Annotated in this window: 59 protein-coding genes and 1 pseudogene (2 of these 60 running past the window's edge); 34 read left to right on the top strand and 26 right to left on the bottom strand. The window is 67.1% G+C overall.

The window, feature by feature from the left end; genetic code table 11:
* On the bottom strand, positions 1-1236 hold the 5' portion of the coding sequence (locus tag GT355_RS04540) for a phytoene desaturase family protein (RefSeq protein ID WP_160133523.1). 237 nt of this gene lie to the left of the window's left edge; 1236 of the gene's 1473 nt are visible here — the first part of the coding sequence; it begins with the start codon at positions 1234-1236; the stop codon falls past the left edge of the window.
* Positions 1237-1370: 134 nt separating this feature from the next.
* Between GT355_RS04540 and GT355_RS04545 the strand changes: the two genes are divergently transcribed.
* On the top strand, positions 1371-1814 hold the full coding sequence (locus GT355_RS04545) for a pyridoxamine 5'-phosphate oxidase family protein (RefSeq protein WP_160133524.1): 444 nt from the start codon (positions 1371-1373) through the stop codon (positions 1812-1814).
* 36 nt (positions 1815-1850) lie between these two features.
* Here GT355_RS04545 and GT355_RS04550 read toward each other — a convergent pair whose 3' ends face one another.
* On the bottom strand, positions 1851-2420 hold the full coding sequence (locus tag GT355_RS04550; RefSeq protein ID WP_160133525.1) for a diadenylate cyclase: 570 nt from the start codon (positions 2418-2420) through the stop codon (positions 1851-1853).
* 122 nt (positions 2421-2542) lie between these two features.
* On the opposite strand from GT355_RS04550, the gene GT355_RS04555 reads away from it, so the two are divergent.
* On the top strand, positions 2543-2938 hold the full coding sequence (locus tag GT355_RS04555; protein WP_120070542.1) for a universal stress protein: 396 nt from the start codon (positions 2543-2545) through the stop codon (positions 2936-2938).
* 54 nt (positions 2939-2992) lie between these two features.
* On the opposite strand, the gene GT355_RS04560 is transcribed toward GT355_RS04555, so the two are convergent.
* The 5 genes from GT355_RS04560 to GT355_RS17955 all read right to left on the bottom strand — a co-directional run bounded on the left by GT355_RS04560 (position 2993) and on the right by GT355_RS17955 (position 5471).
* Positions 2993-3439 carry a pyridoxamine 5'-phosphate oxidase family protein gene (locus GT355_RS04560; RefSeq protein WP_192927957.1) on the bottom strand — a complete coding sequence of 149 codons (447 nt, stop codon included), beginning with the start codon at positions 3437-3439 and terminating at the stop codon, positions 2993-2995.
* A gap of 42 nt (positions 3440-3481) precedes the next feature.
* The gene (locus GT355_RS04565; protein ID WP_160133526.1) at positions 3482-3901 is read right to left on the bottom strand and encodes a helix-turn-helix domain-containing protein; all 420 of its coding nucleotides are present in this window, start codon (positions 3899-3901) and stop codon (positions 3482-3484) included.
* Between the two features lie 86 nt (positions 3902-3987).
* Positions 3988-4623 (bottom strand): helix-turn-helix domain-containing protein, encoded by a 636-nt coding sequence (locus tag GT355_RS04570; RefSeq protein ID WP_160133527.1) that lies wholly within the window; start codon positions 4621-4623, stop codon positions 3988-3990.
* Between the two features lie 63 nt (positions 4624-4686).
* Entirely contained in the window at positions 4687-5148 is a 462-nt protein-coding gene (locus tag GT355_RS04575; RefSeq protein ID WP_160133528.1) for a pyridoxamine 5'-phosphate oxidase family protein, read from the bottom strand.
* A 152-nt stretch (positions 5149-5300) separates the two neighbouring features.
* On the bottom strand, positions 5301-5471 hold the full coding sequence (locus GT355_RS17955) for a DUF7560 family zinc ribbon protein (RefSeq protein WP_192927958.1): 171 nt from the start codon (positions 5469-5471) through the stop codon (positions 5301-5303).
* Positions 5472-5688: 217 nt separating this feature from the next.
* Here GT355_RS17955 and GT355_RS04580 point away from each other — a divergent pair, with 217 nt between their 5' ends.
* The 3 genes from GT355_RS04580 to cydB all read left to right on the top strand — a co-directional run bounded on the left by GT355_RS04580 (position 5689) and on the right by cydB (position 8682).
* A complete protein-coding gene (locus tag GT355_RS04580; RefSeq protein ID WP_160133529.1) occupies positions 5689-6144 on the top strand; it encodes a universal stress protein in 456 nt (151 codons plus the stop codon).
* 143 nt (positions 6145-6287) lie between these two features.
* Entirely contained in the window at positions 6288-7685 is a 1398-nt protein-coding gene (locus tag GT355_RS04585) for a cytochrome ubiquinol oxidase subunit I (protein WP_160133530.1), read from the top strand.
* Positions 7678-8682: a cytochrome d ubiquinol oxidase subunit II gene (cydB, locus tag GT355_RS04590; protein ID WP_160133531.1), complete on the top strand. Its 1005-nt coding sequence runs from the start codon at positions 7678-7680 to the stop codon at positions 8680-8682. The genes GT355_RS04585 and cydB overlap by 8 nt, the downstream gene beginning before the upstream one ends.
* Before the next feature lie 100 nt (positions 8683-8782).
* Here the strand turns inward: cydB and GT355_RS04595 are convergent, their stop codons facing one another.
* The 4 genes from GT355_RS04595 to GT355_RS04610 form a co-directional block, all read right to left on the bottom strand.
* Positions 8783-9115, bottom strand: a complete 333-nt coding sequence (locus tag GT355_RS04595) for an SMR family transporter (protein ID WP_160133532.1) — start codon at positions 9113-9115, stop codon at positions 8783-8785.
* Between the two features lie 76 nt (positions 9116-9191).
* A complete protein-coding gene (locus tag GT355_RS04600) occupies positions 9192-11807 on the bottom strand; it encodes a heavy metal translocating P-type ATPase (RefSeq protein ID WP_160133533.1) in 2616 nt (871 codons plus the stop codon).
* Between the two features lie 160 nt (positions 11808-11967).
* Positions 11968-12567, bottom strand: a complete 600-nt coding sequence (locus GT355_RS04605) for an AsnC family transcriptional regulator (protein ID WP_160133534.1) — start codon at positions 12565-12567, stop codon at positions 11968-11970.
* Positions 12568-12723: 156 nt separating this feature from the next.
* Positions 12724-14001, bottom strand: coding sequence for a DUF7405 family protein (locus GT355_RS04610; RefSeq protein WP_160133535.1), 1278 nt, complete (start codon positions 13999-14001; stop codon positions 12724-12726).
* Positions 14002-14180: 179 nt separating this feature from the next.
* On the opposite strand from GT355_RS04610, the gene GT355_RS04615 reads away from it, so the two are divergent.
* On the top strand, positions 14181-15401 hold the full coding sequence (locus GT355_RS04615) for a DUF7350 domain-containing protein (RefSeq protein WP_160133536.1): 1221 nt from the start codon (positions 14181-14183) through the stop codon (positions 15399-15401).
* Positions 15402-15495: 94 nt separating this feature from the next.
* Here GT355_RS04615 and GT355_RS04620 read toward each other — a convergent pair whose 3' ends face one another.
* From GT355_RS04620 to GT355_RS04630, 3 genes are all read right to left on the bottom strand, one after another.
* Complete coding sequence (locus GT355_RS04620) at positions 15496-16557, bottom strand: ferritin-like domain-containing protein (RefSeq protein ID WP_192927959.1); 1062 nt, start codon at positions 16555-16557, stop codon at positions 15496-15498.
* Positions 16558-16756: 199 nt separating this feature from the next.
* On the bottom strand, positions 16757-17533 hold the full coding sequence (locus tag GT355_RS04625; protein WP_160133537.1) for a hypothetical protein: 777 nt from the start codon (positions 17531-17533) through the stop codon (positions 16757-16759).
* A 12-nt stretch (positions 17534-17545) separates the two neighbouring features.
* The gene (locus GT355_RS04630; RefSeq protein ID WP_240145713.1) at positions 17546-18850 is read right to left on the bottom strand and encodes a hypothetical protein; all 1305 of its coding nucleotides are present in this window, start codon (positions 18848-18850) and stop codon (positions 17546-17548) included.
* 426 nt (positions 18851-19276) lie between these two features.
* On the opposite strand from GT355_RS04630, the gene GT355_RS04635 reads away from it, so the two are divergent.
* From GT355_RS04635 to GT355_RS04700, 14 genes and pseudogenes are all read left to right on the top strand, one after another.
* Positions 19277-20152, top strand: coding sequence for a DUF3267 domain-containing protein (locus GT355_RS04635; protein ID WP_160133538.1), 876 nt, complete (start codon positions 19277-19279; stop codon positions 20150-20152).
* 238 nt (positions 20153-20390) lie between these two features.
* Positions 20391-21662: an RNA-guided endonuclease InsQ/TnpB family protein gene (locus GT355_RS04640; protein ID WP_160133539.1), complete on the top strand. Its 1272-nt coding sequence runs from the start codon at positions 20391-20393 to the stop codon at positions 21660-21662.
* Positions 21663-21738: 76 nt separating this feature from the next.
* Entirely contained in the window at positions 21739-22173 is a 435-nt protein-coding gene (locus tag GT355_RS04645; RefSeq protein ID WP_160133540.1) for a DUF7994 family protein, read from the top strand.
* Positions 22174-22204: 31 nt separating this feature from the next.
* On the top strand, positions 22205-22426 hold the full coding sequence (locus GT355_RS04650; protein WP_160133541.1) for a hypothetical protein: 222 nt from the start codon (positions 22205-22207) through the stop codon (positions 22424-22426).
* A gap of 83 nt (positions 22427-22509) precedes the next feature.
* Positions 22510-23241, top strand: a pseudogene (locus GT355_RS18530) (pirin family protein); the annotation flags it as partial.
* A 145-nt stretch (positions 23242-23386) separates the two neighbouring features.
* Positions 23387-24046 carry a TetR/AcrR family transcriptional regulator gene (locus GT355_RS04660; RefSeq protein WP_394337574.1) on the top strand — a complete coding sequence of 220 codons (660 nt, stop codon included), beginning with the start codon at positions 23387-23389 and terminating at the stop codon, positions 24044-24046.
* Between the two features lie 259 nt (positions 24047-24305).
* A complete protein-coding gene (locus tag GT355_RS04665) occupies positions 24306-25190 on the top strand; it encodes a fumarylacetoacetate hydrolase family protein (RefSeq protein ID WP_160133542.1) in 885 nt (294 codons plus the stop codon).
* Positions 25191-25284: 94 nt separating this feature from the next.
* Positions 25285-26232 (top strand): VOC family protein, encoded by a 948-nt coding sequence (locus GT355_RS04670; protein ID WP_160133543.1) that lies wholly within the window; start codon positions 25285-25287, stop codon positions 26230-26232.
* A 91-nt stretch (positions 26233-26323) separates the two neighbouring features.
* Positions 26324-27325 (top strand): TatD family hydrolase, encoded by a 1002-nt coding sequence (locus GT355_RS04675; RefSeq protein WP_160133544.1) that lies wholly within the window; start codon positions 26324-26326, stop codon positions 27323-27325.
* 133 nt (positions 27326-27458) lie between these two features.
* The gene (locus GT355_RS04680) at positions 27459-28043 is read left to right on the top strand and encodes an NAD(P)/FAD-dependent oxidoreductase (RefSeq protein ID WP_120070595.1); all 585 of its coding nucleotides are present in this window, start codon (positions 27459-27461) and stop codon (positions 28041-28043) included.
* Positions 28044-28289: 246 nt separating this feature from the next.
* Positions 28290-29051, top strand: a complete 762-nt coding sequence (locus GT355_RS04685; RefSeq protein WP_160133545.1) for an ABC transporter ATP-binding protein — start codon at positions 28290-28292, stop codon at positions 29049-29051.
* Positions 29044-30807 carry a hypothetical protein gene (locus tag GT355_RS04690; RefSeq protein ID WP_160133546.1) on the top strand — a complete coding sequence of 588 codons (1764 nt, stop codon included), beginning with the start codon at positions 29044-29046 and terminating at the stop codon, positions 30805-30807. Before GT355_RS04685 ends, GT355_RS04690 begins: the two co-directional genes overlap by 8 nt.
* A gap of 234 nt (positions 30808-31041) precedes the next feature.
* Positions 31042-32271, top strand: coding sequence for a putative manganese transporter (locus tag GT355_RS04695; protein WP_160133547.1), 1230 nt, complete (start codon positions 31042-31044; stop codon positions 32269-32271).
* A 55-nt stretch (positions 32272-32326) separates the two neighbouring features.
* Positions 32327-32785 (top strand): universal stress protein, encoded by a 459-nt coding sequence (locus tag GT355_RS04700; RefSeq protein WP_160133548.1) that lies wholly within the window; start codon positions 32327-32329, stop codon positions 32783-32785.
* A gap of 117 nt (positions 32786-32902) precedes the next feature.
* On the opposite strand, the gene GT355_RS04705 is transcribed toward GT355_RS04700, so the two are convergent.
* The 6 genes from GT355_RS04705 to GT355_RS04730 all read right to left on the bottom strand — a co-directional run bounded on the left by GT355_RS04705 (position 32903) and on the right by GT355_RS04730 (position 36836).
* Positions 32903-33391: a DUF6653 family protein gene (locus tag GT355_RS04705; protein ID WP_160133549.1), complete on the bottom strand. Its 489-nt coding sequence runs from the start codon at positions 33389-33391 to the stop codon at positions 32903-32905.
* 69 nt (positions 33392-33460) lie between these two features.
* Complete coding sequence (locus GT355_RS04710) at positions 33461-34099, bottom strand: NAD(P)-dependent oxidoreductase (RefSeq protein WP_160133997.1); 639 nt, start codon at positions 34097-34099, stop codon at positions 33461-33463.
* Between the two features lie 94 nt (positions 34100-34193).
* Positions 34194-35345: an MBL fold metallo-hydrolase gene (locus GT355_RS04715; protein WP_160133550.1), complete on the bottom strand. Its 1152-nt coding sequence runs from the start codon at positions 35343-35345 to the stop codon at positions 34194-34196.
* A 139-nt stretch (positions 35346-35484) separates the two neighbouring features.
* Positions 35485-35922, bottom strand: coding sequence for a DUF302 domain-containing protein (locus tag GT355_RS04720; protein WP_160133551.1), 438 nt, complete (start codon positions 35920-35922; stop codon positions 35485-35487).
* 82 nt (positions 35923-36004) lie between these two features.
* Positions 36005-36571, bottom strand: coding sequence for a DsrE/DsrF/DrsH-like family protein (locus GT355_RS04725; protein ID WP_160133552.1), 567 nt, complete (start codon positions 36569-36571; stop codon positions 36005-36007).
* A 19-nt stretch (positions 36572-36590) separates the two neighbouring features.
* A complete protein-coding gene (locus GT355_RS04730; protein ID WP_160133553.1) occupies positions 36591-36836 on the bottom strand; it encodes a sulfurtransferase TusA family protein in 246 nt (81 codons plus the stop codon).
* Between the two features lie 204 nt (positions 36837-37040).
* Here GT355_RS04730 and GT355_RS04735 point away from each other — a divergent pair, with 204 nt between their 5' ends.
* The 7 genes from GT355_RS04735 to GT355_RS04765 all read left to right on the top strand — a co-directional run bounded on the left by GT355_RS04735 (position 37041) and on the right by GT355_RS04765 (position 42232).
* Entirely contained in the window at positions 37041-38228 is a 1188-nt protein-coding gene (locus GT355_RS04735; RefSeq protein ID WP_160133554.1) for an MBL fold metallo-hydrolase, read from the top strand.
* Positions 38229-38231: 3 nt separating this feature from the next.
* Positions 38232-38738 (top strand): YeeE/YedE family protein, encoded by a 507-nt coding sequence (locus GT355_RS04740; RefSeq protein WP_160133555.1) that lies wholly within the window; start codon positions 38232-38234, stop codon positions 38736-38738.
* Positions 38735-39202, top strand: coding sequence for a DUF6691 family protein (locus GT355_RS04745; RefSeq protein WP_160133556.1), 468 nt, complete (start codon positions 38735-38737; stop codon positions 39200-39202). The genes GT355_RS04740 and GT355_RS04745 overlap by 4 nt, the downstream gene beginning before the upstream one ends.
* Before the next feature lie 86 nt (positions 39203-39288).
* Positions 39289-39996 carry a DUF2270 domain-containing protein gene (locus tag GT355_RS04750; protein ID WP_160133557.1) on the top strand — a complete coding sequence of 236 codons (708 nt, stop codon included), beginning with the start codon at positions 39289-39291 and terminating at the stop codon, positions 39994-39996.
* 99 nt (positions 39997-40095) lie between these two features.
* A complete protein-coding gene (locus GT355_RS04755; protein WP_120074717.1) occupies positions 40096-40500 on the top strand; it encodes a helix-turn-helix domain-containing protein in 405 nt (134 codons plus the stop codon).
* Between the two features lie 57 nt (positions 40501-40557).
* Positions 40558-41082, top strand: coding sequence for a DUF8215 family protein (locus GT355_RS04760; protein ID WP_160133558.1), 525 nt, complete (start codon positions 40558-40560; stop codon positions 41080-41082).
* Positions 41083-41260: 178 nt separating this feature from the next.
* Positions 41261-42232, top strand: coding sequence for an NAD(P)-dependent oxidoreductase (locus GT355_RS04765; RefSeq protein ID WP_160133559.1), 972 nt, complete (start codon positions 41261-41263; stop codon positions 42230-42232).
* 55 nt (positions 42233-42287) lie between these two features.
* On the opposite strand, the gene hutH is transcribed toward GT355_RS04765, so the two are convergent.
* From hutH to hutU, 4 genes are read right to left on the bottom strand one after another with little or no spacing between them, the layout of a single operon-like run.
* Positions 42288-43868, bottom strand: coding sequence for a histidine ammonia-lyase (gene hutH, locus GT355_RS04770; RefSeq protein WP_160133560.1), 1581 nt, complete (start codon positions 43866-43868; stop codon positions 42288-42290).
* A complete protein-coding gene (gene hutI, locus GT355_RS04775) occupies positions 43865-45097 on the bottom strand; it encodes an imidazolonepropionase (RefSeq protein WP_160133561.1) in 1233 nt (410 codons plus the stop codon). Before hutI ends, hutH begins: the two co-directional genes overlap by 4 nt.
* Positions 45094-46014, bottom strand: a complete 921-nt coding sequence (hutG, locus tag GT355_RS04780) for a formimidoylglutamase (protein ID WP_160133562.1) — start codon at positions 46012-46014, stop codon at positions 45094-45096. Before hutG ends, hutI begins: the two co-directional genes overlap by 4 nt.
* On the bottom strand, positions 46011-47747 hold the full coding sequence (gene hutU, locus GT355_RS04785; protein WP_160133563.1) for a urocanate hydratase: 1737 nt from the start codon (positions 47745-47747) through the stop codon (positions 46011-46013). The genes hutG and hutU overlap by 4 nt, the downstream gene beginning before the upstream one ends.
* Before the next feature lie 111 nt (positions 47748-47858).
* Here hutU and GT355_RS04790 point away from each other — a divergent pair, with 111 nt between their 5' ends.
* Positions 47859-48512, top strand: a complete 654-nt coding sequence (locus GT355_RS04790; protein WP_160133564.1) for a helix-turn-helix domain-containing protein — start codon at positions 47859-47861, stop codon at positions 48510-48512.
* On the opposite strand, the gene GT355_RS04795 is transcribed toward GT355_RS04790, so the two are convergent.
* Positions 48509-49939 carry a YjiH family protein gene (locus tag GT355_RS04795; protein WP_160133565.1) on the bottom strand — a complete coding sequence of 477 codons (1431 nt, stop codon included), beginning with the start codon at positions 49937-49939 and terminating at the stop codon, positions 48509-48511. The genes GT355_RS04790 and GT355_RS04795 overlap by 4 nt on opposite strands.
* Before the next feature lie 481 nt (positions 49940-50420).
* Here GT355_RS04795 and GT355_RS04805 point away from each other — a divergent pair, with 481 nt between their 5' ends.
* From GT355_RS04805 to GT355_RS04820, 4 genes are all read left to right on the top strand, one after another.
* A complete protein-coding gene (locus GT355_RS04805) occupies positions 50421-51794 on the top strand; it encodes a bifunctional metallophosphatase/5'-nucleotidase (RefSeq protein WP_160133566.1) in 1374 nt (457 codons plus the stop codon).
* A gap of 129 nt (positions 51795-51923) precedes the next feature.
* Positions 51924-53219, top strand: a complete 1296-nt coding sequence (locus GT355_RS04810; RefSeq protein WP_160133567.1) for an O-acetylhomoserine aminocarboxypropyltransferase/cysteine synthase family protein — start codon at positions 51924-51926, stop codon at positions 53217-53219.
* A 274-nt stretch (positions 53220-53493) separates the two neighbouring features.
* Positions 53494-53664, top strand: a complete 171-nt coding sequence (locus tag GT355_RS04815; protein ID WP_158589414.1) for a hypothetical protein — start codon at positions 53494-53496, stop codon at positions 53662-53664.
* A 193-nt stretch (positions 53665-53857) separates the two neighbouring features.
* Positions 53858-54733 carry a universal stress protein gene (locus GT355_RS04820; RefSeq protein WP_160133568.1) on the top strand — a complete coding sequence of 292 codons (876 nt, stop codon included), beginning with the start codon at positions 53858-53860 and terminating at the stop codon, positions 54731-54733.
* A 131-nt stretch (positions 54734-54864) separates the two neighbouring features.
* On the opposite strand, the gene GT355_RS04825 is transcribed toward GT355_RS04820, so the two are convergent.
* Positions 54865-55191 (bottom strand): hypothetical protein, encoded by a 327-nt coding sequence (locus GT355_RS04825; protein WP_160133569.1) that lies wholly within the window; start codon positions 55189-55191, stop codon positions 54865-54867.
* A gap of 87 nt (positions 55192-55278) precedes the next feature.
* Between GT355_RS04825 and GT355_RS04830 the strand changes: the two genes are divergently transcribed.
* Both GT355_RS04830 and GT355_RS04835 read left to right on the top strand, forming a co-directional pair.
* Positions 55279-55854, top strand: coding sequence for a metal-dependent hydrolase (locus tag GT355_RS04830; RefSeq protein ID WP_160133570.1), 576 nt, complete (start codon positions 55279-55281; stop codon positions 55852-55854).
* Between the two features lie 54 nt (positions 55855-55908).
* A protein-coding gene (locus GT355_RS04835) for an FtsX-like permease family protein (RefSeq protein WP_160133571.1) crosses the window boundary here: on the top strand, positions 55909-56160 show its start. It continues 2802 nt past the right edge of the window; only the first 252 of its 3054 coding nucleotides appear in the window; the start codon lies at positions 55909-55911; its stop codon lies beyond the right edge, outside the window.

Genomic DNA, 56160 nt, shown 5'->3' on the forward strand with positions numbered 1-56160 from the left:
GATATCGTCCCTGAGGTCGACACCGGCCGTGTCGACGAGGTCTTCCAGAAGACGGTCTCGATACCGTTCCCGCAACGCTGGGTCGTCCTCTCCGCCGGCAGGGACGGCCATCGAGAGCATCACCGCAGCCCCACCCCTTGGTGCGACCGTCGGGTCGGTCGCCGAGGCGTTACAGACGTAGTAGACGGGGTCGTTCGGCCACTGCTGGCGCTCGTAGATATCGGTGAAGTGGTCGGTCCAGTCGATGGGCATCACGACGGTGTGGTGCGGGAGGTCCTCGACGGTTCGGTTGAGTCCCAGCAGCAGAACCAGCGCCGACGGTCCGTAGGCTCGTTTCGTCCAGTACGAGCGGTCGTACTGCCGCTCGTGCTTCGGGAGGAGGTTGAGTTCCGTGTGGGCGTAGTCCACATCGCTCACGACGACGTCCGGTCGCCAAACCCGGTTCTCGGCGATGACGAAGAACTCGTCACGGCCACGGGTGATCTCTGTCACCTCGACGCCGGTCCGGATCGTCACTCCGAGCTCCCGAGCGAGGGCTGCGAGGCCCGCGACGACACCCTCCATCCCGCCTTCGGGGTAGTACACCCCCTGCGTGATGTCGATGTGACTCATCATGTGATAGAGCCGCGGTGTCGAGGACGGTGCCCCGCCGAGGAAGACGGCGGCGTACTGAACGAGCTGACGGAGCTTCTCGTCGTCGAAGAACGACGCCACGTAGCGGTCGAGGCTACCCAAGAGCTCCAACCCGACCGTCCCCGTCTCCAACACGTCGCGCCCGACCCAGTCCCGGAGTCGCGGGCGGTCGGTGTAGACGAACCGTTCCATCGAAATATCGTACGTTCGCCTGGCGGTAGCGAGGTACGCCGCGAGTGCCTCGCCGGCACCCTCCTCGCGCTCCTCGAAGCGGGCTCGCATCGCTGTCAGGTCGGTCGTCACGTCGATGTGGTCGCCATCCTTGTAGCAGACGCGATAGCTGGGATCGAGCCGCTCCAAGGAGTAGTAGTCGGCCGGCGAGCGCTCGAAGTGTCTGAAAAATCGCCCGAAAACCTCGGGCATCATGTACCACGTCGGTCCCGTATCGAAACGAAAGCCGTCCACCGTGAGCGAGCTCGCCAGCCCACCGACCTGGTCGTTCTTTTCGAGGAGTGTGACGTCGGCACCGCCGTCCACGAGGTAACACGCGGCCGAGAGCCCACCGACGCCCCCGCCGACGACCACGACCGACGTATCGTTCATCCCGTCGCTCTTGGGCCGGCTTCTGCTTAGCTGTGTCCGTACCTACGTCGTGACAGGGCACCAATCATAGTGTCCGGTCGGAGTGGTCGTCGACACCCCGCGGTTTTAATAGTTACAGACCCGTTCTGGCCCCCATGAGCGGACTCCGCTGGTTGCAGCTGTCGGAGGAAGAACTAGGCGAGTTCCTCGGGGACGGCGGCACCGGCGTCCTCTCGTTTTCGGCCGGACGCGACGAACCGCCGTTCTCGCTGCCGGTCTCGTACGGCTACCTCGGGGACACCGGCCACTTCCACTACCGGCTCGCGGTCCCGGAGGACAGCTCGAAGGAACGGTACCTCGACCGACCCGTCTCGTTCGTCGTCCACGACCACACGGACGACGGGTGGCGCAGCGTCGTCGCGACCGGCGAACTCGACGACCTCACGGAGCTCCCCTACGAGGCCGACGCCCTCCAGGAGCGCTGGGGCGTCGACATCCCGTTGATCGACATCTTCGAGGAGCCCCCGGACGACGTGACGTTCCGGGCGTTCCGTCTCGACGCCGAGCGCGTGACCGGTCGGAAGGAAGTCCGGTCGTAACCGAGCCGCTCCCCCTCGCCGGTCGGTTCGGACCGGTCAGCCGCGCCACTCCGACGCCAGCTCGTCGCGCGTTCGCGCGTCGAACGTGCCGTCCCGGAAGACGGTCACACGCCCGTCCTCGGCGCTCAGGGTGACGGTCGCGACCACCTCGTCCCGAGCCGAGGTTTCGAGCGCGCTCATGTGGCGCGACCCCATCCACTCCGCGTACTCGACCCCGGTCCGTTCGTCGGGCCCGGCGGCATCGGCCCCCGACGGATCCCTGAACCGAACCATCTGGCGCTGGATGACGTTGTCGACGCCGACGACGACCGCCCCGTCGCGCGACCGCGAGACGTCCCGCACCGTCTCGTAGAAACTCGGATCCGCCCCGTGGACGCGCCAGCACTCCTCGGTCGGCCAGACGTTCTCGCCCATCGCGTCGGCATAGTCGCGAAGCGAGCGGCCCGAGACGACCGCGAAATACGCGCCCGGTCCGTGAGCGGCGGGTTCGTCCCAGCGGTCGAACCCGAGACTTAGGTCCTCCAGACAGTAGCGCACGACGTCGAGGAGCTCCCGGACCGGCGGATGGTGTCCGTAGTCGATGGCGAGCGGGTGGGGGTCGGTCATCCACCGACCTTCGCTCGGGACGGACAAATACGTTCTCGGGGCGGCAGCCGCGTCGACGGATGGGGTCTACGGCGACGAGAACCGGACTAGTCGTTTATAGGACGGCGCGCCGTCGCTCGACCATGAAGATACTCGCCCCGGTCGATAGCTCCGAGCGGAGCCGCGAAGCCCTCCGGTTCGCCGCGGGGATGGTGCGTGCGTTCGGCGGCGAGCTCCACGCCGTTCACATCACCGACGTGCGTGGGAGCCACACCGAGGAGCTCCTCGACAAGGCGCGGGCGGTGCTGGACGAGGAGGGGATCGAGGAGGACCCAGAAGTGGTCATGAACTTGACCCTGCACCGACCGAGGGCGTCCGACCGGATCGGTCGGGACATCCTCCGGATCGCCGCCGAGGAGGAGTGCGACCACATCGTGATGGGTCACTACGGGGAGGGTCGGATCGGGCGGGCTATCCTCGGGAGCGCGGCCGAGACGGTCGTCCGTGCGGCCGAGATCCCCGTGACGATAATTCCGTAGTTCGTCACTCGTTTCGGGATGACCGGTCGAACCCGGACGTCGACCGATACGACCTCAAACCTCGGTTCTGCCTTCCGTGCGGGTCGTGAGATCCGTCGGGACGAGCCGATAGAAGCCGAACGAGACCTCCTTCGGGGGTGTGCCGAAGATGTCGACGAGCGGGATGTGGGTTCGTTCGAGCCCCTGAAGCGTCTCGATGGCGATCGATTCCTCGGTGGTCTCCTCTAACGGTCCCGTCGCGATGGCGCTGCACCAACCCGCGTCGGTGTGGTCGTACGTGACGAACGAGACGGTGCGACCGGCGAGGTCGGATCGCTCGCGGTCCGAGCCGAGCGCCAATCGGAAGTAGAAGACCCCGTCGGTCGCGTCGTAGCCGTACGAGACCGGTCTCGAGTACGGTGCCGGCTCGTCCGTCGAGACCGACAGCACGCCGGTCCCGCCGGTCCCGAGGAACGCCGCCCGTTCGTCCGCGTCCATCCGCTGAGTGTTGGTATTTGCCATATCTCTCCCTTCCTCTCTACGACGGTGTCCGGTGAAACTCCATCACCGGGACGGTCCGGTTTCGGTGGCGATCGACGACCGACGTTCGGGACGTCGGTGTCGGACGGTCAGCTCGATCGCACCGTCGCGCGCGATCGAGACGACGAGGTCCCCGCCGACCCGAACGTACTCGCTGGTGTGGTGGCCGGAGGACCGAACCCGGGTCCGTTCCTCAAGCAGCCCCGTCTCGGTGAGGAGCCCGAGCTTCCGGTAGACGCTCGACGGCGGGAGGTCACATCGCTCGGCGATCTCGCTCGCGGACAGGGCGTCGTCGTCCGTCGCCGCGAGGATCGCCCGACAGTCGGGGGTGTGAACCGCGTTGAGCAGGCTCTGGATGGTGTCCTCGGTGCTGACGACGGTCGTCGCGTCGGTCGACGGGTCGGCTCGGTCGACGAACGCAGCCGCCGTCCCTGACTGGCTCATAGCTACACCGACGCTACCGACGGGGAATAGCGTAGGACCCCAATACTCGGGGACGTTTATATGCGGTGGCGCGACTCGACGACGGCTCAGAGGACGTCCTCGAGGATCTTGGTCTCGGCCGCCGCCAGGTGCTCGCCGAAGGTCGACGGGTTGATGTCGAGCGCCGCGGCGACCTCCGTCGCGTTCGCGCGTCGCGGCCGTTCGAAGTAGCCCATCTCGTAGGCGGTCTCGAGGACTTCGAGCTGCCGAGGGGTGAGCTTGCCTCGTTCGACGAAGACCCCGTCCTGGGGATGCTCGCCGGCCGGCGACCGGATCAACCGCTCGATGTCCATCTCCGGGAAGCGCTCGCGGAGCGCTCCGACGACGTTCCGGAGCTGGTCGTAGTCGGCGGCGTAGAAGGCGATCGTTACTGTTCCGTCCCGGGCGACGTATCGGTCGACCGGGCAGCCGAACCGGCCGAGACACTCACACGGACAGCTCGTCCCGCCGCCGTGGGTGAACCGGTATCGGTGCGTGGAGCCGTGCGAGAAGATCCGTGAGATGTCGGTTTCGGGTTCACACGCCGTGTCCATCGAGAACTCGGTGACACAGGCCTCACAGTCGGCGGGACAGACGCTCACCCTGACCGAGTCGATCGTGGCCTCCTCGCTCGCCGAGAGGTCGGCGAGCGGGCAGCCCCCCGGTCTCGCGAACTCGATCGTGGCTCGGATCCCCTCCGACATGGCTACGAGCGGCGTTCGGTCGGATTCGACCGAGCGCACGGCGCGACCCTCGTCTCGTCGTCGTTAGGACGGCTCATGCTCCCGGTCGACCTCGATCACGCGGCCGCTCACCGAGTCCGGGGTGAGTCGATACAGTCCGATGTCGAGGTCGGGTTTCGCGTCGCCCCAGATCTCGAACAGCGGCCGTTTCGCCTCGCCGTACTGCTCGATGTGTTCGACGGTGAGCTCGTCCTTCGGGACCGTCTGGAGGGTCCCGACCGCGACGACGCTGCGATACACGTCGGCGTCCTCCTCGTAGACGACGATCCGCGCCCGAGGGGCCGACGCCAGGAACCGCCGCTTTTCGCTCTCGGGCGTCGAGACCAGTCGGAGGTAGAAACGGCGCTGGTCCGCGTCGTAGCCGTAGGAGATCGGGATGGCGTAGGGCTCGTCCTCGCGGGCGAGCGACAACACGCCGGTCTCGTGGCGGCCGAGAATCGTGTCCGTCTTCGCGTCCGACAACGCGGTCTGTTGATCCAGGGCCATCCTCTCGTCGAGCCGTTGTCGGAGATCCGCATTAAGCGTTGCTCATATCCCGACCGACGAGTCCCGTCCTCCGAAACCGGACAGTGACACACCGAAACGCCGCTCCACGGTACCTCGACGACGAAACGGAGAAAGACGAACCCGACGACCGGTTACGGGCGGTCGGTTGCCGACAGTTCCGTGAACGCGGCGGCGGTCACGGACGCCCCACAGACGACACAGCCCTGCTCGACGAGCGCCCGTTTCATCGAGTCGTTCACCTCCAGGGACTCACCACACGCTGGACAGGCGAAGCGATAACCGTCCGCGACGACGTCACTCATCGTGGTGCCGGCTGCGACAGCTGTTCGTCATCGTCTTCGGTATCGTTTGTCCACATAATAAGTGCTGGTCCTCGCTTCGAACGGATGAGAACGGATCCACGACGTGTGCGGGCGGAATCGGTGGAGGGATCGGCCCACTGGACGTCACGGAACGACGGATCCCAGACGGTGGTAATCGACGCGGGTCTCTTGGTCGGTGGGCGGGAACCGCGGGTGAATGTACGACCGGATCTTACTGGCGACCGACGGAACGACCGCGTCCGAGAACGCCGAAGCCCACGCCATCGACCTCGCGGCGACCCACGACGCGGACCTCCACGCGCTCTACGTCGTCGACGAGAGCGTCTACACGGCCTACAGCGGCGACGAGTACGTCGACGAGGCGGAGGGACCGGAGCACGGGCTCGCCGAACACGGGGAGGAGACGCTCGACGGGATCCACGCCACCGCGACCGACCGCGGCGTCGACGTCGTCGAGGTGCTCAGGTACGGCGACCCGGTCGAGACGATCCTCGACTACGGCGACGAACAGGACGTGGATCTGATGATCCTCGGCACGAAACGCCGCTCGGCCGAGTACCGGGCGCTCCTCGGTAGCGTCACCGACCGGGTGCTCAGGTTGACGGCACGACCGGCGCTCGTGATGAAAACCGAGACCGGAAGCGAGCGCTGAGGCGCGAGGCCGTCTTTCAGAGGCCAAAGCGGCACGCGAAGGGTCCGTCGTCGGCCCGAACACGGCCGTTCGCCGGCACACGGATAAAGGACCCCCGATGCTGGGGTTCGAAACTCAATCCCGTCCCGATCGGACGAGAGCGTATGGTTGATCCCGTCGTCCTGAGTCGGGCCCAGTTCGCGCTGACGATCATCGTCCACATCGTGTTTCCCGTGCTGAGCATGGGACTCGCGCCGTTTCTGGTCTACTTCACGTGGAAGGAGATACGGACCCACGAGCCGGTCTACGAACAGCTTCGTCGGTTCTGGGCCCGGATATTCGCGATCAGTTTCGTGACCGGGACCGTGACCGGGATCGTCCTCGAGTTCGAGTTCGGCACCAACTGGTCGGAATTCTCGCGGGCCGCCGGGGCCGTCATCGCGGGCCCGCTCGCCACCGAGGGGATGATGGCGTTCTTTCTCGAAGCCGTCTTCCTCGGGGTGTTCCTGTTCGGCCGCGACCGGGTCTCCGACCGCACCTACTTCGCGTCGGCCTTCCTGACTGGGCTCGGGTCGTGGCTCTCGGCGACGTGGATCCTCATCGTCAACTCCTGGATGCAGCACCCACGGGGGTACCAGCTGGTCACGCGAAACGGCGAGACGGTCATCACGCTCACCGACCCGATCGCCGCGTACGCGAACCCCCGGTTCTTCTGGGAGTTCGTCCACATGCAGAACTCGGCGGTGCTCTCGGTGGCGCTGTTGATCGCGGGGATATCGGCGTACTACGTCTGGTCGGGTCGGGCGACGGCGTTCTGGGAGCGCTCGTTGAAGTCCGCGCTCGCGGTGATGGTGGTCTCGGCCCCCTTCCAAGTCATCCACGGCGACGCCTACGCGCGCCACATCGCGAACACCCAGCCCGAGAAGTTCGCCGCGATGGAGGCGGTCTGGGAGACCGCCCGCTACGTCCCGGAGTACATCATCGCGTTCCCGACCACGCTCAGCCAGATCTTCGACCCGCGGGCCAAGGAACTCGTGGGGATCGGGATCCCCGGCATGGCGAGCTGGCTGGCGAGCGGCGGGAACCCGAACGCCCCGATCACCGGGCTCAGCGAGTTCGCGAACGTCGGTACGCCGCCGATCGCGGTCGTCTTCTGGTCGTTCCGGATCATGGTCGCGCTCGGTTTCTGGTTCATCGTGCTCGCGTTCTGGGGTGGCTACCGCTGGCGGACCGGCGAGCTCTTCGAGGACCGGCTGCTCCACAAGGCGCTGATGGCCTCCTCGGTGCTCGGGTTCATCGCGGTGGAGTTCGGCTGGATGGTGGCCGAGATCGGTCGCCAACCGTGGATCATCCAGGGCGTGATGCGGACCTCCGAGGCGGTCTCGCCAGGTCTCTCGGGTTCCGACGCCCTCCTCACCTTCGCGGGGTTCGTCGTCGGCTACTTCGGCCTGCTCGTCCTCGTCGTCTACGTTCTCGTCCGACTCGTTCGCCGTGGCCCACCGGCGATCCAGGACGGTCCCGACCGGCATCCGGGCGACCAGGGGGTGTCGACGGATGATTGAGTCGGTGCTCTCGCTCGATTCGGCCCCGCTGTTCGGCCTCCCGCTCGAAGCGGTCTGGTTCGTCGTCCTCTTCTTCTTCCTCGCGATGTTCCTGTTCCTCGACGGGTTCGATTTCGGTATCGGCGCGCTGTTCGCCACCCGGAACGACGAGGAGGACCGCCACCAGTTGCTCGCCGCGGTCGGCCCGTTCTGGGACGGCAACGAGGTCTGGCTGGTGGTGTTCGGCGGGGCGATGTTCGCGGCGTTCCCGGCGGTCTACGCCAACCTGTTCAGCCGCAACTACCTCCTGCTGTTCGCGCTGCTGTTCGCGCTGGGGCTTCGTGGGTTGGCCCCCGAGTTCTACGAGCAGCGCGAGGACCGCGAGTGGCGACGGGCGTGGGGCTGGGCGTTCGTCGTCGGTAGCGTCGCCGCGCCGTTCACGCTCGGGATGTTCGCCGCGAACTGGCTCCTCGGCTCGACACGGTTGGTGACGATCCCCGGCATCGTGGTCGGGCTCGCCGTCGTCGCCCTCACCATCGTCGAGGGCAGCGGTTTCCTCGTGCTCAAAACCCGCGGGGCGCTCCCGACGGAGATGCGCCGGTACGGAACGCGCGCCGCCGTCGCGTATCTGGTGTTGGTCGTGGTCACGCTGGGCTGGCTCCTCGTGATGACGCCGCGCCTCCGCGATGCCCTGCTCGCCCCGCTCCCGCTCGCACTCGTGGTGCTCACGGTCCTCCTCGTCGCGGGCGTGGTCGTCGCCCATCGACGGGAGGCCGACCTGGCGGCGTTCTGTGCGTCGGGCGGGCTGGCGTTCGGTCTGGTCGCGCTCGTCGCGACCCTCCTCTATCCGACGATCGACCCCGCGGCCGACCTGACCGTCGGGGCGGCGGTCGTCCCGCTCCTCTCGCTCAACCTGATGACGATCATGGCGGGTGTCCTGCTCCCCATCATCCTCGCCTACTTCGCGGTGCTGTACTCGGTCTTCAGCGGCCCGATAGAGCCCGAGGAGACCTACTGACCGACGAGGGACGGTTCACCGGCCGAACGAAAACGGGGCCGACGACGGCTCCTTTTGCTTTCTTTTCTACGGGTCCTCGACGGGACCCGGCGGCACGGCGCTAGTGAACGGAGACGTCGGAGACCACGTTGAGCAGGTAGACGCCCGCGACGATGAGGCCGATACCGACGACGCCGGCGGGGTCGATCCGCTGTCCGAGGAACACGGTGCCGATGGCCGCGATGAGCACGATCGCGCCCGCCGACCACGTCGCGTAGACGAGCCCGATCGGGAGCTGGCTCAGGATCAGACTCAGGAGGTAGAACGACGCGAGATAGCCAACGACGACGACCGTGGTCGGAACCGGGTTCGTGAACCCCGCCGAATACTGGAGCGCCGTCGTCGCGACGACCTCGATGACGATCGCTAGCCCGAGGAGGGGATAGGGGTTCATCGTCGGATCTGCCCAGACCGATCGTATAGTTCGTTCGATACGTTCGGGCTGCCGGGGTCGCACACGACGCTGCCCGTTACCGGAGGAACCCGAGAAGCTCGTAGTCGTGGTCGGGGGTGTACCGGCGGAACAGTAGGCTGTTCGAGAGCACCGAGACCGACGAGAACGCCATCGCGGCCGCGGCCAGTGCGGGCTGGAGGAGGCCCAGCGAGGCCAGCGGGATCATCGCGGTGTTGTAGCCGAGCGCCCAGAAGAGGTTCTGTTCGATCTTCCGGAGCGTGCCGTCGCTGATGCGGATCGCCTTCACCACGTCGAGCGGGTCGTCGCGCAGCAGGGTGACGTCGGCGGCCTCGATGGCGACGTCGGTCCCGGAGCCGATCGCGGTCCCGACGGCGGCGGTCGCGAGCGCCGGCGCGTCGTTGACCCCGTCACCGACCATCATCGCCGTCCGACCGTCCCGCTGGATGTCGTCGATGGCAGCCGACTTGTCCTCGGGGAGAACCCCCGCCCGGACGTTCGCGGGGTCGATGCCGACCGCCTCGGCGACCGCTTCGGCCGTCCGCTCGTTGTCGCCGGTGATCATGTGGACCGAGACACCGCGCTCGTGGAGCGCCGTGACGGCCTCCTCGGCGCTCCCCTTGACCGTGTCGGCGGTGGCGACGAGCCCGAGCAACGTCTCCCCCCGCACGACCAGCAACGCGGTCTTGCCCTCGCCTTCGAGCCGGTCGAGCGCTTCGGCGGCGGCCGAGGGGTCGACACCGTTCTCGCGGACGAACGGGCGGTTGCCGACGAGTACCGCCTCCCCGCCGACCGTCGCCCGGATCCCCTGCCCCGGTACGTTCTCGAAGTCCTCGGGGTCGGTACGTTCGATGTCTCGCTCCTCGGTTCCGTCGACGATGGCCCGCGCGAGCGGGTGTTCGCTCCCGGACTCGGCGCTCGCGGCGGCGTGGAGCACCGTCGCCTCGTCGGTCCGGTTCGTCGTGGCCTCCGCGCCGCCGACCGCCCGCGTACCGCCGTCGGTCGCCGTCTCGGAGCTGTCCGGTGCGGAAGCGGCATCGAGGGGAACGACGTCGGTCAGTTCCATCTTGCCCTCGGTGAGCGTCCCGGTCTTGTCGAACACGACCGTGTCGACGTCCTTGGCGCGTTCGAGGACGTCACCACCTTTGAACAGGATGCCGTTCTTCGCGCCGATCGAGGTCCCGACCATCGTCGCCGCCGGGGTCGCGAGCCCGAGCGCGCAGGGACAGGCGATCAGGACGGCCGAGGCGAACACCACGACCGCGAACTCGAAGACCGAGACCGCCCCGCCGGCGGCCGCCGGCCCGCCCGCGACGAGGCCCCACACCGGCAGCCAGCCGACGAACCCCGCGAGCGCCTCGGGGAAGAGATACCAGACGACGCCCCAGAGCACCGCGTTCGCGATCACGATGGGGACGAAGTACGCCGAGATACGGTCGGCGAGGTTCTGGATGTCCGGCTGGCGCGACTGCGCCTCCTTGACGGTTTGGACGATCTGCTGGAGCGCCGTCTCCGAACCGACCTTGGTCGCCTCGACCGTGAGGACGCCGTTCTCGTTGATGGTCGACCCGACCACCTCGTCGCCCTCGCTCTTCTCGACGGGCACCGACTCGCCGGTGACCATCGACTCGTCGACCGCCGACCGCCCGTCGACGACGACGCCGTCGGTCGGGACCCGTTCGCCCGGCCGGACCTTCATCCGGTCGCCGACGGCGACCTCGTCGAGCGGGACCTCCGTTTCGTTGCCGTCCCCGTCGACGACGATCGCGGTGTCGGCCTCCAGTTCGAGGAGCTGCTGGAGCGCCGCGCCGGCTCGACCCTTCGAACGGGCTTCGAGGTAGTTACCGAGCGTGATGAACACGAGGATCAGCGCGGCCGTATCGAAGTACATGCTCCCCGCGAGCACGCCCAGCAGGACGACCACCGAGTAGAGGTAGGCCGTCGAGGAACCGAGGGCGATCAGCACGTCCATGTTGGCGCGGTGGTTCTTCACGAGCGCCTTGTAGGCGTTGGCGTAGAACGGCCGCCCGAGCACGAGCTGGACCGGCGTCGCGAGCAGGAACTCCACCCAACCGAGCTCCAGCCCGAAGACCGTCTCGGGGAGCGCACCGCCACCCAGTAATAGTTTCTCGACCATGAACGCGATCAGCGGCAGGGACAGTGCCGCGCCGAACAGCGTGAGCCGCCGCTGACGGCGGATCTCGTTCTCGTGCGCGGTATCGCGCTGCTCCGATTCGGAGCCGTCGCCCCCGTCGTCGCGCACCGGGGAGTAGCCGGCGTCCTCGATCGCCCCGTAGAGCCGTTCACGGTCGGCCTCGGCGGGGTCGTACTCGACGGTCGCCTCATCGGTCGCGTAGTTGACCGTCGCCGAGATCACGCCCGGCACGCCTTCGAGCGCCTCCTCGTTCGTCTCGGCGCAGTTCGCACACGTCATGTCCGTGATGGCGATGGTGACCGAGGTGCTCACCGCCTCGTAGCCGGCGTCGTCGACCGCCGCATAGATGGCCGCCAGCGACGTTTCCTCGGGGTCGTACTCGACGGTCGCTTCGTCGGTCGCGTAGTTGACCGTCGCCTCGTTCACCCCCGCGAGGCCGTCCAGCGACTCCGTTATCGACTCGGCGCACGTCGCACAGCTCATGCCCCGAATGTCGAGTCGCACGTTTCGCTCACTCATCGATAGTACATACGGGCTCCTCGTTCAATGCCTCTTTTCTTCAGATACGTAGGCATCGAACGACCTCGACCTACGATCCGAAGGCGATCGATGGCTCCGGACCGCGGGTTTCTACCCCATCCCGCTCGGGACGATACAGCAGCACCGTCGTTCGTCCCGATCAGGCACCGGCACTGAACTGTTCGTACCGGGCCTCGAACTGCTCCAGACACGACGGACAACAGAGGTAGTAGAGGTCGCCGTCGACACGGAGGGTCTCGCCCTCCTCGCCGACCTCGTTGCCGCACTCGGCACAGGTTATTGCGAGGTCGGTCCCGCCGACCTGCGGCGTCCAGTCGGCGTCCGTGAGGACGACGACCTCGTAGTCGGTTATCGCATCCAATCCGTCTTCGTCGAACGTATCCGAGAGGAACGCACGAACGTTCGCGTCCTGGAGGCGGGACTGGAAGAAGACCCGTGGGTCGGCGGCCGTGAACACGTGTTCGACCCCGTCGGCACGCGTGAGCGTCTCACGGACCGCCTCGACCGCCTCCGGTCGCACCGAGAGCTCGACCAGAACGGGTGTGCCGCCACGGAGCTTCGAGCGGTCGAGGTCGAGCGTGAACCGACGGATGATCCCGAGCTCCCCGAGTCGGCTCACGCGGTCGGAGACCGACGGGGAACTGAGACCGACGGCGTCGGCGATCTCACGGTACGGACGGCGGGCGTCCTCGGTCAGCAGTCGGAGGATCTCGGCGTCGGTCTCGTCGATGGTTCGCATATTCGAAGTAGGATCCGGAACCCGAAACCGATTTCGCCTTGTTTTCTAAGGCGTTCTCCAGATCGGCCTTCGTCCGATAGCCGATGTACGAATAGCGCTGCCCGATCCAAACCACTCTCCGTGATTCGTCTTCGCGATGGGAACGAGGAGCGAGCGCTACGTCGGCTGTGGCACCGGAAGCGCCCGGTGTGCGCGTGGCGGCACGAGGTAGTTCCCGCGGTTGGTGACGCTCATGTACTGGAGAATGCCGTTGTTGTTCTTCTGCCCGAGCGCGGACTCGGACGCGAGGTCGGTCCCGTTCATCGCGTCCCGTGTTCGGGTGAAGTCCTCGGTCGTCCGCTGGAGCGAGAGGAAGTGGAGCCCGGCATCGTCGCCGTCGGTCGAATCGAAGTCCCGCCTGAGGATGATCGGGCGGTCGTTCTCGCGTGCCTGTACCATCTTCTGGGAGTGGCCGACGACACCGGACTCGCGCGCCGCCGTCTCCGCCGGCGCACAGTCGTCCATCCCGCTTGCGTTCCCGAGGTTCGCGCCGACGCCCTCCACCGCCCCCGACTCGGCGTGTGCGGGACAGAACATCTTGCTCACCCGCTGTGACCGGCTGTCCTGATCGTACCACTGGTCAAGGTGGAGTCGGATCTTCGAGATCTGCTGGATGCTTCCCTCGGCGAACGGACCCGACCGGATCGTCACGCGGTCCTCGGTCGCCTGATTCTTGTCGAATCCCGATTTGAACCCCATGTAGAGCGGTGCGTCGTCCGGCACGGGCTCGGAGTCGGGGATCCCATCGACGTCCTGGTTGTCGGCGGGAAGCCCGTCGCCGACGAACCCCGTCCGCCGGTCGGTTCGTTCGAGCACGCCCCCGGGGTCCGTCTCGATGGCTACCCCGTTGAGTTCGTCCTGCTCGCCGAGAAGCGCCTGTTCGGCCCCGAGCACGACGCTCCCGTAGTCGCTCGCGAGGTGGACGACCGCGTCGGGGGTATCGAGCGTCGGCTCCTCGAACGGGGTGAGCGCCTTCGGTGCCGCGAGGTCCACCGACTTCGGAAGCGAGTCGTCGAACCGGTCGAAGTACGCCGACGAGTAACTCACCGTGAAGAGCAGGCCGTCGTTCGAGCGGGGGTAGGCGTGTTCAAGCCCCCGAAACGCCCGTTCGACGGTCCGGCGGTCGGCATCGGTGGGTGTGCCGTCGCCGGCGTAATCGAGGTACAGCAGCACCCGGTGGCGCGGCCCGAGGTGGTTGTCGGCGTCGTCCAGGTCGAGAACGTCGTTCCAGGCGTGCTGGCGCGCGGGGAACCCGGAGAGGTCGTCCGGGCCCTGCGAGAGGTCGGGGGTCTCCTCGCGCGCCGTACACGCCGCGAGCGCCGACCCGCCGCCGATAGCGACCGCGGCCTTCACGAACGCACGTCGCGAGACGCCACGGTCCGTGCGAGGAAGCATACGATCACGTGGGGTTCGAGCCAAAAGCGCGTTCTGGTTCGTCCATCGAACGCGCTACCGTCCCCCGATATGTACGACCGGTGGGCCGCGTTCGGGAGGGACCGTCGAACCCCGACCATCGGGATTTCGAGAACCGCACCAGAACGGATAGGGGGATACCGCTGTGAGACCCAGTACTGATGAATCGCCGTAGGTTCTTGCGTTCCGGAGCGGTCTTTGCGACTCTCGGGTCCAGTGGGCTCGCCGGCTGTACCCAGCTGTTCACCACGGGGTCCCAGTACGCGCCACCGATGGTCGAGAACCGGCCGGATGGGGTCTACATTCCCTCGCACAAGGAAGGGATGGAAATGGCTGGAATGAGCGGGATGAACAACACTTCCTCGATGGACGGCATGTCCGGGATGAACGAGACGGACAACAACTCCTCGATGAACGGGATGTCCGGGATGAGCGGGACGGAAAACAACTCCTCGATGGGCGGCATGTCCGGGATGAGTGGGATGAAGGACCAGCCGGGGACGCTTCGATGTGCGCTGACCTACAGCTATCCACATCGGTTCTGGACCGTCACCGGAAGCGATACCGAGAAGGTCTCGATAGCGTCCGACGACACGCTCCACCTCATGGTCAGCGTCTGGGACGCCGCGACGGGGATGTACGTGATGGACACCGGCCCGACGATAACGGTCTCCCAGGACGGCGAGGAGGTCACGACGAACACCCCCTGGACGATGATCTCCCAGAACATGGGCTTTCACGCGGGGGACAACGTCTCCCTCCCCGAGGAAGGCACTTACTCCGCGACCGTGGACGTCCCCGCTGTGACGACCCGCCGAGTCCGGGGCTTCGCCGGGCAGTTCGCCGAACCGCAGACCTTCGAATTCGGGTTCGACTACAGTCGGGAGGCACTCGAGAACATCTCGTTCCAACGTCTCGACGACCGGAAGGGGAACCGGCAGGCGATCAGCCCGATGAGAATGGACACGATGCCCCTCTCCACTGCACCCGCTGCCGGTTCGCTTCCGGGCCGGACGCTCGGCCGAACGAAAACGGCCGACGATATCGTGTTCGTCGCCACCGCGATACCGGATGCCACTGACTTCGACATCGACGAGAGCACGTATCTCGCCGTCTCGGCACGGACGCCGTACAATCGGTTCGTTCTGTCGGCGATGTCGCTGTCCGGCACGCTCACACGCGATGGACGGCGGGTGTTCAACGGCCCGCTTACGCCAACGCTCGATCCGGAACTCGACTACCACTACGGCACGGGGGTCGATACCGTACAGGCGGGTGACGTTCTCGAACTGTCCGTCGAAACCCCGCCACAGGTCGCCCGACATGAGGGCTACGAAACCGCGTTCCTACAGACGGCCACGACTCGGATTACCGTCGAGTAGCGAGTCGAGGGCAGTGCGCCACGGATCGACCGGTACCGTCCCGACGACGGGCACCCGAACCGAATCGAGAACGAAGAACGCTCCCGAACGAGTGCTACTCCGAAGCGACGAACTGCTTCGCGAGGGGGACGACCTGCGCCATCGAGCGCGCCGTATCGAACGCATCGGGTGCCGCTCGACGAAGGTTCAGCGTGTCGAAGTAGCTCGCGTGTCGTGCCTCGACCGAGTGGATGCTCAGCGCGGCCGAGAGGACGTCCGGGTCGGAGAGATGTGGGGCGGCACCCGCGTACGCCGACACACCGATGTCCTCGAGACGGGCCGCGGTCGCGACGAACGCGGGAACGGTCCCGTATCCGAATTCGTACTCCGCTTCCCGAACGGGAGTGCCGCCGAGGTCGTCGATCGTCGTAGTCAGCGCCTCGACGTGCGCCTTCTCGTGATCACGGATTGCCTCAAACTGCTGGTACGTCGAGTAGCGGAGCGTCGGTCGCGCGAAGTACTGCGCGACCTCGGAGCGTTCGACCTCGCGTTCGGAGAAGCGTCCGCCGCTCGACGCCAGCGCGTCCCGGTAGAACGCGTGTTCGAGGTGTTCGAGCGAAAGCGCGTAGTTCAGTACGTCGATGTCGCTCGGGGACGTGTCGTCCGGAAGTTCGACGGTATCCGATCCTGCATAGCCGTGCTCCCCGGACTCGTCCCGTTCCCAGTAGAGGGAGGCGCTCGTCTCGTCGCCGGTGAACCCTGCCCCATCCGTCGGGAAGGTCAGAACGAGGTCGTCGGTCCCATCGCCGTCGACGTTCTCGACCACACCGTCGTCGACTGGTCGAACACCGCCACCGTTCGCGAGCAGGTCTGTCGTTCCGAAGCGGTATCTGACGGCACGCTCGGTCGGGTCGAACGTCACGCGCTCCCCGTCCCTGTCCGTGAACGTGGTCGCGCGAACCGCGACCGTCGTTCGACCGTCCTCGCCGGTCCCGACCCGATTTCGTTCCGATCCGGGTTCGACGTCGATGTCGAGTTGGTCCGGGAAGTGAGCCGCGGCGACGCCGCTCATCGTGGGGAGCGCGACGGCGGTCGCGGCCGTTCCGAGAGCGAGCTTGACGAACTGACGACGGTCGGTGTTCGCCGACGACGGTCGGAGCGATGGTGGCAGGTTCATGGTCGTTTCGGACCCCATCTCAGGGATCGATCGAGGGTTCGAGCGAAGCGAGGTCGTGCTTTCTGGCTTGAACGTCGAAACGAAACACCAGCAAAGCGACGTGACATCGACAGTACGATATCTGGTACGTCGCTGACTCGCGGCCTCGATACGACGGCGGTGTAGCTCCTTCGTTCGAAGCGACCCACCGACTACCTCGTCAGGTGCGTGACCGACCGCTTGCGACAGACCAGCATTCGCGGAGCCCGACGGCGAGCAGGACGGCCGCCGCGCCCGCCGCGGCGAGGTCCTGCACGAACAGGGGTATCGACCACGCGACCGCGAAGGTGACACCGGCCGCGACGACGTAGACGGTCTGCATCAGTCCGACCGCGACGACCGCGCCGGAGGTATCGGCAGCGCTGACGTGGGTTCCCGCTACGACGGCGGTCTCGGCGACGGTGTGAAGCGTCAGCAACACCGCTGCGGTCACCCCGACCACGCCACCCGCGATGTACGCGCCGGCGAGCGCCATGCCCTCGACGAACTGGTGAAGCGTCAACGCACCGGTGGTCGAGAGGGCTACCGTTCTGTCGTCGGCACGCACCTGCCGCGAGAGCCCTATCGCGCCGACGACCCCCATCGCGCCGGCCAGCAGCGTGAGTCCGGGCTTCGATGACCCAAGCGGGAGCAACACGAGGACACCGACGAGGGTCAGCCCGACCCCGAGTGCGCCGGAGAATCCCTTCCCGCCGAACCGATCCGATGGATGTCGAGCTCGGGCGACGACCACTCCGACCCCACCGAGCGAGCCCACGAGGGCCGACCCGAGCACGAGGATCGGGAAGCGAAAGCCGACGGTGGCCTCCGTGGACGGGACGTGCGCCGCCGCGAGGAACGGTATCGCGCCGAGCGCGGCGACCCCGACGAGCGACGATGCACCCACCCGAATCCCCCATCGGTCGGTGTCGACGCCGAGTCCGTTGGGGAGTCTCATCGGTGGAGTGCCTCAATCGCCCGACGCCTTCGCGGACGGCGTGTCGACCCGAACGACGCAGGACCTCGGCTCCTGGCTCATCCGGTCGGCCCGAACGAGGTTCCCCGTGAGCGCGAGTATCGTGACGCCGAAGAAGATCATCCCCACCGGGGAGGCGAGGTCGATGAACAGCCAGTAGAGCGGCATCGCGGTGGAGGGACCGAGGAGGACGACCGCGAACTCCGCGAGCACGGGGCCACAACAACAGCACGCGTTCGGAGCCGACAGCGCGAGCGCGCCCGTGATGGCGTTCGTCGTCGTATCGTTCTCCCCGGCGTCGGCTCCGTCGCCCTTCCAGAAGTGGGCGATTGCCGCCCCGTTCAATCCGACCAGCCCACCGAGCAGCCCGACGAAGAGGACGACACCGGGCGAGAGCGCCGCCCGGAACGGCACGTACGGCGGCGTCGCGAACAGGTCCGGCGGCAGGATGGCTTCGAGGACGGGTGTGACGAACGGGAGCCTGGGAACGAAGAGTTCGAGCGCGGGCCAGGTCGCCAGCGGCGCGAGGATCGGGAATATCTCCAGGTCGATCCGGGTCCACGAGAGCCCGACGCCGTCGTCGATGGCGAAGCTCAGCATTCCCGAGGAGAAGAGGAAGAAGACGGCGGCGAGGAGCGCGATCCCGGCACCGAAACGGCGTGCGAGACGGTCATTCCGGAGGTCGGCGAGCAGGTGGCGACAGTCACGCCAGAAGATGTAACCCACCGTCACCGGCAGCGCGAGTTCGAGGAGATAACCCACCGGGTTGGTCGGGCCGTAGAGCCCGAGCGCGTCCATGACCGCCGAGTAGGTTATCCAGAGCCCGAGGATGATGCCGAGGATCGCGTACCGGGGGCGCGAGGGCCATCGAAGCTGGACCGCGACGAAACTGCCGGTCAGCACGAGCGCGCCGACGAGGAGGGTCGCCGGGTAGAAAGCCGCCTCCGGGATCGGCGACTGTGAGACCGAGAACGACTGGATCTGCGAGAGCTGTACCAGCCCCACGCCGCCGGCCGCGACGAGCACCAACCCGGCGAAGACCCCGTAGACGGCGTATCGGTCCCGACCCGTGTCGAGGGTCCGACCGAGGTAGATGCTGGCGGCGACGACGACGAGCCCGGTGACGAGCGGGAGCAGCGACGCCCACTGGACGATCCTGACCGTCCCGCCGTGGGCCGACGCGAGCGGGACGAGCTGGAGCGCACCGACGAGTATCGCCGCCCGGAGACCGCCACGAGCCAGCAGCCCCAGATCCGACGATAGATCGAACCCTCTATTCATCGTGTCGTGCGAAGCCATTGGATACTACCGGAGAAGAGTGTGTTGTCTTCGCTATTAGTCCGACGGGGGTCGTCCCGGACACCGAGAAAAACGGACCCGACCCGGAGTCATCGTCCATCCTCCGACGGGAGGGGGAGGACTGGAAATAGTGTTCTGGTGCGCCCATCGAAAACCGCTCCGACGCGCTGGAGGGGTCGAGTTCGACCTCCCTCAATTGGCATCCCTCACGGAACGGTTAAATACGTAGAGCGACTTCTATATGGCTGATTCTACCAGCGTTAGTATCCCTCTGACCTGTCGAGAATTGGGAGAGACGATGAAACCCTTCGAAACGAGCAGTGGCAGCAGAACCGATACGCGGACCGTTGACGAACGCTCGAAGCGGGCGTCCCGTTCGCCGGCAGTGACCCGTACGGACGGGCCGATCGATGGAGGAAGGTGGCGATGAGTACGGTTCAGGCTCGGCCGGTCCCGGAGCGCGACGCCTCGACGCTGCTCCGCGAGATCACGCTCTCGCGCGTGGTGGCGCTCCAGTTGGCGTTCGTCGGGACCCTCGGTTTCGTGCTCTCGCTCGGGGTATTCGGCCGGGTCTTCGAGCTGGTCACCGGGCAGTCGCTCGTCAGTGTGAACCAGTTCGTCTCCGTCGGAGCGGTGAGCGGGCTGCTGGGAACGCTGGTGGTGGTCGTACTGGCCGTCGTGATCGTCCTCCCGCACGAGTTGCTCCACGGACTCGCGATCTCGTACTATGGGGGAAAACCGCGTTACGGCGTCGGTCTCGCGCACTTCCTGCTACCCTACGCCTACGCGACGGCCGACCACCGGTTCACCCGCAACCAGTTCGTCGTCGTCGCGCTCGCGCCGCTCGTGGGTCTCACGGTTCTCGGCGTCGCGCTGATGGCCGCCTTCGAGTGGTCGTGGCTGATCGTCCCGCTAGCCGCGAACGCCGGTGGGGCCGTCGGTGACTGCTGGATGGTGCTGACCGTGCTCGGCTATCCGGCTCACACGCGCATCGAGGACGGCACGACCGGGCTGCGGATCCTCGGTACCCGAACCGACAGTTCCCAGGGTCACTGGCTCACGACCGCCCTCTGGAGCGTCGCTATCGGGACGGCCGTCGTCCCGATCGGCGTCTACCTCGTCGGACCGTTCGCCCTGCTCGCGCTCGGGATCGAATCGCTGACCGTCGGATGGCCCGGAACGGTCACGCTACTCTTCGAATCGACGGCCACGCCGATGTCGTACTCGTTCTCGGTCGGACCCGGGAGCTTCCTGCTCGGCGCTATCCTCGGCGCGGTCTACGCGTTGGTCCGCTCCCGATAGCGCCGTTCGTTCCGTTTCTGTAACGGTTCATCGCGAACCGACTGGAACGAGCCCGGAGATATCCTTATGCGAAAGACAGGCGCAAAACCCGGTCCTTGAGGGCGGGGATACGCGCCGTCAGCTTTGTCGCGGATGTTCGCAACTGCTGGCTACCTGCCGATGGCTGGCCGGATATTCGTTGTCAATTCGTGACCGGTGGGTTCATGTTTACGAGCTTCATAACCGCTTATGGAGACAGATGCCGACGCGAACCATCCGAACGTTCGAAGCCACCATCCTGAACCAACGACAGGTTCGGGACGACCTCGACCAACTCGGCTGGGCCGCGTCGAAGCTCTGGAACGTCGGTCGCTACTACGCACAGGGCATGTGGGACGACACGGGCGAGATTCCCGATGACGGGGAACTCAAACGCGAACTCAAAGGCCACGAACGCTATACGGACCTTCATTCCCAATCCAGTCAGCGCGTTCTCGAAGAACTCGCTGAAGCGTTCAACGGCTGGTTCGCAAAGCGTCGGAACGGCGACGACCGTGCCCGACCGCCCGGCTACCGCAAACACGGCGATTCGCACCCACGCTCCACGGTGTCGTTCAAGGCGGCTGGCTTCAAACACGACGCACAGTACCAGCGCGTTCGCCTCTCGAAAGGCCGGAATCTCAAGGAACACCGTTCGGACTTCGTGCTCTGTGAGTACAAAACCCGACCCGATGTGGACCTCACCGAGTGGGACATCCAGCAGGTCCGGGCCGTCCACAAACGCGGCGAGTGGCGACTCCAATTCGTCTGCCGAACGACGATTGACCCTCAACCGCCGGGCGACGAGGTTGCCGGAATCGACCTCGGAATCTGCAACTTCGCCGCCGTCTCGTTCGGTGGCGATTCACTGTTGTATCCCGGTGGCGCACTCAAAGAGGACGAATACTACTTCGCCAAGAAGCGTGCGGAGTGTGACGACTCGTTCTCCCGTGAGGCCCGCCGTCTCGACCAGAAGCGCACTGACCGCCGCACGCACTTTCTCCATACCCTCTCGAAAGAGATTGTGGCAAAATGCGTCGAACGCGAGGTCGGTACAATCGTCGTGGGCGACCTCGGCGGTATCCGCGAGGACGAAAACGGCGACCCCACCAATTGGGGCGACCACGGCAACATGGACCTCCACGGGTGGGCGTTCGACCGCTTCACGACGATGCTCGACTACAAGGCCGAAGCCGAAGGAATCGAGGTCGAAACCGTCTCCGAACGGGACACGTCGAAGTCGTGTTCGGTATGTGGTCGGTGCGACGACAGCCAGCGTGTCGAACGCGGATTGTACGTCTGTGACGAGTGCGGACTGGTCGCCAACGCCGACACGAATGGCGCAGAGAATATTCGACAAAAGGTACTCCCGAATCTCGCCACGGATGGCGGTGATAGGGATAACGGCTGGTTGGCACAGCCAGCGACCCGTCTCTTTTCACGAACGCGGGGAGCGTTTTTCCCACGTTCCGAGGCGGGTTGCGAACCCTGATATCCCACCAGCGGCAGGGAATCCTCGCCGTTCACGGCGGGGAGGATGTCAATGTTCTACGACACGAACCGGCGATATGAAACGTCGGTGGTTCGTACTGGTCGGTCTCCTCGTCATCGCGCTCCAGTCGGCGATCCTCGTCGCCTTCGGGTTCCCGTCACCCGCCGACCCGGCCACCGCTCTCCTGCTCGGCGGGATGACCCTCGCCGGGTGCTCGTTCGTCCTCGGTGGGTTCGACCGCCGCCTCGGCGGTGTCGAGTGGTACCAGTTCGTCGGGGTCGGCAACGTCCTGGTCGGGGTCTCGGTGGCTCTCGGCCAGTTGATCCCGGTTCTCACCGGGCCGACGGCGTACGACAGCAGTACGCTGCTCGCTCTCGTCGTATTCGCCGTCGTCGGTGGCGGCTCGATAGTCTTCATCGGTGCCGACTGGGTCCGCGGGGGACACCACTTCGACCTCTCGGTCTTCGAACCAGGGCCGATACTCGCCTCGGGAACGGGGAAACGGAACTGACGACCGACGACATGGCACTCGACACGCTCACATGAACACGAAGCAACGAATCCTGTTGGGACAGGGATCGACCGCCATCGCGATGGTGCTCCTGCTCTACGAGCGGATCGCGGATCCCGAACCCGCGGTACCCCGGCTGTTCGGTGTCGACTGGCTCGTCCTGGTCGCGGTCGTGATACTGCTCGTCAGCCTCGGTATCGTCCTCCGAACCCTCCACACCGAGACCGTCTCCAGCGGCACACGAACCGAGTGACCGCCTCGCGGAACGGCCGACGACGCACGTTCTGGTTCCGGATTCGAGATGCTTATCACGTCCGGGACTCGAATTTTACCAGAATGTCAAACGAGCCAGCGCGACCCGATGTCGGCCCCATCGGCGGGGAGATGGTTCGGCACGGAACCGGTGTGGATTCGAACCGCGCCTTCCCGACGAACACCTACCCCGAACACCTCGATCCGTTCGTCCTCTTCGAGCGGTTCTTCATCGAGCCCGAGCGGGGGTTTCCGATGCACGAACACGGGGGGTTCGAGATCGTCTCGTACATGATCGACGGCGGGATGGACCACGGGGACTCCCTCGGTGTCACGCACACGGCCACCGAGGGCGACGTCATGCGGATCACGGCCGGGAACGGGATCCAGCACTCCGAGTTCCCCGCCGACGGGGCCGCGTGTAGCGGGCTCCAGCTCTGGGTGAACCTCCCGCGCGAGGCCAAGGGGATCGACCCCAGCTACGACGACGCGACCGGCGACGAGCTCCCGACGGAGGTGGAGGACGGTGCCACCGTGACGACCGTCGTCGGCGACGGGTCACCGATCGAACTTCACACGCGAACGGAGTACCTCGACGTCGCGGTCACCGACCGCTGGACGTGGACGATACCGGACGGCTGGTCGGGCTTCCTCTACGGCGTCGCCGGCCGCGGGACGGTTAATGGGGAGCGGTTCGCGGAGGGAGACGTCCTCCCGGTCACGAGCGCGAGGGACGTCACCCTCGAACGCGACGGGGCGGAGGCGTTCCGCGCGGTCGCCGTCGCCGGGTCGCCACACGAGGAGCCGATCCGCGAGGGCCGTACGTCCAGTAGCCGGGCTTCCCGCCGAACGTTTTCTCCTGAATGTGTCGCGGATCCATCTCGTAGAACGGTGAGCGGTCGGGACGACGGGCGGTGCAACCACGAATCTAATACGTCGCTCCACCCTATCGACGGTATATATGACCCCGGACAGCGAACGAGGAACCGCTACGGACACCGAGCGGGCGATCATGGAGGCGACCTTTCGGGCGCTCAGCAAGCACGGCTACGTCGACCTCCGGCTGCGCGATATCGGCGACGAGTTCGAGATGACCCGCCAGTTGATCCACTACTACTACGACGGCAAGCACGACCTCATCTCGGCGTTTCTCGAATACGTGATCGAGCAGTACGAGGGCAGCGTCGCGGTCGACGAGAGCGACGACCTCTGGGCGGAGCTGGACGCCCGGATCGACCAGTGTCTCTTCGGCCCCGAGTTCGCCAGCGACTTCGACCACTGGGATCGGATGCGCGTCTACCACGAGCTGTTCTCGCAGGCCCAGAACGACGACCAGCACCGCGAGATATTCAACCGCCACTACACCAAGATCCGCCGCAGCATCACCCGCGTCATCGAACGCGGGATCGAACAGGGCGTCTTCCGGGACGTCGACCCCGAGAACACGGCGCAGTTCATCACCGACGCGATACACGCCGCACGCGGACGGCGGATCTCGCTCGGCCACGACGAAGCGCCGGAACAGATACGCCGCGCGCTTGACGAGTTCGTCATCTCCTCGCTCGCCCCGCCGGGCGAGGAGCCCGAGTTCAAGCGCGCCCGTTCGACCGCCCGAAACTGACCGTCCACGACGGCTCGACAGCCACGAGCCGACTCCCTTCTCGGGGTTTTCTTCCCTCGTTCTGCCTCCGGAGTTCAACCGTAGAGCCACTTCGGTCGGAAGGCACACCGACCGGATATCGCCCGCTCGAATCCGACTTCCGAATTTTACCGATCGGTAAACTTAATGGAACGGGTCGACAACGGACGAGGAGCACCATGACCGACTCACGACCGGCCGACAGCACCGATCAGCGAGCCGACGAGGGCCCCCCGAACCGATGAGGATCGGACGGTTCGGGGCCGACGACGACGCGGCGTGGGTGGGTGTGGTCGACGGCGAGACGGTTTACAACGTCCCGGAGGCGGCAGCCGAGATCGGTGTCGACCTCCCCGGGGGAACCGTCGACCTCCTCTCGACGTGGGGCTGGCGAGAGAAGGTCGAACTCGCCGTCGAGTACGCTGCCGAGACGGGTGAGGCGACCTACGACCTCGACTCGCTCGACCGGCACGCCCCGATCACCGACCCGGCGAAGGTGATCTGCGTCGGGTTGAACTACGCCGACCACGCCGACGAGGGCGGGTTCGAGGCACCCGACGCGCCGGTGTTGTTCTCGAAGTTCCCCACGGCGCTCACCGGACCGGGGGCGGCGATCGAGTGGGACCCGACGCTCACGGAGGCGGTCGACTACGAGGGCGAACTCGTCGCCGTCATCGGGGACCGAGCCCGGAACGTCGACCCGGAGAACGCGCTCGACCACCTGGCCGGCTACACGGTGGGGAACGACGTCTCCGCGCGCGACCTCCAGATGGCCGACGAGCAGTGGGTTCGCGGCAAGAGCCTCGACACCTTCGGCCCGATCGGCCCCGACATCGTTACCCCCGACGAGATCCCCGACCTCGGGGACCTCGACGTCTGGACCGAGGTCAACGGCGAGCGGCTTCAAGCGTCGAACACCCGTCACCTCATCTTCGGGATCGACGAGCTGGTCTCGTTCTGCTCGCGGGCCTTCACCCTCGAACCCGGCGACGTGATCTACACTGGGACGCCCGACGGCGTCGGCTACTTCAGGGACCCCCAGGTCCTGCTCGAGGACGGCGATTCGGTCACCGTGGGCGTCGAAGGGGTCGGCGAACTCCACAACCACTGCCATTCCGACCAGTAAGGCCCCCTCTCGACGAGGTCGTTTACCAACCAGTAAAATCGGCCGCTAACCCGAACGGTATATCCTTTTACTGCATGGTAAACGGTGAAGTACGATGGGAGAAATAAGCCGACTACACCACGTAACGGCGTTCGCGAGCGACCCGCAGCGGAACCTGGACTTCTTCACCGAGGTGATCGGGCTGCGGTTCATCAAGCGAACGGTTCGATTCGACATCCCCGAGGAGATCTACCACCTCTACTACGGGGACGAGGCCGGAACGGCCGGCTCGATCGTGACGTACTTCCCGGTTACGGACATGAACGAGGGCCTCGTCGGGAAGGGACAGATCAGCGCGGCCGGCCTCGTCATCCCCGAGGACTCGGTCGAGTACTGGATCGACCGCTTCGAGGAGCACGACGTCGAGCACACCGTCGAGGAACGCTTCGGCGAGACCGCGATCGGCTTCACCGACCCCGACGGAACACCGTTCGAACTCGTCACCGGCGAGTCCGACATCGACCCGTGGGACGGCGGACCGGTCCCCGCGGAACACGGCGTTCGAGGGCTCCACAGCGTCACGATACACTCGAACGACCCGGCGGGGACCTTCCGGGCGCTCGAAACGATGGACTGGAGCCGGGTCGGTCGGGCCGACTACCCACAGGCCGGCGACCACGTCCGGTATCAGGCCCCCGGCGACAGGAAAGGCGCGAACTACGTCGACGTGCTCGTTCGCCCGAACGCGCCACAGGGAGTCCAAGGAACGGGAACCTTCCTGCACGTCGCCTTCGACACCGGCGAGAAGTGGGAGCAAAAGGAGTGGAGCGAGCGTTTCCGCGAGGCGGGCCTGATCACGACCTCGCGGAAGGACCGCGACTACTTCTGGTCGATGTACTTCACCGAGCCCGGCGGTGCGACTTTCGAGTTCGCGACCGAGGGCCCAGGAGTAACGCTCGACGAGAGCATCGACGCGCTCGGGTCGGAGCTCAAGGTGCCGGACTGGCTCGACGTCGACGTGAGCGAGATCGACGAACAGCTCCCCGACCTCACGACGGACTGACCGAGGCGACGGAGCAGGACCGCCCGGGACAACCTGCGCGGTCGCCAGCACGAACAGCTACTCTGCAACGCCGATTCGACGGAGAACGACGATGGAACCAGAACGAGCCACCCCGACGAGACGACCCACCGACGCCGACTACACGACCGAACCGGACGACGAGCTTCCCGTCGAGCTGACGACGCTCCCGTGGATCGACGTCCACAACCACGCACACACCCTCTCGTGGAACGACCGGGAGCGGTTCGCGCTGAGCGGCTGTCACGAGATGGTGATGATGGCCGCGGCGTACTACTGGACACCGTACAAGCCGGTCGCGCCCGAAGACGTTCGCTACCTCTGGGACGACGCGCTCAATCGGCTCGACCCGATCCGCCGGTCACACGTCTTCGATGCGAGTCTGGGTATCGGGATCCACACCGGCGCGCGCGTCGAGAACGTCGAGGAACTGCTCGACGTGATGCCCGACTACCTCGAACACGACGCGGTCCGGGCCGTCGGCGAGATCGGTATCACCGGGTCACAGCACGTGAGTCGGTGGGAGCTCGACGCACAGCGAACGGTGATGCGCGAGCAGTTGCAACTCGCCGCCGACTACGACCTCCCGGCCGTCGTCCACACGCCGCCGAACCTCGACAATGTGGACGTCCCCTACCGGGAGCGGGGGCCGATCCCCGGCTACGAACTGAACAGCGACCTCCAGCAGGAGTCGGTCATCGAAGCCGCGGACACGAAACGCGCTGCGACGGAGCTGGACGTCGAACTCGCCGAGGAGGCGGGTCTCCCCGACGAGCAGCTGGTGCTCTCCCACGCCGACCGTGACATCGCCCCGTTCGTGCTCGAGAACACCGACGCGTACCTGAGCTTCACGATCAGCTATCCCTGGCTGCTCGGGACCACGGCACGGGACGTCGCGGCCGTTATCGACGAGTACGGGCCGGACCGCGTCATGATGGAGACCGACAGCGCGGGCATCCTCCGAAGCGACGTCTTCTCGTTCAGACGGGCGATCTTCGACCTCTATCGGCTGGGCATCGAGGTCGAGACGATCCGCGAGGTCGTCTACGAGAACCCCCGTCGCGTGCTGAGCTGACACGGTCGGGGTCGGTCTCGACCGTCGGGGATGACGAGTTCCTGAGACAGTCTCTCGTCGACCGGTGGACCGGATCGAACGGGGTTCCCGCCGGATCAGAACGCTTTTACTGAGCAGTAAAATAAAGGGTGGTATGGTAGACGTCGCAATCGTCGGTGGCGGCCCCGCCGGCCTCAGCGCAGCACTGTTCGCCCAGAAGAACGGCCTCGAAACCGCCGTCTTCGATACCGACCAGACGTGGATGCACAAGGCCCACCTCTTCAACTACCCCGGCGTCGGCTCCATCGACGGGACGGACTACATGGAGGTCCTCCGGACCCAGGTCGACGACTTCGGTGTCGAGCGCCACCAGGGAGCCGAGGTCACCGCCGTCGAATCGACCGACGACGGCTTCACGGTCACGGCCGACGAGGAGTACGAGGCGAACTACGTGATCCTCGCGACGGGCGCGAAGCGCGACCTCGCCGAGGATCTGGGCTGTGCGTTCACCGACGAGGGCGCGGTGGACGTGGACGTGACGACCGAGACGAGCGTCGAGGACGCCTACGCGACGGGCGCGATGGTCCGCGCCGAGGAGTGGCAGGCGGTCATCGCCGCCGGCGACGGTGCCGCGGCGGCGCTCAACATCCTCACGAAGGAGAAGGGCGAGCACTACCACGACTTCAACGTACCCGCCGACGCCGAGGAGGTCTTCGGCGCGATGGCCGACGACGACTGAGACGGCGACCGCGGTCGCGACGGTGGAGCGTCGGTCTGGCTTCCGACCGAACTCCGACTTCGAGCCGATTTTCAGACGCTGAAGATCCGGGAAACCGATTTCACCCGTTCGAAGCAGCACTCGTGTAGAGCCTCCGACCGTCCGTCGGGGCTCCGTTCGGGAGACCCCGCTTCCCTGGCATCACTTTTATTACACATCTGTCTCCAATTTTCCTCAATGGATGCCTCGACTTCATCCAAGCTATCAATGATGGCGATCGATACCACCGACCTGACGAAACGCTACGGAAGCACGCTCGCCGTCGACTCCCTCTCGCTCTCGGTACCGGCGGGAACCGTCTACGGGTTCCTCGGTCCGAACGGGGCGGGGAAGACCACCACGATGCGGATGCTCACGGGGCTCACGCACCCCTCCAGCGGGACCGGGACCATCGCGGCCGCCCCGATCACCGACCGCGACCGGCTCCGTCCCCACATTGGCTATCTCCCCGAGGAGCCGCCGCTCTACGAGGAGGCGACCGCCGAGGAGCAGCTCGACTACGTCGCCGGGCTCCGCGACCTCCCCACCGACGCGGCACACGAACGGATCGATCGCCTCCTCGCGGACCTCGATCTCGCGGCCGACGCCGGCACGCGCATCTCGGAGTACTCGAAGGGGATGCGCCAGAAGGTCGCCTACATCCAGGCCGTCCTCCACGACCCCGACGTGGTCTTCCTCGACGAACCAACGTCGGGGCTGGACCCACGTGCCGCCCGGACGCTCCGCGAGATGATCGCCGACCTCGCCGACGGCGGAACGACGGTCTTCCTCTCGACACACATCCTGCCGGTCGTCGAGGCGGTCGCCGATACGGTGGGCATCCTCTACGACGGCCGGCTCGTCGCCGAGGACACGCCGGACGCCCTGACGAACCGTGCCGAAGCCGGCGAAACCGGCAGCCTCGAGGACGCCTTCCTCGAACTCACAACCGATACACCCGCCCGAGGCCGGGAGGCCACCGATGGCTGAGTCGGGGTGGGCGCGCCACGCGCTCGGTATCGGGCTGTTCGAGTTTCGGCGCTCGGTGCGCGCGATCCGGCGTGACAAAGCCCGGCTCGGGATGACGGCCCTCCCCGTGGTGGGGCCGCCGGCGATCCTGACCGCGCTTCTCGCGCTGTTCGCGAGCGAGATCCGAGGTATCGGGCCGCTCGCCGTCCCAAACGGGGTCAGGGGCATGGTCGCACTGTTCTGGTTGTTCATGGTGTTCATCGTCGGTCAGCGGGTCGTTTCGGCCCACACGCACATCGAGGCCGAGTCGATGGTGCTCACGAGCGTCTCGGCCCGGACGGTCGCGGGCGGGCTGGTCGTCGCCGAGACGCTCCGTGCGCTCACCTACGTCGGACTGTACACCGTCGTGGGGACCGCCGCCGCGGTCTTGCTGTTCGGGTCGATCGCGAGCCTGGTCCTCGTCCCGATGACGACCGTGTTGTTCGTCGCCACCGCGGTCGTCACGGCGACCGCGTGTGGGTACGCGATCGCGTGGCTGATCGCGAGCTCACCGTTCGTCGCGCGCCACAAGACGGTTCTCGGGATCGTCGCGGCGTTGGTGCTGATGGGTATCTACTTCCTCTTCGTCTACTCCCCGCTCGGTGTCGTGAGCCCGACGTCGCTCGCGTGGCTACCGATGGCGTGGTTCGCCGACCTCGCGACGGCCGGGTCGCCGTTCGCGGGCTCGTCGATCCGGGCGGTCGGCGCGCTCCTCGGTAGCGCCCTCGTTGTCGTGGTGGCCGGGGCGCTCGTCGAACGCGAGGCGGTCGCGCTCTGGTTCACCGAACCGGTGAATCCCGATGACGGCGCGACCCGTGAGACGACGGATTCGGCGGCGACTCGCTCCTCGCATCGCGGCGCGCTCGCTGCCGCCGTGGGCCCGCTCGTCGTCCCGGACCTCCTCTCGACGCCAACGAGGCGCGTCGCCGAGTGGACGCTGCTCCGCACCCGGCGCGACCCGAACCGAATGACGTTCCTACTGGTTCCGGTCTTCGCCATCGGGAGTTCGTTCATGAGTTCGAGCTACCAATCGGGGTCGGTCACGGCCGTCGCAGCGCCGCTGTGTGCGGTGATGCTGCCGTGGCTCGCCGGCGCGCTGTTCGCCCTGAACCCCCTCGGCGACGAGGGACGAGTGTTGCCGATGACGCTTACGGCGGTCCCCGGTCGACAGTACGTTCGGGGACTCATGACGCCCGGCTTGCTCCTCGGTCTCCCGGTCGTCCTCGTCGTGACGGCCGTCGCGAGCGTGTTCTCGCCCTACACACTCGTCCAACGGGTCGAGACGGTCGCTCTCAGCGGATCGCTGACCGTGATAGCGGTCGCCATCGCGCCCGCGGTCGGCATGGCCTTCCCGCGGTTCAGTGCCATCAGCATCGGGCGAAGCGACGACGTGCTTCCACCGCGGATGACCGCCGTGTTCGTCCACCTGGTGGCGGTCGTCGTCCCCGGCGGTCTGCTGGTACTGCTCACGGTCGTTCCGGGGCTCACACGTGGGCTCCTCGGTGCGTCGTTCGGCTCGTTGCCGGCGTTGCTGCTCGGACTGCTGGCGGGGTCCCCCGGTGGCCCGGTCTCGATGGCTGCGGACTGGTTCGACGGGCTGGGGAACGCGATCCGCGCGCTCGACCTCCTCCAGCTCCAAATTGTCACCAGCACGGTGCTCCTCGTCGCCGGTCTCGCCGTCGCATGCTCGCTCTACCGGAACGCCGTCTCCCGGTTCGAACGCTTCTCGCCGCCCTGATGGCCTCGCCGTGGCACTTCGGCCGGCCAACGAACGGCGCTGTACCCAGCCTGCTCGCCGCTATCTCTGAGTCACGCGGGGAGGATTAGACGAAGCTAACAATTTGATTGGTGGAAAAGAATTATACCGTTCGCCATCTCACCTCCGGGCAAGCATGAACGACGATCGACGTTCGGATGGAAACGCCCTCCTCCGTTCCATCCACCCGGACGAAAACTCGGGACCTGCGGACCGATGATCCCCCTGGACCTCACCGCACAGGGCGCGATCGACATCCTCCTCGGCTCCGTGCGTGACGGCTTCGTCCAGGTTTCGGCTTTCGTCGCGGTCACCGTCCTGGTCTTCGGCTATCTCCAGTACAGAACGGGCGGACGGATGGTTCAGTTCCTGGAGAACAACGAACACCTCCAGCCGCTCGCGGGTGGCCTGTTGGGGCTCACCCCCGGTTGCGGCGGTGCCATCATCGCGATGCCGCTGTACATCCGTGGGACGATCAGCTTCGGGACGGTCGTGGCGACGCTCGCCGCGACCGCCGGGGACTCGGCGTTCGTGATCCTCGCGCTCGCCCCCGAAGCTGCGCTCTACGCGTACGTGCTGGCGTTCGTCTCGGGCGTGTTGTTCGGCTACGCGATCGACTTCTGGGGCCTCGGGGTCGGACGCGTCGACCGTGCCGTCGAGCGGATCAGTCGGCCGATGACCGACGGTGGGTTCGCGACCACGAGCGTCGCCGCTGGCGGGCCGAGCGTCGCGGGGTTCGAGATGGACGACGGCGGCCACGACCACGAGCGAAACACCTCGGGGTTCATGGCGAAGTTCACCCACGGCGTCCACGTCGTCTGGTGGGTGGTGGCGCTCGCCGGTCTCACCGCCGGCGTGCTGTATCTCGCCCGCGGCGCGCCCGAGGTGCCGTTCGAGTACGGGCCCACGTTCTTCGGGCTGTTCACCGTCGCCGGTCTGGTGGGCACGACCCTCTCGTTCTACCTCCACTTCTTCGGCCGTCGGTTCATCGGCGAGGGCGACGCGGGACGTATCCGGGAGACGTACGCGGACGCCTACGACACCTTCCAGCACGCCGCGATGGAGACCAGCATGGTCACGGTCTGGGTGATCGGTGCCTACCTGATCTACGAGTACGGCATGGCGCTGCTCTCGATCGACATCGCCGCGCTCGCTGCGGCGGCGGGCGTTCTCGCGCCGCTGGCCGGGGCGGCGCTGGGGTTGATACCCGGTTGCGCACCACAGATCGTGTTCGCGGGGCTCTACGCCGAGGGCGCGATCCCCTTCTCGGCGCTCGTCGGGAACGCGATCAGCCAGGACGGCGACGCGCTCTTCCCCCTCATGGCGATCGACATGAAGGCCGCGATCATCGCGACGATCTACACCACGATACCGGCCGCCATCGTCGGCGTCGCGGTCCACTACTTCTGGCCGTACGCCCAGTTCGGTTTCGGGGTGATAGGATGACGTCGGTCCCCGTCGTCCGACAGGACATCGGAGCGCGAACCAGGGACGGGGAACGATGAGTCCCAGGTACGAACACATCCTCGTTCCGACGGACGGGCGCGGTCCCTCGACGAACGCGGTTCGGCACGCCGTCGGCCTCGCCGAGACGTACGACGCGACCGTCCACGCGGTCTTCGTCATCGACACCTCGACGAGCTGGTTGACGGTCTCCAAATCGGAGGTCCACGACACCCTCTGGGAGGTCGGTCGGAAGGCCAGCGAGCAGGCGCTTCAGGCGGTCGAAACCGCGGCTGCGGACGCCGGCGTCGACCTCGTAACCGAGGTCCTCGAAGGAACGCCCGCGGCGGCCATCCTCGCCTACGCCGCGGAGAACGACGTCGACCTCGTCGTCATGGGAACACACGGCCACCCGGAGATCGAGCGTCGGCTCCTCGGCAGCGTAACGCAGAAAGTGGCCGGCAACGCTGACGTGCCGGTGATGACGGTGAGCGACGCCACGGAACGGGCCGACTGAACGACGGGTGTCGACACGTTCGGAGCGACCGGAAGGGACAGTGCGAGACCGGGCGGTCGCGGCAGTCGGTGCAACGGCTGACTCCTGTTCGGCACGAACTCCCCGCTCCTCCGCTCCCTATCGACGTCGTGAGGCCTCCCGAATCGGTGGGAGGTCCGGGTTCGGTGGGAAGTCCAACTCGGGGAGGTCGTCCTCGAAGCGTCGAACGAGGCCGGCGACGAACGCGAACTTGAGCGTCATCGACAGCGAGGTCGCGACGGTCGCCCCGCCGGTGTCCCGTCGGTAGGCGGCGACGAGCGCGTACAGCGTCACCGGGACGTTCACCAGGTTGAGAACGTTCAAGGAACCGACGTCGGCGTCGTGGGTTCGCCAGTACCGCTCGGCGAGCACGACCTTCGTCATCCAGGCCTCGGTGTTCTCGGGCGGGGCGAACAGAACGGGGTTGACGACCGCGAAGACCAGGGTCGCGACGACGAGCCGCCACCGGCGCTCGCCGACGGCGTACACCAGGAGGGGGAGGACGACCGTCCGCGACCAGCCGCTCTTCGGGTTGGCGTGGCGCTTCCAGAAGAAATCGCCGAGCGTCTCCCGGGAGGTCGTCTTCATGGGTTCGATTCGCCCTCTAGGGGTAAGTAGTGGTGGGCCAACTCCCGGAGCGGATCGATCGTTCCGCGGTCAGTAGCCGACACCGAGCTGGGTGTGCACCGCGTCGTCGGCTTCGAGCCGGTCGACGAGCGCGACGGCGAAGTCCTCCATGGAGACGTAGCTGTCGCCGTCCTCGTCGACGACCAGCTCGCCTTCGGCCGTCCGGTACTCCCCCGTTCGTTCGCCGGGCTCTATCAGCCCGGCGGGCGCGAGGTAGGTCCAGCGGAGGTCGTCGACGTCTTCCAAGAGCTCGTAAGCGTCGATCGCGGCCTGCGAGACCGGTTTCCACTCCTCGGGGAACGCCTCGGTCTCGATGAGCCGTGTCTCGGGGTCGACGTGGAGGATCCCCGCGCCGCCGGTCCAGACGAGGCGGTCGACCTCACCGCGACGCATTCCCTCGATGACCGCACGCAGCATCTCCGAGAGGATTTCCGGTGATTCGTCGCCGCTCGGTCCGAGCGTGGAGACGACCGCGTCGTGACCCGCCACGAGCCGTGCGACCGCTTCCGGGTCCGTCGCGTCACCCTCGACGACCGTGAGGGCCTCGCTCTCGACGTCGCTCACCTCCCCGCTTCGGGAGACGCCGGTGACCGTGTGTCCCCGGTCCAACAGCTCGCTCGCCGTTCGATGCCCGATCCGCCCGCTTGCTCCGAGCAGTAGTACGTTCATGGTGTCCCGTCTCACAATCCTGTTGTCGTTGATTCGCTGTATACCTTTCTATAGCGACTTCAGGTAACTGAATGAAACGAACGGACCGTGGCGGTCAGGCCGCGCAGTTGTTCGCCCCCGTTTCGAGCATCGTGGCGTCGCGGTCGCTCTCCACGTCCTCCCGCCCGAGATTGAGACCGATGATCGCCTCGTAGTTGTCGGGCTTCTCGGGTACGTCCTCGACCAGTCGGTTCACGAAGGCGTCCTCGTCGAGTTCCACGAGATCGAGCCGGGATCCGACCTCGGCCAACGGCGCGCCGACGAGCGTTCCCGGCGTGGCGTTCGCGTAGGTGCCGTCGTCGTTCACCGTGACGTGGCCCGGCAGCACCAGCAACCCGTCCGGGAGCGCCAGCAACGTCTCGTGAAGCGTCTCGTACTGCATCCTCGCGCCGTGTTCGGCCCCGTCGTCGCCGAACTCGAGCTCCGTCCGCCCGACCGAGTCGAGGAAGAGGCTGTCCCCGGTGAGAACGGCTTCGTCGGCCACCCGATAGGCCAGCATCTCCGTCGTGTGTCCGGGCGCGGGGAGGGCCTCGATATCGATCCCACCGACCGCTATCGTCTCCCCGTCGGCCACCGGCTCGAACTCGCCCTCGACGTCGCGTTCGGCGGCGCGCTCGCTCAGGTGATAGGGAACGTCGAGCTTCGCCGCGAGCTCCCGTCCGCCGGAGATGTGGTCGGCGTGGACGTGAGTGTCGAGAACACGTGTGATCGCGAGCCCCTCCGCGGCGGCGGTCGTGATGTACTGGTCGACGTGTCGGGTCGGGTCGACGACGACGGCCGTCCCGTCGATCTTCGAACCGACGAGGTAGCTGAGACAGCCCTTCGCGCGGCGCTGGAACTGGACGAGGACGAGGTCGTCCCGCGTCGTCTCGACGGGGACCGACTCGTAGAGCGCGTTCCACGCGCGCATCCCGCCGCCGACGACCGCCACGTCGTCGAACCCGTTCGCGTCCAGTTCGGTGGCGAGCCTCGTCGAGGTGGCCCCCTTTCCACAGATGACGAGGACCTCCCGCCCGTCAGCGAGGCGCTCGATCGTGGCCCGCTGTTCCCGGCTCAGCGTCTCCGCCGGCCCGAACGGAACGTTCTCGGCTCCCTCGACGCGCCACGCCTCGTAGCTGTCCTGGGGACGGGTATCGACCAGCACGTAGTCGTCCCGGCCGGAGTCCTGCCGGTCGGCGAGCTCCCTGGCGCTGATCGTCTCGAACATAGAGCCATGTACGGTATTGGGTTGGTTAAACATTTCCACCGGCCGCTCGGCGACGTCGGTACACCGACGATGCCAGTGTACCAAGCGATACCCTCCGCCCTCCTCTCCGCCCGTCCGCTCGTGGTGGACGATACACCGATCAGAGGTTCGAGAAGGCTTCGTCGGCGAGTTCGCCGGTGTCCTCGATGATCCCGGCCATCGCCTCGTCGTCCGGGGCCATCCCGACCAACCGGGCGATCCGCATGATGCTCACGTGGTAGACGGTCTGCACCCTCGGTTCTTCCTCCCAGACGACCACGTTGCAGGGGAACAGCCCCCCGAGTCGGTTCGCCGAGGCGTCGAGCGCGCGGTCGGCGACGGCCGGGTTGCAGGCCCCGAGAACGTAGTAGGGGTCGCGGTCGGCGTCGACCTTCTCGTTGAGCAGCTCCGACGGCGAGAACTCGACGGGGATACCGAACCCGGCGTCGGTGAAGACGGCTCGAACGTGCTCGATGGCCTCCTCGTGGCCCATCTCGAGGGTCGTTCGTTTCGTGCCGATGGCCGCCGGGTCGACCTGCGAGGGATCGATCGGTAACACTGTAGTGTAGAGTATTGTGTTGATAGCGAAAAGCGTTCGGGTCCCCGCCCACGAGGGCGGGTTCGGCGGGAGGTCGGTCGACTCAGACCAGGAGCTGGATCTCGGAGTCGGCCATGCGCTGGAAGGCGCTCGCCGCACCAACACCGGTCTCGACCCCGTCGTAGAAGTCGTCCTCGTCGTAGTCCAGGAGGTCGATCGTCATCTGGCAGGCCTGGAGGTCGACCCCGCTGTCGAGGGCGGTTCGAACGAGTTCCTCGACGCTCGCGACGTCGTTGTCGGCGATGCGTTTGGCCATGAACTTCGAGGTCGCCCGGTCCATGCCGGGGAGGGCGGCCACCGCGTTCGGGATCGGCAGGTTCGGATTCCCGACCGAGCTCAACTGGAGCGCCTTCGAGTGGTCCTCGTGGAGGAGTTCGAGCCCCCAGAAGGTGTGAAACACAGTCACATCCCAGCCGAACGCCGCGGCCGTCGAGGCGAGTATCAGCGGTGGATACGCCATGTCGAGGGTGCCCTTCGTGGCGATGATCACCATCCGCTGGCCGTCCTCCTGGGCTCGAACCGCGTCGAGTTCCGATTCGAGCTCCTCGATGCGGGCTTCGAGGGCCGCGGGGTCCACGTCGGCCTCCGAGGGTGGCGTGTCGGTACTCATCGATGCCCCACGAACCGCGTCATTCGACTTTCCGGACGTAGTGTCGGTAGACGTCCGCCTCCGCGACTTGGTCGACCAGTTCGACGTCGGCGGTCGAACCGGCCCACCCCTTGATGTCGCTCATACTGCCGGCGTCCGTCGCGAGCACTTCGAGGACCTCGTCCGCCCCCAGCCCGTCGACGGCCTGCTTGGTCTTGACGACCGGCATGGGACAGTTCTCTCCCTGTACGTCGAGCGTCTCGGCCACGTCGTGTTCTTCGCTCATGTGCTGTCTTGCCTCTACACCACAACATTGTCTCCCCGTTCAAAAGTCTTGCGAGAGAGACGAACAGCCATTTCTCCGCTCACTCTGTATCGTACGGTAGCGGTTGTGCAGCGTCGCTCTTCGCACGAGATCGCGATACCGTATTGTATAGAAATCACTATTCTATACGAACGCTTATGTGGCCGAGCCGAGTAGGTCGGGGCGATGAGCGAGGACGCAGTCCCCGAACCCGACGCCGAGGTCGAATCGATCGAGCCGGACGAACTGAAGGAACGGATCGACCGCGGCGAGGAGGTGTTCCTCCTCGATACCCGTGCGTCCGACGCGTTCGAGGCGTGGCACATCGACGGCCCGAACGTCACGACGCACAACGTCCCCTACTTCGAGTTCCTGTTCGACGACGTTCCCGAGGAGCGCCTCGACGGGATCCCCGACGACCGTCCAGTGACGGTGCTCTGTGCGAAGGGCGATTCGAGCGAGTACGTCGCCGGAACGCTCCGGGAACGCGGCTACGAGGTCACTCACCTCGCCCGCGGCATGAACGGCTGGGCGGAGCTCTACGAGTACCACGAACTCGATACGGGTACTGACGTCACGGTCGCCCAGTACCAGCGCCCCTCCAGCGGCTGTCTCGCCTATCTCGTCGTCAGCGGCGACGAGGCGGCCGTGGTCGACCCGCTCCGGGCGTTCACCGACACGTATCGACAGGACGCGCGTGCGCTCGGAGCCGAGATCACCCATGCGCTCGACACCCACGTCCACGCCGACCACGTGAGCGGCGTTCGTCGGGTTGCGGCCGAAAACGACGCCGAAGCCGTCGTCCCCCAGGCCGCCGCCGAGCGCGGTATCGACTTCGAGACGCCCTACACGACGGTCGAGGACGGGGAGACCGTCTCCGTCGGGGAGACCGAGATCGAGGCCATCCACGCACCGGGCCACACGACGGGGATGACCGCCTACCGCGTCGGTGACGTCCTCTTCACCGGCGACAGCCTCTTCACTGAGAGCGTCGCCCGCCCCGACCTCGAAGCGGGTGCCGAGGGTGCGGCCGAGGCCGCGGCCGACCTCCACGAGACGCTGCGGGACACGATCCTCCCGCTCCCCGCGGACACCGTCGTCGCGCCGGGGCACTTCAGCGGGAACGCCGAGACCGTCGATGGAGCCCACGTCGCGCGGCTCGGCGACCTCGAAGCCTGGATGGCGGCGCTCTCGATGGAGAGGGAAGCGTTCGTGGCGTTCGTCCGGTCGGACATGCCGCCGCGGCCGAGCAACCACGAGACGATCGTCGCGATCAACCTCGGCGAGCGCGACGCGGACGACCGGGAGGCGTTCGAACTCGAACAGGGGCCGAACAACTGTGCGGCGAGCCAGGACGCACTGACGGGCGACTGAACGATGACCGGATACGTTCTCCAGCTCCTCGCCGAGGTGTCGCTCGCGGGGCTCTTCCCGCGCGGTATCGGTCAGTACGCCGTCGGCGGCGTGCTGATCGGGCTGGGGGTCTCGACCATCTACCTCGGAACGGCGATCGCGCCGGGCGCGAGCACGTTCTTCGAGTCGACGCTGTCGTACGTCTCGGCGCTCCCCCGGTTCAACCGGGCGACCTACCTCGCCTCGCGCGACTGGCGAGTCGTCTTCACGCTGAGCATGGTCGCCGGCGCGGCCGTCTACGCGCTCCTCCTCGGTGGGGGTGGCTGGACGACCGACGTCCAGGCGTGGCGGCTGCTGGTCGGCGGCGTCCTCGTCGGGGCCGGCACCCGGATCGGGAAGGGCTGTACGTCCGGCCACGGCATCAACGGGCTCGCGTCGCGCTCGAAGACCTCGCTCGCGAGCGTCGCGACGTTCATGTCCGTCGCGATCGGCGTCGCGCTGGCGATGCAGGCCCTCGGGGTGACGCCGTGACCGAATCAGCGGGCCGCCATCCGCTGTTCGTGCCGCTGGTCGCCCTCGGCGGGCTGCTCTTCGGCTTCGGGCTCGCCTACAGCGAGATGGCTCGCCCGGAGGTCGTGCTCGACTTCCTGCAACTGCAGGACCTCGGCCTCGTGTTCGTGATGGGCGGGGCGGCGGGCGTCACGGCGGTCGCGATCGCGTTCGCGACGCGGTTCCTCGACCGCGCGCCGGTCACCGGCGCGCCGTACGGGAAGCGACGGAAGCCCTTCGACCGGAGCGTCCTCGTCGGCGGTGCCGTCTTCGGGGTCGGGTGGGGGCTCTCGGGGCTCTGTCCCGGCTCGGCCTACGCCAGCCTCGGGATCGGGAACTACCCGATCCTGATCGGGCTCGTCGGGATGTTCGTCGGCGCGTACGCGCAGGGCTACTGGCGGGCGCATCGAGCGGATCCCGACCGAACCACCGCACCGAGCGACTGACCTCGACCGATTCGAACCACGATGAAAACGGACACGACACAGGAACGGCGCGGCGACAGCGTGCACCCATCGGCGGAGGGGCACGAATGAGCGAGGACGACGTCTTCGACCCGTGCGGCGAGGTCGAACGCGACATCGGCCGTGGCATGTTCGAGGAGGGGATGGGGCCCGGGTCGTCGATGGCGCACCTCTATCGCGGCGAGATCCACCGGATGAAGTTCTGGCGCGAGCGCCTCGACCGGACCACCAACTGGGCGGTCACGATACTCGCCGCGATCTCGACGTGGGCGTTCACGGGCGACACCCCCCACTTCGTCATCCTCATCGGGATGGCGATGCTCACGGTGTTCCTGGTGATCGAGGCCCGGCGCTATCGTGGCTACGACCTCTGGCGCTCGCGCGTCCGACTCCTCCAGGAGAACGTCTTCGCGAACGCGCTGGACCCGACCACCGGTGTCGAGGACGCCGCGTGGCGACGGGAGCTGAGCGAGGACTACCGCCGACCGAAGATCAAGATCACCTTCGAGGAGGCGCTCGCCCATCGGCTCCGGCGGGTCTACCTCCCGCTCCTGACCGTCCTCCTGGTCGCCTGGCTCGTGCGGATCACCGCGTTCGACGGCGCGGCTCGCTGGCCGGCGAGCGCCGCGGTCGGGGCCGTTCCCGGCGTCGTGGTGAGCGGTCTCGTCGCGGCGTTCTTCGTCGGCGCGACGGCGGTCGCCTGCCGGCCACGAACGTGGAAGGCCAACGGCGAACTCAGACTCACGGACGTCGACGTCTGGAGCGACGTCGAGTGAGTAGCCCTCGACCGAGCCCGACTCACGTGACCGCTCCGTACAGTCGTGCAGGGTATGCACAACGCCTATACCCGCTCTTCCGGTAGGGAACGTAGACCAATGCCAGATTCGATGGCCGAGTACCTCCGGGCGGATATGGACTGTGAGGGCCTGCTCGAATGTATCTACGGGCTCACCGAACTCGACCGCGAGTGCTTCGAGGTCGTGATCGACCACGAGGCACCCCTGACGATCGACGAGATCGCCGAGGCGGTCGACCGGGAGCGCTCGACGGCGTACCGGTCGCTCCAGCGGCTTCGAAAGGCCGGCTTCGTCCAGAAGGAGCAGGTCAACTACGACCAGGGCGGCTACTACCACGTCTTCCGCCCCGCCGACCCCGACGTCGCGGCCGACGAGATGCAGCGGATGTTGAACGACTGGTACGCGAAAATGGGCCAGCTCATCGGGGAGTTCCGGACGAAGTACGAGACGACCGACGGACCGACGGCAGCGGCCGAGAGCTGACCGAGCCCGACCCGTCGCCCGGAATAATTATATTCAGCGGCTGTGATGTTTCACGTTATGAGTTCGCCGCCGAAAGCCGTCGACGACCCGGAGACCCGCAGCGACCGGCGATGGACGTGGGGGCTGAACGGCCCGCAGATGACCGAGAAGAACGCCTACGGGCGGTTCCTCGACGACGTGGTCGCGGCGTTCGCCGAGGTCTCCATCCCGGGGCTGCCGGCGCTGTGGTTCTTGATGTACCAGGGCCAGCCGTTCGGTATCACCGACCTCAAACTCGCGGCGCTCGCGACGTGGGTCGCGATGGTACTCGGGGTAGCGGCGCTCCGCAGCGGCCTGCTCCCGACACCCGGCGTCGGTTACGACGGGTGGGTGCCGGCCAGACCGTCGCTCCTCCTGTTCCGCGTTCCGTACTACAGCCTGACGATCGTGCTGGGTGGGTTCCTCGCCGGGGCCGTGGGCACCGCCCTCGAACAGCCGGCACTGGCCGTCGTCGCGGCGCTCCTGGTCGCCGGCGGTGGTCTCGCAGCCTTCCCACGCGTCACGGAATCCTTCGAGGGATGGCTCGCCGAGTGGAACCCGTAGCACGCCGGAAGTCGCCGTTCCGAACGCCACGCGAGCACGCACAGAACAACCGTCACGGGGCCGGGGGCATCGACTCAGTGCGGAGCCACACCGTGCTCGCCGAACCGAGGCCGTCGGCCCGGCACTGGGGTCCGTTCACGAACGAAAGCCGATAAGCCCTCAGACGGTACTCCCTCACATGGCCACGCGCTCCGCCTTCGTCGACCGAGACGTCCAGCCCGTCGACCGACTGGCCGCGGACCTCGACGGCGAGTTCGACCTCACGGTGGGCGAACCTGCGGACGAGGACGCGCTGATCGAGGCGCTCGACGGGATGGACGCCGTCTTCACCACCTCCCGACTCACGCTCTCGGAACGGGTGCTCGAAGCCACGTCGCTCGACGTGGTCGCGAAGATCGGCACCGGTATCGACAACGTCGACCTCGCGGCGGCCAAGCGGCTCGGGATCCCGGTCACGCACACGCCGGGGCTGAACGCGCTCTCGGTCGCCGAACACACCGTCGCGCTCCTGCTCGCGGTCGCCCGCCGGATCGGCCAGACCCAGGACCTCCTCCGGGCGGGTGGCTGGCGCGGCGACGCCCCCTTCGGGACGCAGCTCTCCCGGAAGACCGTGGGGTTGGTGGGGTTCGGCAACGTGGGCCGGCGCGTCGCAGCCCTCCTCTCCGGATTTCGACCCACACTGCTCGCGTACGACCCCTACGTCCGTCCGATCGACGGCGAGCTCGTCGGGGCCGAACTCACCTCGCTCGACCGCGTCCTCACCGAGAGCGACGCCGTCTGTGTGACCGCCGAACTCACCGACGAGACACGTGGCTGTATCGACGAGGCGGCGCTGGGTTCAATGAAATCGTCGGCGTTCCTCGTCAACACCGGCCGCGGACCGCTCGTGGAGACCGACGCGCTCGTCGAGGCCATCCGCGCGGGCGACCTCGCCGGGGCCGGGCTGGACGTCTTCGAGGACGAGCCGCTTCCCGCCGACTCACCGCTCCACGGGCTCGACAACGTCGTCACGACCCCGCACGTCGCGGCGATGACCACCGAGTACCGTCTCGACGGTATCGACACCCTCGCCGAGAACACGATGGCGCTCCTGAACGGCGAGACGGTCGACCCGGCCTACATGGCCGTCGACCCGGCACGCGACGAGTAACCGCCCGTCGGATGTGAGTCGTACGTGCCGGCCGGAGTGCCGGCTGCACTACCGGTCAGACGACCCGTCGGTCCGTCTCCGCCTCGATATCGCGTTCGAGCTTCCCGGTGGCTACCAGCGCCGACGCGGTCTCGATCTCGGCGTGAAGCGGTCTGTCGTCGTCGAGCGGTGCTATCTCGTCGCGAACCGTCTCGTAGGCGACCCCCGTACCCTCACCGGGCGCGAGCCCGTCGTCGACGAACTCCATCGCCTGTGCGCCACAGAGCAGTTCGATCCCCACGACCGTGAGAAGGTTCTCGACGGCGGTGCGGGCGTTGAGCGCGCTTTGGGCGCTCATGCTCACGTGGTCCTCCTGGCCACCGCTCACGGGCGTGTTGTCCGTCGACGGCGAGCCGAGCGAGCGGTTCTCGTTGACGAGCGCGGCGGCGCTGTACTGGGCGATCATGTAGCCCGAGCGCACGCCGCTGTTCGGTGTCAGGAACGGTGGCAGGTGCGCTTCCTGGAGGTTCGGGTTGAGCAGCCGGTCGACGCGGCGCTCGACGATGCTCGCGAGGTCGGTGAGGGCGTTGGTGACGTAGTCGAGCCGGAGCGCGAGCGGCGCGCCGTGGAAGTTCCCGCCCGAGAGCACGTTCACGTTCTCGGTCCCGCTCGCCCGGTCGTCGACCGCTCCGCCGGGGAAGACCAGCGGGTTGTCGGTCGCGCTGTTGAGTTCGGTCTCGACCGCCTCGCGGAGGTGGGCGACCGCGTCGCGGGCCGCCCCGTGGACCTGCGGGAGACAGCGGATCGAGTAGGCGTCCTGCACGCGGTCGCAGTTGCGGTGTGACTCGACGATCGCCGACCCGGCGGTGAGGGTCCGGACGTTACGCGCGCTCGTCGCCTGCCCCGTGTGTGGGCGGACGTCCTGGATCGCCGGGTCGCAGGCGGCGGTCGTCCCCATCGTGACCTCGGTCGTGAGCGCGCCGGCGACGTCCGCACCCCCGAGCGCGCGCTCGGCGTCGACGACACAGAGCGCGCCCAGCCCGACGGAGAGCTGGGTGCCGTTGATGAGCGCCAGCCCCTCCTTCGCCACGAGCGAGAGGGGTTCGAGACCGGCCCGCGCGAGCGCCGCCGCCCCGTCGAGCCGGTCGCCGTCGACCTCGGCCTCGCCCTCGCCGAGCAACACGAGCGCCTGGTGGGCCAGCGGCGCGAGGTCACCGCTCGCGCCGAGGCTGCCGCGGGACCTGACGACCGGGTGAACGCCCCGGTTGAGCATCGCCACGAAGTGGTCGAGGACGACCTCGCGGATCCCCGAGTAGCCTTTCACGAGCGCGTTGATCCGCGTGACCATCATCGCGCGCACCTCCTCCCGGTCGAGTTCGCGCCCGACGCCCGAGGCGTGGCTCCTGACGAGGTTGGTCTGGAGCCGCCCGCGCTCGCTCTCGGGAACGCGTTCGGTCACGAGCTGACCGAACCCGGTGTTCAATCCGTAGACCGCCTCGCCGCTTTCGAGCACCTCCTCGACCCGCGCCCTGGACTCCCGGACCGCCTCGCGTGCGGGGTCGGCGATAGCCACCGTCCGACCACGACGGGCGACCGCGGCCACCGCCTCGGGCGTGAGCGATCCGCCGTCGAGGACGACCGGTTCCGCCCCGCTCATCGCCGGCCTCCGTCGACGGGCTCGCCGGACTTGAGCACCGTCTCTACCGTGTTCACGCCGAAGTTGTACGGGACGTGGACGTGTGAGGGCCCGTCGACGACCGCGATGTCCGCGGGCAGCCCCTCCCGAAGCGTCCCCGTCTCACCCGTCCGATCGAGGGCACGAGCCCCGCCGTGTGTGCCGGCGACCAGCGCTTCGGCGGGTGTCATTCCCATCCCGACACAGGCGAGCGCGATGGCGAAGCCCATACTCTGTGAGTGACAGTTCGGGTTGAAGTCGGTCGCCACCGCGACCGCTCCGCCGTCGTCGAGAAAACCCCGCGCGTTCGCGTACTCCGCGCCGAGCGAGAAGGCCGTCCCGGGGAGGAGCACGGGCGTGACACCCGCCTCGGCGAGCGCCGCGCGGTCGTCGCCGTTCGCGTGGAGGAGGTGGTCGGCGCTCGCCGCACCCAGCTCGGCCGCGAGCCGCGCGCCGCCGAGCCGGACGAACTCCTCGGCGTGGACCTTCGGTGTGAGCCCCCGCCCCATCCCGGCTTCGAGCACGCGGCGTGACTGGGCGACCGAGAAGACGTCCTCCTCGCAGAAGACGTCGCAGAACTCGGCGACCCCCTGGTCGGCGACCGCGGGGAGCTGCTCGTCGACCACCCTGTCGGTGTACGTCTCGGCGTCGGTGTCCGTCGGAACGGCGTGGGCACCCATGAACGTCGGTACGACGTCGATCGGGTGGCGTTCGTCGGCCCGGCGGATCACGTCGAGCATCCGGAGTTCGGTCTCGGTGTCGAGGCCGTAGCCGGATTTGACCTCGACGGTCGTCGTGCCGTGGGCAAGCATCGTATCGAGGTGGGTCAGCAGGTTCGCGAGGATCTCGTCGTCGCTCGCCTCGCGGACGGCGCGGACGGTTCGGAGGATACCACCACCGTCGGCGAGGATCGCCTGGTACCGTTCGCCACCGAGTTTCGCCGCGAACTCGTCCGAGCGGTCGCCCGCGAACAGGCCGTGCGTGTGGGCGTCGACGAACCCCGGAATCACGCTCCTCCCGGTCGCGTCGACGGCGTGGTTGGCGTTCTCCGGCGGATACTCGTCGGTGACCGCCTCGCTCGGCCCGACCGCGGCCACCCGACCGTCGACGACGGCGATGGCGGCGTTCTCGTACCGTTCGAGCGGCGCGTCCGCGCCGGGTCCGACGACGACCTCGCTCGCGTCGTGGACCACCGTCGTGAGTTCGATCATGGTCGACCTCCGTCGTCGCCGCTGAGAAAGTGCGCGATCGCTCGTGCGCCCGCGGCGGCGGTTCGGCCGTCGGTGTCGAGCGGCGGTGCACACTCGACGACCTCGAAACCCGCCACGCGGTCGTCGGCCGCGACCGTCCGCAGCATCTCGAACAGCTCGCGTGACATGACCCCGCCGGGAGTGGGCGCGCTCACACCCGGTGCGGCCGTCACGTCGAGCACGTCGAGGTCGACGCTGACGTAGACCGCCGCCACGGCCCCCATCGCGTCGAGCGCGCGTTCGGCGGCGTTCTCGGGGTCGACACCGACCGCCTCGCTCGTGACGACCGTCCCACCCCGCTCGGCGACGTACTCGGCGTACGTCGTCGAGGTCTCGAAGTGCCGTGCGCCGACGCAGGCGTAGGCGTCGAGCCCCGCCTCGTGGAGCTGCCGATAGGGCGTCCCGCTCGTCGGGCCTCCCCGCAGCTCGCGGCAGTCGAGATGGGCGTCGAAGTTGATGACGCCGAGCGACGCCGGGAGGAGCGGGGCCGCGTTCGGATACGTGAGGGAATTGTCGCCACCGAGGAAGACCGGCAGCGCGTCGCTGGCGTGTAGATCGCGCGTTCGTTCGAGAACCGCCTCCTGCACCCGACCGACGTCGCCGTCCGGAACGTCGACGTCGCCACAGTCGCCGACCGAACCGACGGCTCCCGCACCGAAATGATGGGTCTTGACCCCGGCGAGCGCGTCGCGGAGCGCCGCCGGTCCCTCGCGCGCACCACGACGACCGATCACTGCGCCGTCGTACGGTTCGCCGACGAGAACGGCGTCGAATCCGTCGGCATCGTCGGAGGATATCGGTTCGACGACGTCCCCGAACTGCACGTCGTTCGGGTCGCCGGAGGGCCCGTTCCACACTGGTGGGTCGCGCAAGCTCATCCTCGGTCCCGCATCGGTACGGCCACGTCGGAGCGGTCGGCCTCGTCGAGTGCGTCCTCGTAGCCCGCGTCGGCGTGGCGGACAACGCCCATGCCGGGGTCGGTCGTGAAGACGCGACGGGCTTTCTCGGCGGCGAGCTGGGTGCCGTCGAGCACGACGTGGTTGTTCGTGTGGAGCGCGTTGCCGATGCCGACACCGCCGCCGTCGTGGACGCTCACGATGTCCGCGCCCGCGGCGCAGTTGAGCAGCGCGTTGAGGATGGGCCAGTCGGCGACCGCGTCGGTGCCGTCGCGCATCGCCTCGGTCTCGCGGTGGGGGCTGGCGACGCTGCCCGCGTCGAGGTGGTCGCGTGTGACGACGACCGGGGCCGAGATCTCGCCCTCGGCGACCAGTTCGTTGATGCGAAGCGCGAAGCGTGCGCGCTCGGTGATGCCGCTCTCGTCCGTTTCGTAGCCGAGCCAGCAGACCCGCGAGGGGAGTCCTTGGAACGAGACGTGCTCCTGTGCGAGCTCGATCCAGCGGGTGAGCGAGTCGTTCCCGGGGAACAGCTCCGTGACGGCCTCGTCCGTGCGGCGGATGTCGGCGGGGTCGCCCGACAGCGCCGCCCAGCGGAACGGCCCGCGACCGCGACAGAACATCGGACGGATGTACGCCGGTACGAACCCGGGGAAGTCGAACGCGTTCCCGTGGTCGCGGTGTTCCTCGACCTGACCACGGAGGTTGTTGCCGTACTCGAACGCGACCGCGCCCCGATCCTGGAGTTCGAGGATCGCATCGACGTGGCGTTCCATCGTGTCGAGGCTCGCCTCGACGTAGCGTTCGGGGTCGGAGTCGCGGAGTTCGTCGGCTTCGTCGACCGTGTAGCCGCTCGGATAGTAGCCTTCGAGCTCGTCGTGAGCGCTCGTCTGGTCGGTCACGATGTCGGGGACGAACTCGCGCTCGACCATCGTCTCGAGCATGTCAGCGACGTTCATCTCGACGGCGACGCTGTAGGGTTCGGCCGCCTCCGCCGCCGCCGTCGCGGCGTCGAGCGCCTCGTCGAGGCTCGCCGCACGTTCCATCAGGTAGTCCGTTTCGAGCCGGCGTTCGATACGACGGGCGTCGACCTCGGCGACGAGACAGACGCCGCGGTTCATCGTCACCGCGAGGGGCTGTGCACCGCTCATCCCGCCGAGACCGCCGGTGGCGACGATCTTCCCCCCGAGGTCGCCTCCGTACTCCTGACGACCGAGTTCGGCGAGGGTCTCGTAGGTGCCCTGCACGATCCCCTGGGTGCCGATGTACGCCCACGAGCCGGCGGTCATCTGGCCGTACATGATCTTGCCCTCGGCCTCGAGTTCGTGGAACTGCTCCCAGGTGTCCCACTTCCCGACCAGGTTCGAGTTCGCGATGAGGACGCGGGGTGCACGTTCGTGCGTTCGGAATCGACCGACGGGTTTGCCCGACTGGACGAGGAGGGTCTCCTCGTCGCCCAGCTCACGGAGTTCGTCGAGGATAGCGTCGTAGGCGTCCCAGCTCCGGGCCGCGCGGCCGGTTCCCCCGTAGACCACGAGGTCCTCGGGCTTCTCGGCCACCTCGGGGTCGAGGTTGTTGTTGAGCATTCGGAGGGCGGCCTCCTGTCGCCACCCCTCACACTCGATATCGGTACCGGTGGGCGCGCCCCGATACGCACGCCACCGCTCGGACGGCTCACCCACCCCACCGTCGGCCGGGACGGATCCTTGTCGGCTCATCGACTACCGGTACGTGAACGAGTCACGAGACGATGACCCCTCCTCATGGAGGACCGTTTATCACCTCCACCGCGCGGTAGACGTTTATGCGACGTGGGCGCTTCGTGCGGTATGCACGAGGCGACCTTCCGCATCGAGGGGGATGGAGCGTACGCCGCGGCGACCGCCGGCACGGATGCGCGCGTCGAGCTCTGGTGTAACGACCACTGCGACCTCCTCCACGTCACCGGCGGCGCGAGCGACGAGATACTCGCCCACGTTCGCGAGGCGGTCGGCGTGCAGGAGCGCCTCCAGCGACCGGACGAACTGGTCCTCATCACCGCCGACTGCCTGCAGCGCCACGAGGGCGACCTCATCGAGACCTACCTCGCCCGTCACGACTGTCTGCTCCTGCCGCCCCTGCGCTACGCTCGCGGTGCGAAGTCCTGTCGCGTGCTCGCGCTCGACCCGGCCAACCTCACGGCGTGCTACCGCGACCTCCTCGCGGCGGGGTTCTCGGTCTCGGTCGAGCGAACGCGCGAGATCGAGACGGTCACCCACGACGCGCCGCTGCTCACCCTCGACGGCGTTCTCCCCGACCTCTCGGCACGTCAGCGCGAGACCCTCGCGATCGCCTACGACTTCGGGTACTACGAGATCCCGCGGGAGACCACGACGGCCGCCATCGCCGACGCGGTCGGTGTCGAGCGACGGACCGCCGAGGAACACCTCCGGCGTGCGGAGAACAAGCTGGTCGCGGCGATGATCGAGTACGTGTGCGCCTAGAGCACGCCGAGCGCATTGAGGAGGTGGGTCATGCCGGCGACGAGCGGAACTAAGATGACCGTCCGCATGACGAACAACAGGACGAGGTCTCGGAACCGGACCGGAACGTCGCTGAACATGTCCATCGTCATCGGCCCGACGCTCGAGAAGAATATCAGCTGGGAGACCGCGAGCACGGCGACGAAAAACCGCGCCATCCGTGCGGTCTCCTCGACCAGCAATACAGGGACGTACATCTCGGTAATGCCGACGATGGTCGCCGGCGCGACGGTCTCCGCGTCCGGCAACCTGAGGAGTTCGATGACGGGCACGAGCGGCGCACCGAGGAGCTCGAACGTCGGGGTGTACGCCGAGAGCAACACCGCCGCGAGACCGACCGTGAGGATGGTCCCCAGGATGAGGCTCGTGAGCTTGAGGCCATCGACGAACCCACGCCAGGCCGCCCCTGTGAACGTCTCGCCGTCCCTCGCCTTCCCGACCGCTTCGCTGAGCGCGAACCGGAGATAGTCGCGTGTGGAGCCGACGAACGGCACTTCGGGGTCGGGTTCGGCGATGTACTCCTTCGGAACGCGGCTGATCGGTGGTATCCGAACGAGGATCACGGCACAGACCACGACACAGACGAAGTACGCGACGAAGATAACGGGGAACAGAGCAAGCATGTCGAGCGTGGCGGCCACGACGCCGACGAACCCGATACTCACGGTCGAAAAACACGTCGAGATGATGAACACCTCCCGCTTGTCGTACCCGCCGCGATCGAAGACGTTCCGGGTGACGTAGAGACCGACCGAGTACGACCCGACCCACGACGCGAGGCTGTCGAGCGCGGCTCGACCAGGGAATTTGAACAGTGGGTTCATCACCGGTCGGGCGAGCGTGCCGACGAACTCGAGCCCCCCGAGTTCGACGAAAACGGTGATGAAAACCGCCCCGATCGGAATGATGACGCCGACGCTGTAGATCAACGTTCCCCACATGAACTCGCCCGTCGACGACGTGTAGAGCCATGCGGGGCCGAGCCTGAGGAACATGACCGGTGCGAGGAGCGCCCCGAGTACCCGGAGCGCCCAGAACGCGGTCGAACTCTCGAAGTACGAGAGGTCGATGTCGAGCGAAAGCACTCCTCGTGCGTCGAGCTCGGCGGCGGTCGTCAGCGCGCCGCCAGCGACGATGACCGCTAGCGCATATAGCCCGACCGCGTCGGGGAACGTGGCGGTGATCGTACTGACGACGATGTCGAAGGGCACGGTGACCTCACCCTGCCAAGGCACCGGAACGAGGAAGAAGACCGCGCCGATGGCGAACGCGACCACGAACTTGAGTATCGGTCCGGTCTCGAAGTCGTTGAGGTCGATCTCGTCGATCCCTCGCGTCGGCGGTGCGTCGTCGATGGACCATGTCCTGTCCTGTGTATCGGTACTCATGCACACAGAGAAGGAAGAGGACCACCTGGTTCGGTACCCACCGCTTGCGGTGGTGTTTATATATGTTCGAGCGGTCCACCCCGAAACCGTCCCAACTCTTCGATCGATCCCGCCGAGTACGAACCGAACGCTCGGCAGGCCGTTTATTTTAGAAGATCAATACTTCTCGAGTTCTGATGGCCCTCGGTGGGCCGTGATCGGCCTGACCGGCGTCCGCTTTCTACTTGATGGGATGACTATTGGCGGGTCATGGCCGTCATCGGCGGGTTCGACGTTCCGGAGGAGCGGCGATCTACTCCGAGTACGACCCCGCGGAGTGTTCGATCGGGTTCGCTGCTCTCGTGTTCGGGCTCGCACTGCTCGTCTTCGTGGCGTTCCAGTTGATCTGAAGACCACCGTGTTCCCCCCAGACAGGAAGTCCCCTCGAATCCGCCGCCAAACCCGGACACTACAAGCCGTCCCGCCGGGGAGTGCACATCGTATGGCCGACCCGCTCACCGTGATCGGATATTCGGATCTCGAAGGGATCTACGACGAGCCGGACTCCATCGCCAGACTCGGGAGCTTCCTCCTGGCGCGACGGGACGACGACACGCTGCTGGTCGGAGCCGGCGACAACACGGCTCTCGGGGTCGCATCGACCGTTTCGCACAACAAACCGGGGGTCGAGCTCCCGACGCGCCCCGGGCGTGCGATCGCGGCCCCGTTCTATCGAGCGGTCGAACCGGACGTCGAGACCTTCGGCAACCACGACCTCGACCACGGACCGGCGGACGCGAGGGACCTCGTTCGCGAGTTCCCGACCGGCTGGACGTGTGGGAACCTCCACACCGACGACGGACTGTTCGGCGCGGACGCGGGCGTTCGACCGACGCGTACGTTCGAGACGGGGGTCGGTCGTGTCGGGGTCTTCGGCGTGACGACCACCCAGCTCCCGGCGATCACGCCGAACGCGTCCAGCCTCCGGGTGACGAACCCGGTCGACGCCGCACGGACGGCTGCCGCCGACCTCCGCGAGCGGGTCGACTACGTGATCGGGGTCTCCCACTGCGGTCGCGACGACCCGGCGGTTGCGGCCGCCGCCGATGCCGACCTCGTGGTCGGCGGGCACCTCCACGAGCGATGCGCCGGGATCCACGACGGCACACTGCTCGTCCGAACGGGCGGGTCCGGCGTCGTGGAAGCGACGACCGGCGGCAAGTACGCGTTTCACGACTCGATACGAACGGCTCCCGACCGGTCCTTGCTCGACACCTACACGCGGGTTCGGGAGGCGCTCGAACTCGACACGGTCGTCGCGCACGTCGACGAGCCGGTCGTCCGCGACAGGGAGACGCTCACCACCGGTGAGTCTCGGCTGGTAAACTTCGTCGCCGACGCGTATCGGGCGGCGACCGACGCCGACGTCGGGGTCATGCACGCCAGCTCCCTCCGAACGGGACCGCCGCTCGCCGGCGACGTCTCCGCGGGCGACGTGATCGCCGTCTCGCCGTTCGGCAATCGGTTGACGACGCTCTCGGTATCGGGAACCGCGCTCCGGAAGGCGCTCGCGGTCGCCTGTCCCGCCGCCGAGAACGATCGCTGGTTGCTGTCGGTCTCGGGTGCCTCGGTCGTCTGGGACGATACGACCGGGGCGTTCGAACGGATCCGTATCGACGGCGACCCGCTCGACGCGGAAGACGAATACACGGTCGCGGTTCAGGAGTACTTCGTCGTCACCGAGACGATGCCTACGTTGACCGAAGGGGCCGTCCAGTCGTACCACGGGCTGCAGTACGACCACCTCGTCGCGCACGCGGCGAACGGCGGGCTCGGGATCGGTATCGAGGATCGCATCGTGAGACCGAAGCAGTGAGAAGCTCGAACGAGCCGAACCCAAACCGAATCGGCCCGACGAGAAGAGGCGGCCCACCGGCCGGCCGAACAGCTGTTCGACACGGCGAGGATTCGGTCGTTTAATACGTGGTCCTCGTGACCGGCCGGTATGAGCGACGATCCCACAGACCAGTCGACCGCGACGGACGCGCTCCACGCGGGCCAGCAACCGGATTCGGCGACCGGCGCACGCGCCCCGCCGCTCTACCAGACCACCTCCTACGTCTTCGAGGACGCCGAGGACGCCGCGGCCCAGTTCGCACTCGAAAAGCCCGGCTACATCTACTCCCGGCTGATGAACCCAACGGTGGAGACGCTTCAGGAGCGCATGGCGACGCTCGAAGGCGGTGTTGGGGCGGCCGCCACCGGGTCCGGGATGGCCGCGCTCGACCTCACGACGTTCCTGCTCGCGTCGGCCGGCGACAACATCGTCTCGGCGTCCTCGCTTTACGGCGGGACCTACACCTACCTCACCCACTCGGTCGAGCGCCGGGGTATCTCGACGCGGTTCGTCGACACCCTCGACTACGACGCCTACGAGGAAGCGATCGACGACGAGACGGCCTACGTCCACCTCGAAACGATCGGCAACCCGGCGCTCGACACCCCCGACATCCAGCGGGTGGCGGACATCGCCCACGACAACGGGGCCCCGCTGTTCGTCGACAACACCTTCGCGACGCCCGCGCTCTGCCGGCCGCTCGACCACGGGGCCGACCTCGTCTGGAACTCGACCACCAAGTGGCTCCACGGCTCCGGAACGACCGTCGGCGGCGTCGTCGTCGACGGTGGCTCGTTCCCGTGGGCCGAGTATCCCGAGAAGTACCCCGAGATCGCTCAGGACAACCCGGCCTACCACGGCGTGAACTTCGTCGAAGCCTTCGGTGACGCGGCGTTCACCTACGCCGCGATCGCCCGCGGGCTCCGCGACCTCGGCAATCAGCAGTCGCCGTTCGACGCCTGGCAAACCCTCCAAGGCCTCGAAACGCTCCCGCTCCGGATGGACCGCCACTGCGAGAACGCGATGACCGTCGCGGAGTACCTCGAGGACCACGAGGCGGTTTCCTGGGTCACGTACCCTGGGCTCGACTCCCACCCGACCCACGAGACCGCGAGCGAGTACCTCGACGGTGGCTACGGCGGTATGATCACCTTCGGGCTGGAGGGCGGTTACGAGGCCGCCCGGCGGACCGTCGAGTCGACCGAGCTCGCGAGCCTGCTCGCCAACGTCGGCGACGCGAAGACGCTCATCGTCCACCCCGCGAGCACCACCCACCAGCAGTTGAGCGACGCCGAGAAGGAGTCCTCCGGCGTGACCGACGACCTGGTTCGCCTGTCGGTGGGGATCGAGGACCCGGCGCACATCGTCGCGGACCTGGAGCGGGCCATCGAGTCGACGCAGTGACCTCGCCGGTCGAGAACTGACGCGACGGTCCCGACGGGACGGGACCTCTCGTCGCCCACAACCAGTGGGATCGGTCGCACATCATCCGTTCGCCGATCGATACGCATCGACCGAGTCGCTACCGCTGTGGCGATCGACTCTCGCACGAGCAACCCCCGCAGGACCAACCCCGGAGCCGCACCATCACGACGGGACCGGAGCCCTAGACGTTCGACGTCGTCGGTCGAGCCGGAGATCGAGAAATATCTCCGTCCTCGCTTCGAGGGGTGAAACGATGAGTGACGTCGAGGCCTCCGGAGCGTGTGACCACGAAGACCTGTGGAACGAGGGCGTGATAAACGACGGCGGCAACACCGTTCGGGTGTGGAGCTGCCGGGACTGCGACGCGTGGTTCAAGGAACGGCTCCCGGGGGAGACGTTCGGCGGCTGGATCGACGTGGAGTGAGCGGCCCGACGGCCGTCGGTTCGATGGTGTCGGCCGGTCTCGATACCGCTGGAAGCGCGTTTCGAGGTGCGAGACGGTATCTCCGACGAGACGAACCGCCCCCGATAAACCGATCCCCGATTCTCTTCGAGTTGGACGGAGGACCTGTCTTTACGTGAACTCGGGGTCGACACTGGGACGAGCGTGTGACTCGATGTACGACAGGATCCTCATCCCAACCGACGGCAGCGAGGGCGCACTGGCCGCCGCCCGCCACGGGCTGGCCCTCGCGACGGCCTTCGAGAGTCAGGTTCACCTCTTGAGCGTCGTCGACGAACGCACGTACAGCAGCTCGATCGCGGACGTGGATTCCGCGGTTCGAGCCCAACGCGAGGCGTTCGAACGGGCGGCGACCGAAGCGGTTCGAACCCTCGAAGAACTCGCTGACGAGACGCCAGTCACTTGCCACACGGCGGTGGAACACGGCGTCCCCCACGCGGTGATCGCCTCCTATCTCGACCGACACGACATCGACCTGGTATCGATGGGAACCCACGGCCGGACCGGCCTGGACCGGCTGCTCGTGGGGAGCGTGACCGAACGTATCGTGCGGACGAGCGACGTTCCGGTTCTCACCACCCGGCCCGAGGCCGACGAGCGCGACGGCTACGACCGGGTCCTGATCCCGACGGACGGAAGTGAGGCCGCAGCCGCTGCGATCGAACACGGTCTCGCGGTCGCGGACCGGTACGACGCACGGGTTCACGCGCTTTCGGTCGTCGACGTGAGCGGGTTGCTGGGCGCTCCCGACGTGGGAATGAGCCCCGATCTGGTCGATGCCTGGACCGAGTACGGCGAACGTGCGGTCTCGGAGGTCGCCGAGAGGGCCGCGGACCGCGGGCTCGACGTCACCACGGCGGTCGAACAGGGGCTCCCCTACCGCGCCATTCTGGACTACACACGTCAGGAGGGGATCGACCTCGTCACGATGGGGACACAGGGCAGAACCGGGCTCGAACGGTACCTGCTCGGAAGCGTGACCGAGCGTGTCGTCCGAACGAGCGACGTTCCAGTGCTCACCGTTCGATAGCTGCGGACACCGAGATATCGATATTGTCGTCGCGGCGCAGGGTCGGTCGCGTCCGATCGGTCCGACGGTACGTCGCCGAAGACCTGGGCGGACCCATGTCAGCACCGACCTTTTGCTCGCTCCCGCTCGGCCTATTGCCGGTTTCTCTCGATCTCCTCGGCCTCCGTCCGGACCGTCTCGACTGCCTCGGACTGCTCGCTTCGCGTCAACCCGCCAGCCTCGGCGAACCGGCCGTCGTACTGCCAGTTCGGGATCGACCCCCAGAATCCCCCGTTTCCGTCGTCACGTCGTTCCGTTCGGTGGCGCTTTCTCGCGACGCTCGCGACCAGCACGCCGACCAGTACCACCGCTGAGACGACGAGAATCCAACTCCTCTCGATGGCGGGTATCAACGGTGTGACGACCGGGAGGACGAACAGGAGGCCGACGAGTACGAGGGCGATCCGTGCTCGCCGCATACCGCCTCTTGTCGCGTGCTGCCCTTAAGTGTCGGTGGCGACCGCGAGCGCAAGGTTATCGGTCCGCTGCCGCGTTCGTCGGTCCGTATGCTACCCTGGGGGCACCTCGCGTTCGGCTACGTCTGTTACTCCGGTCTCTCCCGGTGGGTCTCCCGACGGCGTCCGGACGGCTCCAGCCTCGCGCTCGTCGCGCTCGGCACCCAACTCCCCGACCTCGTCGACAAACCGCTCGCCTGGACGTTCGGGGTGCTCCCGAGCGGGCGGTCGCTCGCGCACTCGGCGTTCACCGCGACGTTCGCAAGCACCGTCGTCTGGGACTTCTGCCGCCGACGCGGCCGCTCGGAGCTCGGGGTCGCGTTCGCCGTCGGCTACGCCTCCCACCTCGTCGCCGATAGCTATCGGGCGCTCCTCTCGGGGCGGTACGCCGCCCTCTCGTCGCTCGGCTGGCCCCTCCTCCCGCCCCCGCGATTCGACCACGAGGGCGGGATCGTCGACCACTTCCGAGGCCTCTCGTTCACGCCCGCCTTCGCGTTCCAGCTCGTTCTCGTCGCGCTCGCCGCCGTGGTCTGGGTCGCGGACGGCGCGCCCGGCCGGTCGGCGGTCGGGGACCGCCTCGCGAGGGTCGTCGACCGGGCTCGCGAACGGGAGCGCGCTATCCGATAGAGGTATGGAGACGGGCCGGAAGCATCGAACACCTATGGAGGCGGCCGACCGACCGTGAGCTACAGACGGGCGCTGCTCACCCGCTGGTCGCGCCGCGACCGGCTCACGGTGCTCGTGGTGGCGGTCACGACGGCGTTCCTCGTCGGGACGACCCTCCTGCTCGCGGCCGCCGGCGCGCAGACCGCGACGCTCGCGGGCGACCTCAACACCACCGCGACCGCCACCTACGAGGACTCGTTCACCGCCGCGAGGGACGACGCGGACCCGAACGACCTCGTCTTTCCCACTGCCGTGCTCCGGGCGGCC

The sequence above is a fragment of the Halococcus salsus genome, from assembly GCF_009900715.1.
Lineage (GTDB): Archaea > Halobacteriota > Halobacteria > Halobacteriales > Halococcaceae > Halococcus > Halococcus salsus.

Coding starts and splice junctions, on each gene's coding strand:
- GT355_RS04580 (WP_160133529.1), top strand. CDS start 5,689: ATGTACGACCGGATCTTACTGGCGACCGACGGAACGACCGCGTCCGAG.
- GT355_RS04760 (WP_160133558.1), top strand. CDS start 40,558: ATGAGTTCGCCGCCGAAAGCCGTCGACGACCCGGAGACCCGCAGCGAC.
- GT355_RS04820 (WP_160133568.1), top strand. CDS start 53,858: ATGTACGACAGGATCCTCATCCCAACCGACGGCAGCGAGGGCGCACTG.
- GT355_RS04615 (WP_160133536.1), top strand. CDS start 14,181: ATGAATCGCCGTAGGTTCTTGCGTTCCGGAGCGGTCTTTGCGACTCTC.
- GT355_RS04630 (WP_240145713.1), bottom strand. CDS start 18,850: ATGGCTTCGCACGACACGATGAATAGAGGGTTCGATCTATCGTCGGAT.
- GT355_RS04705 (WP_160133549.1), bottom strand. CDS start 33,391: ATGAAGACGACCTCCCGGGAGACGCTCGGCGATTTCTTCTGGAAGCGC.
- GT355_RS04620 (WP_192927959.1), bottom strand. CDS start 16,557: ATGAACCTGCCACCATCGCTCCGACCGTCGTCGGCGAACACCGACCGT.
- GT355_RS04675 (WP_160133544.1), top strand. CDS start 26,324: ATGGAACCAGAACGAGCCACCCCGACGAGACGACCCACCGACGCCGAC.
- GT355_RS04750 (WP_160133557.1), top strand. CDS start 39,289: ATGAGCGAGGACGACGTCTTCGACCCGTGCGGCGAGGTCGAACGCGAC.
- hutH (WP_160133560.1), bottom strand. CDS start 43,868: ATGAGCGGGGCGGAACCGGTCGTCCTCGACGGCGGATCGCTCACGCCC.
- GT355_RS04740 (WP_160133555.1), top strand. CDS start 38,232: ATGACCGGATACGTTCTCCAGCTCCTCGCCGAGGTGTCGCTCGCGGGG.
- GT355_RS04595 (WP_160133532.1), bottom strand. CDS start 9,115: ATGAACCCCTATCCCCTCCTCGGGCTAGCGATCGTCATCGAGGTCGTC.
- GT355_RS04570 (WP_160133527.1), bottom strand. CDS start 4,623: ATGTCGGAGGGGATCCGAGCCACGATCGAGTTCGCGAGACCGGGGGGC.
- GT355_RS04690 (WP_160133546.1), top strand. CDS start 29,044: ATGGCTGAGTCGGGGTGGGCGCGCCACGCGCTCGGTATCGGGCTGTTC.
- GT355_RS04560 (WP_192927957.1), bottom strand. CDS start 3,439: ATGGCAAATACCAACACTCAGCGGATGGACGCGGACGAACGGGCGGCG.
- GT355_RS04685 (WP_160133545.1), top strand. CDS start 28,290: ATGATGGCGATCGATACCACCGACCTGACGAAACGCTACGGAAGCACG.
- GT355_RS04670 (WP_160133543.1), top strand. CDS start 25,285: ATGGGAGAAATAAGCCGACTACACCACGTAACGGCGTTCGCGAGCGAC.
- GT355_RS04575 (WP_160133528.1), bottom strand. CDS start 5,148: ATGGCCCTGGATCAACAGACCGCGTTGTCGGACGCGAAGACGGACACG.
- GT355_RS04555 (WP_120070542.1), top strand. CDS start 2,543: ATGAAGATACTCGCCCCGGTCGATAGCTCCGAGCGGAGCCGCGAAGCC.
- hutI (WP_160133561.1), bottom strand. CDS start 45,097: ATGATCGAACTCACGACGGTGGTCCACGACGCGAGCGAGGTCGTCGTC.
- GT355_RS04815 (WP_158589414.1), top strand. CDS start 53,494: ATGAGTGACGTCGAGGCCTCCGGAGCGTGTGACCACGAAGACCTGTGG.
- GT355_RS04610 (WP_160133535.1), bottom strand. CDS start 14,001: ATGCTTCCTCGCACGGACCGTGGCGTCTCGCGACGTGCGTTCGTGAAG.
- GT355_RS04625 (WP_160133537.1), bottom strand. CDS start 17,533: ATGAGACTCCCCAACGGACTCGGCGTCGACACCGACCGATGGGGGATT.
- GT355_RS04715 (WP_160133550.1), bottom strand. CDS start 35,345: ATGTTCGAGACGATCAGCGCCAGGGAGCTCGCCGACCGGCAGGACTCC.
- GT355_RS04600 (WP_160133533.1), bottom strand. CDS start 11,807: ATGAGTGAGCGAAACGTGCGACTCGACATTCGGGGCATGAGCTGTGCG.
- GT355_RS04700 (WP_160133548.1), top strand. CDS start 32,327: ATGAGTCCCAGGTACGAACACATCCTCGTTCCGACGGACGGGCGCGGT.
- GT355_RS04695 (WP_160133547.1), top strand. CDS start 31,042: ATGATCCCCCTGGACCTCACCGCACAGGGCGCGATCGACATCCTCCTC.
- GT355_RS17955 (WP_192927958.1), bottom strand. CDS start 5,471: ATGAGTGACGTCGTCGCGGACGGTTATCGCTTCGCCTGTCCAGCGTGT.
- GT355_RS04810 (WP_160133567.1), top strand. CDS start 51,924: ATGAGCGACGATCCCACAGACCAGTCGACCGCGACGGACGCGCTCCAC.
- GT355_RS04650 (WP_160133541.1), top strand. CDS start 22,205: ATGAACACGAAGCAACGAATCCTGTTGGGACAGGGATCGACCGCCATC.
- hutG (WP_160133562.1), bottom strand. CDS start 46,014: ATGAGCTTGCGCGACCCACCAGTGTGGAACGGGCCCTCCGGCGACCCG.
- GT355_RS04790 (WP_160133564.1), top strand. CDS start 47,859: ATGCACGAGGCGACCTTCCGCATCGAGGGGGATGGAGCGTACGCCGCG.
- cydB (WP_160133531.1), top strand. CDS start 7,678: ATGATTGAGTCGGTGCTCTCGCTCGATTCGGCCCCGCTGTTCGGCCTC.
- GT355_RS04725 (WP_160133552.1), bottom strand. CDS start 36,571: ATGAGTACCGACACGCCACCCTCGGAGGCCGACGTGGACCCCGCGGCC.
- GT355_RS04635 (WP_160133538.1), top strand. CDS start 19,277: ATGAGTACGGTTCAGGCTCGGCCGGTCCCGGAGCGCGACGCCTCGACG.
- GT355_RS04550 (WP_160133525.1), bottom strand. CDS start 2,420: ATGACCGACCCCCACCCGCTCGCCATCGACTACGGACACCATCCGCCG.
- GT355_RS04660 (WP_394337574.1), top strand. CDS start 23,387: ATGACCCCGGACAGCGAACGAGGAACCGCTACGGACACCGAGCGGGCG.
- GT355_RS04640 (WP_160133539.1), top strand. CDS start 20,391: ATGCCGACGCGAACCATCCGAACGTTCGAAGCCACCATCCTGAACCAA.
- GT355_RS04795 (WP_160133565.1), bottom strand. CDS start 49,939: ATGAGTACCGATACACAGGACAGGACATGGTCCATCGACGACGCACCG.
- GT355_RS04710 (WP_160133997.1), bottom strand. CDS start 34,099: ATGAACGTACTACTGCTCGGAGCAAGCGGGCGGATCGGGCATCGAACG.
- GT355_RS04585 (WP_160133530.1), top strand. CDS start 6,288: ATGGTTGATCCCGTCGTCCTGAGTCGGGCCCAGTTCGCGCTGACGATC.
- GT355_RS04665 (WP_160133542.1), top strand. CDS start 24,306: ATGAGGATCGGACGGTTCGGGGCCGACGACGACGCGGCGTGGGTGGGT.
- GT355_RS04765 (WP_160133559.1), top strand. CDS start 41,261: ATGGCCACGCGCTCCGCCTTCGTCGACCGAGACGTCCAGCCCGTCGAC.
- GT355_RS04830 (WP_160133570.1), top strand. CDS start 55,279: ATGCTACCCTGGGGGCACCTCGCGTTCGGCTACGTCTGTTACTCCGGT.
- GT355_RS04730 (WP_160133553.1), bottom strand. CDS start 36,836: ATGAGCGAAGAACACGACGTGGCCGAGACGCTCGACGTACAGGGAGAG.
- GT355_RS04825 (WP_160133569.1), bottom strand. CDS start 55,191: ATGCGGCGAGCACGGATCGCCCTCGTACTCGTCGGCCTCCTGTTCGTC.
- GT355_RS04735 (WP_160133554.1), top strand. CDS start 37,041: ATGAGCGAGGACGCAGTCCCCGAACCCGACGCCGAGGTCGAATCGATC.
- GT355_RS04605 (WP_160133534.1), bottom strand. CDS start 12,567: ATGCGAACCATCGACGAGACCGACGCCGAGATCCTCCGACTGCTGACC.
- GT355_RS04805 (WP_160133566.1), top strand. CDS start 50,421: ATGGCCGACCCGCTCACCGTGATCGGATATTCGGATCTCGAAGGGATC.
- GT355_RS04755 (WP_120074717.1), top strand. CDS start 40,096: ATGCCAGATTCGATGGCCGAGTACCTCCGGGCGGATATGGACTGTGAG.
- GT355_RS04565 (WP_160133526.1), bottom strand. CDS start 3,901: ATGAGCCAGTCAGGGACGGCGGCTGCGTTCGTCGACCGAGCCGACCCG.
- GT355_RS04680 (WP_120070595.1), top strand. CDS start 27,459: ATGGTAGACGTCGCAATCGTCGGTGGCGGCCCCGCCGGCCTCAGCGCA.
- GT355_RS04645 (WP_160133540.1), top strand. CDS start 21,739: ATGAAACGTCGGTGGTTCGTACTGGTCGGTCTCCTCGTCATCGCGCTC.
- GT355_RS04545 (WP_160133524.1), top strand. CDS start 1,371: ATGAGCGGACTCCGCTGGTTGCAGCTGTCGGAGGAAGAACTAGGCGAG.
- hutU (WP_160133563.1), bottom strand. CDS start 47,747: ATGAGCCGACAAGGATCCGTCCCGGCCGACGGTGGGGTGGGTGAGCCG.